The following is a 42,511-nucleotide window of genomic DNA, read 5'->3' as shown; positions in this document are numbered from 1 at the left end:
CTTGAATTCGAAGCCAACTTCGCGCTAGCCCTAACACCACAATGAAAACACCCTGTCACAGAAATTACCGTGTCTCACTTACGGGGTGCAGTCCAGTGCACAAAATTATTGTGAGTAACGACCCCGACGACGAGCTGTCGTCCGCGCGGAACATAATCGCATCAATGCATTGAGCCTGTTACGATGCCGCTTCCAATCATAGGTGAAGAAGTTTCGCCTGACGTTATGCCGGATAGCACCCGTTGCCCGCGCGCACCTACTTCTCAAATCCGACAAACACCGTCGCTTCCTCGACAGACTTCCGCTCCGACACGACAGCATTGGCCGGAAAGGTTTCATCCGGCCAGCCCAGCGCGATACTTTTCATGATGACCTGATCGTCGGATATTCCCGCGTGCTCGCGCACCACGGGGGATTGCATGATGCCCTGGCTGTTGATCACGGCGCCCAGCCCGCGAGACCAGGCGGCATTGACCAGGGCGGTCGCCACGGCGCCGCAATCGAAGGGCGTATCGTCGCTGCCGTCCAGCGCGCGGTCATAAGTCACGATCACGCAGACAGGCGCGTCGAATTGACGGAAGCCGCGCAGTACCCAGTCCTGGCGCTTGTCCTTGTTGTCGCGCTCGATCCCCATCGCGGAGAATAATTGCTTGGCGACGCCGACCTGCCGGTCGCGGTGCTGGCCTGCGAAGGCCTGCCCGGTGCGGAACTCGCGGGACTGCGGTATGCCCGCCACCATCCGCTCGGTGTTGCCGGCGCGGATCCGATCCAGCGGTTCGCCGGTGATAATGTAGAAATTCCAGGGCTGGGTGTTCATCGACGATGGCGCGCGCATCGCCAAACCAATGATTTCCGTAATCAGCGCCTTGGGCACTGGATCGGGCTTGTAACCGCGGATACTCCGGCGACCGAGGATAACGTCATCGAACTGCATCTGTGTGGGATTCCCTGGCAACTTCTGAATCAGCCTGGATTTTCGCGATTTCTGCACCCGTGCGCAAGCGACGAGCCGTCGCCTGCGTGCGCCCTTCAGTGCCCGTGGTCGTTTAGCGGATTTAGGGATGATGAAATTGTGCCGCTGATTTGCCCGACGTGTCAAGTTTTCGGTCCAAACGGTCGGTCGCGGCGGCCGCCGGCTACTGTGCATGGGGTTGTTTTCGATATTTTTGGTGGGAGCCGCGGCGACCCGGCGCGACGCGTAGGGCGGATTGGAGCCGAAGGCGTAATCCGCCATCCACCGACAACGAAAGCGGCGGAGGTTACGCCCTGATGTCCTTCGTGAGGTGTATCGAACAGGCGATGGATGTGGCGACGCCATCGGAACACGGCGATCAGTCGAATTCACCATGCGACGTCCTATCCTCGTTCGGTCAGAATTCCTTACGCAGTGGCGAGAAAAATATTTTGTGAATCCGCATTGCGGCGTGTGTTTCTCGCCTCGCCATAACGCGCCGCACAAATTCTGGAGCAACTCAGCTAATCCGCGAAACGCGCGCGAACAGGTTGCGCGGCGCCGGGATAGGATGATACGAGCGAACGGCGTTGGCGTCAGAAAAGAAAAAAGGAAAGCATATGATTCAAAATGCACGCGGCGCTCGCTGCCCTCTTTTTGGCCCAGTTGCGGCGCTGAACTTGTGTCATGGCTGAGCGCGGGCAGGGTGGTGCAACATCGGTTGAGGGTGTCGTCGCAGAACACGAGGCGTCGCCGTGCCCGTGCCAGACGCGGCGTGCGCTGATCCTGACGGCGCTCGCGACCGGTGCGTGCCTGGCGACGTCCTCGGTCGCTTCCGCGGATGACGATCAGCCCGGCAGTGACGAGCGGCCGCAAAAGGCCGACCTGCTGGTTTTCACCGAAGGCGATCATGCCGGGGAAGTCATCAAGCCGGGCGACCTGAAGCTCGGGGGGCCGCCGGTGCATGCCTGGCCGAAGGATCCGAAAACATCGGTGGTCCGCAAGGGTTCACGGTTGAACGAGGTTCTCATCATCAGGCTCGATCCTGCCGAACTCGATGACGAGACGCGCGCGCACGCGGCCGACGGTATTGTCGCCTATTCGGCCATTTGTGCGCATGCGGGATGTCCCGTCACGGCCTGGGTAAAGCAGGACGGCGGCGACAAGGATGTCTTTAAATGCGTTTGTCACAATTCCGAATATGATCCGCGGCACGGTGCGGAAGTCGTGTTCGGGCCGGCGCCGCGGCGTCTCGCGGCGCTTCCACTGGCGATCGCCGACGGCTCGCTGACCGTCGCCGCAACATTTATCGGAAAGGTTGGTGCTCAGCAGGCAGGTTGACGGTGGCGCCGTCGCATTGAGCTTCAACACAAATAAAAAAAATCAAGTGGGTGAAGAAACAAAACAGGAAGGTAGCGTCCATGACCAAGAAGCAGTGGCTATTGTCGAGCTTTGTCGCGTTCTCATGCCTTGTCGCACCAGCAGCCTTCGCCGGTCCGATCGAAAATTACAGTCCGGTGACCGATGCCCGTCTGCAAAATCCCGAACCCGGCAACTGGATGTTGTATCGCCGGACCTATGATGGGCAGGGCTACAGCCCGCTCGACCAGATCAATACCTCGAACGTCAAAAACCTGACACCGGTGTGGACCTTCTCCACCGGCGTCAATGAGGGCCACGAAGCGCCTCCGATCGTCAACAACGGCGTGATGTTCGTCGCGACCCCGATGGGACAGGTGATCGCCCTCAACGCCAAAACCGGCGATGAGTACTGGCGCTACAAACGCCAGCTTCCCGACGATCTCTTTCAACTGCATCCGACCAGCCGCGGCGTCGGCTTGTGGCAGGACAAGCTGTATCTGGCCACGACCGACGATCATGTCGTCGCGCTCGATGCCAAGACCGGCAAGGTGGTCTGGGACAAGAAAGTCCAGGACTACAAGAAGGGTCAGTACATGACCCTGATGCCGATGGTGGTTGACGGCAAGGTTGTCGTCGGCGGTTCCGGCGGCGAATTCGGTGTGCGGGGTTATATCGTCGCGTTCGATGCCAATGACGGCAAGGAATTGTGGCGCACCTTCACCATTCCCGGCGAGGGCGAGCCCGGCCACGACACCTGGAGCGGCGACGACTGGAAATCCGGCGGCGGCCCCGCCTGGATGACCGGCACCTACGACAAGGACACCAAGACGATTTATTGGGGCACCGGCAATGCCGCACCGTGGCCTGGCGCCAATCACCCTGGTGACAATCTCTACACCAGTTCGGTGCTTGGGCTCGATCCCGATACCGGCAAGATCAAGGCTTTCCATCAGTACCACCAGAACGATTCATGGGATTGGGACGAGGTGGACGCGCCGATGCTGGTGGACCTGCAACGGGACGGCCGCTCGTTCAAGAGCCTGATCCATCCAGGACGTGATGCGATCTTCTGGGTGCTGGAGCGCAAGCCGGATGCCATCAACTACGTCGCCGGCTGGCCGTTCGTGAAGACCAATGTCTGGAAAGGCATCGAGGCGGAAACCGGCAGGCCGATCGTCGATCCCGATCACAAGCCGACGCTGGGCAAGCGGGTCGAGTTCTGTCCGTCATTGTGGGGCGGCAAGGATTGGCCGTCGGCGGCCTACAGTCAGAACACCAAGCTGGTCTACGTTCCCGCCAACGACAATTTCTGCGGCGGCTTTACCGGCGAGAAGGTGCCGTTGGTTCCCGGTCAGCTCTGGCTCGGCACCAAGCCGGAAGATATCGGTCTGTCGGTGGTGCCCGGCGCCGATCATTATGGCGAACTGCAAGCGTGGGATCCGGCCACCGGCAAGAAGGCCTGGTCGCATAACTTCGCCAAGTCGCAGCTGTTTGGTTCGGTGACGGCAACCGCGGGCGACCTGGTTTTTGCCGGCGGCACCAATGACCGGATGTTCCGGGCGTTCGATGCCAAGACCGGCGAAGTGCTGTGGGAGCAGAAGACCAACTCCGGCATCATGGGCATGCCGATGGCCTATGAGGTGGACGGCACCGAATATATCGCGGTGCAGTCCGGCTGGGGCGTCGATGCGCAACGCATCCAGGATGCGCTGGCGGGAGATAATATCGGCATCGAAAGTAATGTGCCCCAGGGCGGTGTCGTCTGGGTGTTCGCCGTCAAGAAGTAAGCACAGCATCCGCATCCGCTCGTCGTACTCAAGGTTTGGCCGCTCCTAAGGAGCGGCCAAATCGTTTGGATCGGACCGAAGTTCGAGCGCGGCGCAAACGTCTCTCCCGCAAATTCAGCAAGCAGGATTCGCGCACCGGTTGTCTTCTTGATCGTCGGAGCAAATTCCGCTGCGCGAGAATCGCCGCTGCAACCGCGTTGCAGCCGCTGTAACTGCGTTGCAGCAATACCTCTTTTCGATTGACGGGTTCATTTTTCGGGAAGATTGTTAGCTGCTCTCGGGAAGTTTACTGACTTCGTTCGGGAAGACATACAGCGCAAAAATGCGCGAGAGTTCATTGGGAGGGATAAATGAAAGGTATAGCGCTGGCCGCTGGCCTGGCGATGGTGCTCGCGCCGATTGGCGTGCGTGCGCAGACGGCCGATCAACTCGTCAAGGGTGCGACCGACACGTCGAACGTCCTCAATTACGGCATGGGATATAATTTGCAGCGGTTCAGCCCGCTGACCCAGATCAACAAGGAAACCGTCAAGAACCTTGTTCCGGTCTGGAATTACAGTCTTGCCGACGACCGCAGCGAGGAATCGCAGCCGATCATCTACCAGGGCGTCATCTACGTCAGCAGCAACAGCGCCACGATGGCGGTCGATGTAAAGACCGGAAAACAGATCTGGAAGACCAAGGTCGAGTATCCGCCGGAGACCCCGCGTATCGTTTGCTGCGGCATCATCAATCGTGGCGTCGCGATTCTCGACGGCAAGCTGTTCCGCACCACGCTCGACGCCAATGTCATCGCGCTGGATGCCAAGACCGGCAAGGAATTGTGGCGTGAGAAGGCCGCCGATATTAAGGAAGGCTATTCGATGACGATGGCGCCTCTGGTCGCCGACGGCGTCGTGCTGACCGGGGTCTCCGGCGCAGAGTTCGGCACCCGTGATTTCATCGACGGATGGGATCCGGCAACCGGCAAGCATCTGTGGCGCACCTACACGGTTCCGAACCCGGATGAACCGGGCGGCGACACCTGGAAGGGCGACACCTGGAAATTCGGCGGTGGATCGACCTGGATCACCGGTTCTTACGACCCCGAATTGAATACGGTCTATTGGGGCGTCGGCAACCCGGGGCCCTTCAACGCCGCGGGACGTCCGGGCGACAATCTCTACACCTGTTCGGTACTCGCGCTCGATGCCAAGACCGGCAAGATCAAATGGCACTATCAGTTCTCGCCGAACAATCCGTTCGACTATGATGCCGTGGCCGAGATGGTGCTGGCCGACATCAATATCGACGGCAAGCCGACCAAGGTGCTGATGGACGCCAATCGTAACGGCTTCTTCTATGTGCTCGACCGGACCAACGGCAAGCTGCTCGCCGCCAATCCCTATGTGAAGGTGAATTGGGCTTCCAGCATCGACATGAAGACGGGGCGCCCGGTCGAGACGGATGTCACGAAAGACGCGCGCGAGGGCAAGAAGGTGGTGGTGTATCCTTCGATCCTCGGCGGCAAGAACTGGGAGCCGATGTCCTATAATCCGCAGACCGGCTTGGCTTACGCCAATACGCTTGCCTTCGGCGGTCACTACAAGACCGAGCCGGCAACCTACAAGGCCGGCGAATGGTATGTCGGCATGGATCTGACGGACGTTTGGGAGTGGGGTACCGGACCGCGCGGCCATCTCACGGCGATCGATCCCATGACCGGCAAAGCCAAGTGGGAAGCGCCAAGCGATATCCCGCGCTTCTCGGGCGTGCTGTCGACCGCGGGCGGCGTCGTGTTCTCCGGTCAGTTGACCGGCGAGTTCGAGGCATTCGACGCCAACGACGGCAAGAAGCTGTGGCAGTTCCAGACCGGCTCCGGCATCGAAGGTCAGCCGGTGACGTGGGAGCAGGACGGCGTCCAATATGTCGCGGTGACCAGCGGCTATGGCGGTGTCTACTCGCTGTTCTCCGGTGACGAGCGCCTCGCTCAGATACCGACCGGCGGATCGTTGTGGCTCTTCGCCGTGAAGAAATCGCAATAGGTAGCGCGCGAGTGATCAAGCGACCTTTCAACTGGGCGGCGGCGTATTTCGCCGCCGTCGCAACGATAGCGACGGCAAATGCGCAGACTGCGACGCAAGTTGCTGCGACTGGGGACGGCGGCGATCAGGCACTGATCGACCACGGCAAAATGACCTATGCCGAGAAGTGCTCGCATTGCCATGGCCCCGGCATGCTGAACGCCGGCACGATCACGCCCGACCTGCGTAGATTTCCCGACGACAAGACACGCTTCTTCACCACGGTGAAGAACGGCAAGAATGGCAAGATGCCACCCTGGGGCGACCTGTTGGATGACGACCAGATCGGTGCGCTATGGGCCTACGTTTCGAGCCAAAGGAAGCCATGAGAATCCGGTCGTATGCAGCAGCAGCTGTTGCCTTGATGACGATGGCCGCGATGCCGGCGATTGCCGCCGCGGACGCGCTGCGGGTTTGCCTCGACGAAGATCTGCCGCCGCTGTCGGTGCATCATCGCGGCAAGCCGGCCAGCGGCTTCGATGTCGCGCTGGCGCAGGCGGTCGCGCAGCGACTCGGCCGGTCGCTGGAAATCCAGTGGTTCGAAAGCAAGCTCGACGAAGATTCGTCGCCGGCGCTGGAAACCAACGCGCTGCTCTCGGACGGCCGCTGCTCCCTTGTCGGCGGTTATGCCCTGACCACGGATTCCCTGGTCGTGCCGGGCCTCAAGACCGCGAAGCTGCCGGATTTCGAAGGTGCCACCGGCCCGGACCACCGGCGCCGTGTGCCGCTCGGTGTGCTGACGCCGACCGATCCATATATCTATTCGGCGCTGACTGTCGTGCTGGGGCCCAAGGCGGCAGAGCGGCACATCAGCGGTATCGGCGATCTCGCGGGGCTACGCATTGGCGTGGAAAGCGGGACGTTGGCCGACGCGCTGTTGATGACCTTCGATAAAGGCAGGCTGATCGACAACATCACGCATCTGGTTCCAACCCGCGACGATCTGTTAGGCACGCTTGAGCGCGGTGACCTCGACGCGAGTTTGCTCGATCTACGCAGATTGGACGCCTATCGCGCCACCCACACGGACACCAAATTGACGGCCTCCGGTTATTTCTATCCAATCGGTGTCAATCGCGGCTATGTCGGTTTGGCGAGTAGCCCGGCTCTGTTGGCCGAGGTCAACACGGCGTTGTCCGCGTTGCAGTCCGACGGAACCGTGGCCAAGCTTGCGGAAGCGGCGGGCGTCAGCTTCCTGCCGCCGCGCGAACCGATCGTGCTGGGCGACGCGATGATGAAGGCGTTGCAACAGAAATAGGCTAAAGCGTTTTCGAGCCAACGGGTCGCGCGAACGCGCGCCCGATGATAGGCTCAGTGGGCTCCGGCTCGCGTGAAGAAAACGCGTCAAAACAAAAGACGAGAGCCCCGTTCTGATTCAATCAGAACGGAAAAGGCCCCAGAGGAGGCGCGGCATGAGCCTTTCGATACGCGATGTAAGTCTCTGCGCCGTGGTGGCGATGACGGCGTGCTGGGCGCAGCCTTCCCGCGCATTGGACCCGCGTTACCCGGACTGGCCATGCCAGCAGCTGAAGGTCCCGGGAATTGCCGTCGCAAGCGTGTGGAACGGCCCTTCGATCGAGGGCATCGACACCAAGCCGGCCGACCCCAAGGAAGCCGACCTGGTGACGAGGTTGGCTGCCCGCCGCACGCCGATCGACGACGCCAGGAAATTGATCGCGGATTACCTGGTCGGAACCGATACGGAAAAGCAGGACAAGGCAAAGAAGCTTTTCGCCGAACTATATTCGACGCTCAACGCGCAGCGCGACGAGGTGATGAACGGCATCGAGCGCTTTTCCCGCAAGCAGAAGGCTGCCGCCGACGACATCCGTGCGGAAGCCCAGAAGCTGCGGGACATGCAGGACAAAGCCAGCGCCGATCAGGCCCAGACCGAGGACCTCGTCAGCCGACTGGCGTGGCAGACGCGGATCTTCGAGGATCGGCGGAAGTCGACATCCTATGTGTGCGACGTGCCGGTCCAGATCGAAAAGCGTCTGTTCGACCTGGGCAGCGCGATCCAGAACGTTTCAAGCGCGGATCCGGCCAAGAAATAACAATCGAGAAATAAGACTCGATCTCGCCTACTCGTCGGGACGGGGTTCCGGGTTGGCTTCTTCCAGTGGAAGGCCGGCGGCAAGCCAGCCGTCTGTTCCTTCGCGATACCACGCGACGTCAGAATAGCCGATCTCTTGCGCGCGCCTGGCGGCATTCCACGACATCCAGCAATCGGCCAGGCAATAGAGCACAACCAACCTGGCACGATCGCCATGCGTCGCTTTCTCCAGGCCCCTGACGAAATAGCCGGCCATGCTGGGCGCCAGTTCGCCATAGCCAGTGTCGGGCAGCCAAATGCTTCCCGGAATATCGGGGCGCGGCTTGTCCCGCCACAGCGTGCCCGCCGGCAGATTCCGCGGCCGGGGCGGTCTCGGCAGCACATCGACAAAGGATGCGGTATGGCTGCGCCAGAGCTTTTCTGCTTCTTGCGTTCCGATCACCTTGGCGCCGCGCAACGTCGCCGGCGTCGGCGCGCGATAATCCTCAAGGCGATAGCTTTCCGGCTCGGGCACATCCGCCGCCCGGGTTGCCGCAGCAGCAAAGATCGTTGCTATCAGCGCAAGGTAGACGGCGGCCCTGGAGCCGTTCCGATGGAATCGGAACGGGGCGCCCGTCTTTTGTTCTGACGCATTTTCTTCCCGTGAAGCGGTGCCCACGGAGCCTGTCATCGGGCGCGCATTCGCGCGACCCGTTGGCTCGAAAGCGCCGCGGTCATGGCCGCTTGGACAGTGTCTCGGCGGTGATGGGCGCATTGGCGTCGTCGAGGATCGGGATGTTGTAGCTGATCAGGAGCTTGTTGATCTCGGCCTGGTTTTCCGTAATCAGCTTGTTGAGCGTGCGTTTCCAGTCCTGGTCCGCCGCGCGTACCGCCATGCCGATGCGGTAAGTCATTTGCGGTCCCATCGTCTCCTTGACGAGCGGCACGACGACCAGAGGCGGGGTAGCCTTTGCCGCGAAATAGCCCGCCATCGGGCCCCATAAGATGCCGCAGTCGATGTTGTCCTGGTTGAGGTCGTCGATCATGGCCTGAGCTGAGGAATCCGCGCGCGTATCGATAAAGAGCGGATAGGACTTGGCCTTGGCGAACAGGCCGTTGACAGCCATGTTGGTGCTGGGCGGCGTCTTCGCGACGATGCCGATCCGTTTGTCCTTCAGCCTGGGATCGTTGATCGCGGTGACATCTTCAAGACCGCTGCCGCGCTTGGTGATCAGCGCATAGGTGGTCCGGTAATAGGGGACGGTGGACTGCGCCTGGTCGTCGCCTTGCGGGAATCCCATGATGACATCGCAGCGGTAGGAACCCAGCGTCATCTTCACGAAACCGGTGGCCTGCGGGAAATAGGTGTAGCTGAGCTTCTTGCCGAGCTTGGTCGCGAACAATTCGGCGAGCTTGTTTTCAAAGCCCTCGCTCTTGTCGTTGGAGAACGGCAGGTTGCGCGGATCGCCGCAGGCGCGAAACACGTTGGGATCGACAAGCTCCAGCGAGCCGGATTCGCTACCTTGCGTGGGCGCTTGCGCTGTGGGTGTTTGCGCAAGGGCCTCGACCGGCCGTAAAGCCACCAGCCCGCAGGCCAGCACGCCGAGCAGCCATGCGATCACGATTGCCGGCGGCTTCGATGGTCGATGCAAAGGCCGCGTCGCGTTTTCGATATGCTGTGCGTTCATTATTCCAGCGATTGTTGGAGACGGACATTGCCAAGGAAGGCAAAAGTCCAAAAAAGACTAGGTAACTCTCCCGGCATAGGCAAGTTATGATTTGGTGCAAGGCGATTGTCTCTTGCGCCGCAATGTGAACGGGAACCCGAAGATTGGTGACATCGCATCGGAACGCCCACATGGACAATAAACCGGCGGCTCAGCGTAATCCTTTAACGTGTCGGGCTATCCGCGGTTTCTGTTTTCATCGGCGCAGCGCCAAAGTTCTTCGCTTGGTCGGTATTGTTCTCGCCGTGATCTGCGCTTTAGTTCTGGCCCCGGACGATTGCAGTGCACAACAGAAGAATCCGACGCCGCCGCTGCCGATCTCCGAGATCGCGCCGGGTGTCTACGTTCACGTCGGCAATATCGATATGATGACCGAGGCCAATGAGGGTGATGCGGCCAATGTCGGCTTCGTCGTCGGCGACGATGCGGTGGCCGTGATCGATACCGGTGGCAGCGCGCACGAAGGCGCGCGCCTGCTTGCGGCGATCCGCGCGGTGACGCCGAAGCCTGTTCGCTATGTCATCAACACCCATGTTCATCCCGATCACATTTTCGGCAACGCGGCGTTCGCACGCGAGGGGACGGTTTTTGTCGGACACAAGAACCTGCCGCGCGCGCTGACGGCGCGGGGCGAATATTATCTCAAGTCATTTCGCAGCGTGCTGGGTGATGCCCTGATGGACGAGGTGAAGATCGTGCCGCCCACGCTGCTGGTCGACGGTGAACTGCGGATCGACCTTGGCAAGCGTGTGCTGACGCTGAAGACGTGGTCACCCGGGCATACCGATAACGACCTTACGGTGTTCGACGACACAAGTTCCACGCTGTTTGCCGGCGATCTGCTGTTCGTCGAGCATCTGCCGGTCATCGACGGCAGTATCCGCGGCTTTCTGGCCGACCTTTCGGAACTGTTGCGCCTTCCCGCCGAGCGGGTTGTTCCCGGACATGGACCGGTCGTTTCCGATTGGCGTGGCGCCGTTGCCGACGAGCAAGGCTATTTAGAAAGCCTTGCCAAGGAAGTGCGCGGTCTGATTGCCCGGGGCGTACCGCTTGCCGAGGCGGCACAAACGGCCGGACGCAGCCAGCAATCGCACTGGAAACTGTTCGACGAATACGGTTCGCGCAACGTCATCGCGGCGTATGGCGAACTTGAGTGGGAATGACCGCGCCTTGCTGCACAGGGCGTTTTCGGATAGATTTTGTTCCTCTCTCATTGTGGAAATGGAATTCGACCATGTCGATTTTTCCAAAGGCGATTGTCCCGGCCCTGATGGCGGCGCTGTGTCTGGCGGGACCGCTGAACTTAGCTGGCTCGTCGCGGGCCAACGCTCAGGCCGCCGCCACCCAGGACCAGCCGTCGGAAGAAACCTGGAACAGCATCAAGGGCGACATCTTCAAGGACCGTCCTGTTCTGGATGGCACCGGCCTTGTGATTCTCGATGCGCCCCGCCGTGCGGAGGACGCCGCTGTCGTGCCGATCGGCATGCATGTCAACTTCTCGCCCGACGACAAGCGCACGCTGCAATCGCTGACGCTCGTCATCGACGAAAATCCCGCACCTGTCGCCGGTACGTTCGCAATCGGGCCGCGTTCCGGCCTGACCTCGATTTCAGTACGTGTACGGGTCAACACCTATTCCTATGTTCGGCTCGTCGCCGAACTCAGCGACGGTAAGCTCTATGGCGTCAAGACGTTCGTGAAAGCATCGGGTGGCTGCTCGGCACCGGCGTCCTCGAATGCCGACGCCACCAGATCGGTGCTCGGCCAGATGAAATTCCGCACGTTCCGCTCCGAGGCCAGTCCGACGCCGGAGGCCCAGATCATGCTGCGTCACCCGCAGAATTCCGGATTGCAGATGGACCAGCTGACCCGGGGATACATCCCGCCGTTCTTTATCGATAATTTGAAGATCTGGCAGGGCGACGAGCTCATGGTCACGATCGATGGCGGCATCGCGATCTCGGAAGATCCGAATATCCGCTTCAACTACAAGCCCAACGGCGCGGCGGATTTCCGCGTCGAAGCCGTCGATACGGACAAGCATGTGTTCAGGGGCGAATGGCCGATTGAAAAGTCGATGCTGTAACGAACCCGGATTTCTCGCTTCGGCATTTCTCTCTCAGGCAAGAGCCCCGTTCCGATCGAATCCGAATGGGGCTCTAATCTTTTGTTTTAATGGGTTTTCTCTGCGCGAGGCCGGCGTCCTCCGCGCAGGAAGAAGCTGCGGGCTGATTTCTCTCTCAGACAAGTCTTGCCCGGACAAGTCGTGCAGTCTTGTCCAATCGGAAGTCTTGTCCGATCAGAAGCAGCGAATTTCTGCTTCCGCCTGTGCCCGACGGAATTCCTGCAGCGACAGCCTGGCGGGTTCGGTCGATCGAAATTCGGAGCCGACCGGGCCGGAGACCTGGGACATCGAGAGAATTGTTTCAGCCGCCACGTAGCCATCATATGGAATGATCGAGGCAATCACGTCGATCGAGCAGGAGCATTTCTGCAACAATTCCGGCGTTTCACCGTTGGCCTTCATGCACCCGAAGACATAGTCCGCGCGCGCCGACGTCGGATAGTCGTTGAGATCGTCAGCCTTTGCGCGCGCAGCCGCGGCGACGACCAGGATCGCCACCAGGACACAGGATTGGAACAAGGGGTGCATGCGAACCATCGTCAGCGCCTTTCGTCGCCCAGCACGCCAACGCAGCGAAATTTTGCGCTTGCCGGTCCGATCACGACTTCTTGCCGTCGGCCCCGAATTGCTTGAGATAGGCGATGGCATTGTCGATGTCGTCGTCCTTGGTCAAGCCGGGGAAGATCATCTTGGTTCCGGGAACCTTGGCGCGAGGGTTTTTCAGATATTCCTTCAGGGTGGCCTCATCCCAGGTAATGCCGGAATTCTTGTTGGCATCGCTGTAGGAATAGTCCGGATAAACGCCAGCCTTGCGGCCCACCACGCCGTTCAGCACCGGGCCGACCGCATTCTTGGCGCCTTCGCCAATCTGGTGGCATGCCTTGCATTTGAGGAACACCTTCTCGCCAAGCGCTGCATCCTGGGCGTTTGCGGCGCCCATCGAACCCAACAACGCCAAGCCGGACACGGACCATGCCGCGAAAAAATAAACCCGAAGATTTGTCACCCGGTCTCATCCCTTGGTTTTGTGTCTGGACGAATGTTCACAACAGTCATCGAATAATTTGTCAGGATCAACAAGGGGGGTCAAGCTCGGCTGCGACAGGGCATCGGCAGATGACGCTAGCTTTTCGTCGTAGCTCACAGCACGACGCGCCTTTGCCGACAGACCTTGCCGCGGGGAACACAGTGGGTTAAATGGCCAGCACCGAACTTTCGAAGTTCGTGCGGCGAAGATGATCGGCATGATGCAATGCAGCGACGGTCGGCAACGCGACACATGAGGCTCTGATATGTCGGCCCGCCGGAGTCGCGGATGGCGACGCGGCTTTTGGCAATGGTCATGAAACCATTCGATCCCAATCAGACCCCGGCGCTTGAAGTCGATCGCGTCAGCCATCGTTATGGCGCACGGGTCGCACTGAACGATGTCAGCCTGACCGTTCGGCCGTCGTCGTTTACGGTGCTGCTGGGATTGAACGGCGCCGGAAAGTCGACCTTGTTTTCGTTGATCACGCGCCTCTATGCCATTCGCTCGGGTCAAATCCGGATTTTCGGTCATGATGTCGCGAGCGAGCCGGGCGCGGCCCTGAGCAAGCTCGGCGTGGTGTTTCAGTCGCGTGCGCTCGATATCGATATTTCGGTTCGCCAGAACCTGATGTATCACGCGGCGCTGCACGGCATCGCCAGCAAGCGCGCCAACGAGCTTATCGCCCAGGTGCTCGATCGCGTCACCATGGCCGACCGCAGCACCGACCGGGTCGGAAATCTTTCGATCGGGCAGATGCGCCGGATCGAGATTGCGCGCGCCTTGCTGCACCAGCCCCGGCTGCTTCTGCTCGACGAACCAACGGTCGGCCTCGACATCAAGGCGCGCGCCGATATCCTCGACCATGTTCGCCGGCTATCGATCGACGACGGCATCGGCGTGCTCTGGGCGACGCATCTCATCGACGAAGCAGGAGCGGGTGATGATGTCGTGGTGCTTCACAAAGGCAGCGTGCTCGCGCATGGCCCGGTCAGCGATGTCGTCGGCCGATCCGGCGGCGCCGATCTGCGCGAGGCGTTCAACCGGTTGACCGGCGGCGCCGATCTCGGCGAACTGGAGACGGCCAGATGACGGCTATCGTTCAGACGACGGACCAACAGGTCACCGGCAGGCACCGCTTCTCGCTGGCGCAGTATTTCATCTGCCTCAAGGGCATCGTCTGGCGCGAAGCCTTGCGTTTCATCCACCAGCGCGAACGTTTCATCTCAGCGCTGGTGCGCCCGCTGGTCTGGCTTTTCATTTTTGCCGCCGGGTTTCGCCAGGTGCTGGGCGTCTCGATCATTCCACCCTACGAGACTTACGTGCTGTACGAGGTCTATATCGCGCCTGGCTTGATCGCGATGATCCAGCTTTTCAACGGCATGCAATCGTCGCTGACGATGGTCTATGACCGCGAAACCGGCGGAATGCGGACGCTGCTGGTCAGCCCGTTCCCGCGCTGGTGGTTGCTGACCTCGAAACTTCTGGCAGGCACGCTGGTCTCGGTGCTGCAGGCCTATGCCTTCCTGCTGATTGCGTGGTTCTGGGAAATCGAACCGCCCCATCTGGGTTATCTGGCGCTGTTGCCGGCGCTGCTTCTCAGCGGCTTCATGCTGGGCGCGCTGGGAATGCTGATCTCGTCGCTGATCAAGCAGCTGGAGAATTTCGCGGGCGTCATGAACTTCGTGATTTTTCCGATGTTCTTTGCCTCGTCCGCGCTCTACCCGCTATGGCGCGTCAAGGAATCCAGCCCGCTGCTGTATTACATCTGCGAACTCAATCCGTTCACCCACGCCACCGAACTGATTCGCTTCGCGCTGTACGAGCAGGTCGCGTGGGTTTCGCTAGCGGTCGTGGTCGGTTGTACCGTGGTGTTTCTGTTCGGCGCGATCCTGGCGTACGACCCGGGCCGTGGCTTCCTGGCCCGCCGCGGCGGCCCGGCGGGTTGACCGCCGGGACGCTCTCTTAATGCCGCTTTAGAACGTGACCTTCATGCCGGTGTAGAAAGCGCGCGGCTGCGCCGGGCTGAGCGAACGCGGGTCGCTGAACGATGCGCCGCCATTGGCGAAGTTAGGCAGCGCGCCGGTATCGAAGAACGTTCCATAGCTCGCATACAGATTGTTGAGGACGTTGTTGGCGCGCGCATAGATCTGGACGTTCTTGGTGACCTGATAGGACGCATGCAGGTTGACGACAGTGTAGGACGGCAACTGCGGGAATTGGTTGGATTCATCGCCAACGAAATACTGGCTGCCGACGTAAAGCACATCACCGCCGGCCCTGAACTGGTCGGTGAAAGCATAGTCGATGCCCGCTTTCAGCCGGTTGCGTGGGACAGCCGGAATTTTGTCGCCGGGCATCACCTGGATGTTGCCGTTGGCATCGGCAAAGGGGCTGTTCGAGCCAAGTTGTACGGCATTGAGGAAGCGCGCGTCGACGAACGTGTAGCTGGCGTTGAACTGCAGCTTGTTCGACTTCAAGCTGAACTCGGCCTCGATACCCTGCCGGCGGGTCGAGCCGACATTCTGGAAATAGCCGAACCCTTGCAGGACTGTGCTGGGGATGTCGAGGATGTCATCGGAATTGTCGGCGCGGTACGCGCCCAGTTTCCAGTTGATGGTGCCGAGGCTGATCTCGTCGGTGCCGCGGAAGCCGGCCTCCACGGTGTGCGATACGACCTGCTTCAATGGCGGGTCGGAAACCAGGAACGAGGCGATGATGCAGGGATTCGCCGGATCCGCGCATCCCAATTCGAGCGGGGTCGGTGCGCGATTTGCCTCGGAGTAGCCGGCATAGGCCGTCAGTCCGGAGGTGATCTTGAGGGTGCCTCCGATGATCGGATTGAAACGGGTGTAGGTGTCGCTGCCGTTCAGCGCGGTGCCGAGCTGGTCCTGCAGATTGATATTGGCCACGTTGAAACGACCGCCGCCCGTGATCGCGAACCTGTTGGTGACGTCAAAGGTGTCGAGCGCGTAGACCCCGGTATATTGGTTGGTGCTGCGAAGATCGACCGGACCGTCCGAAACCGGAGAGCCGGAATCGCCGAGGAAGATGTTGGAACCCGCGAGCACGTAGTTGGATTGGATCGTCCCCAGCTCTGCGCTGGCGAGGAAATGCGAGGAGCTATAGTCGTAGCTGGTACCGATCACAAAGTGGTTGTCGTGTCCAAATAATTGGTCGGTATTGGTCGCCTGTACCGAGAATCCAAACGTCTTGGTATAGGTCGACGTTCGATCGTTTTCTCCCAGCACGGCGCTCGGGTCGAACGGGTTCGCGAGTTGCGCTCCATTCAAGCCATTGGCCGGCGTGCTGCTATCACCAAAGCAAAGCAGCGTCGGATCGTCGCAAGGCTGCGCTCCGGTCGGATTGCCGTCCTGGGTGTGTTGGTCGAAGATCCGGACATGCGCGACGCCGTCGACCGTCCAGGTCGGCGAGACCTCGACCTTTCCGGTCAAATTGAGATACTCAACCTTGTTGCTTGAGGTCTGTGGCGTGGTGTAGGTCGCGCCCCAGAATTGCTGCAGCAGTTCGGCCGGCACGGTCGCGGCGGCGCCGAAATCATTGGCGGCTGCGCCGATATTCATATGAAATTCAGCCTGATCGTTTCTGTAGCCGATGTCGCCGTAGAAGCGCCGGATGTTAGAGGCCGAAAAATTGCGAAAGCCGTCATCGTGCACGCCTTCGAGTGCACCATAGACGGAATAATCACCGTACTGCTGGCCCCATTGCGCCGAACTCTGCACGCGTCCGTTCGAGCCGCCCATGAGATCGATTTCGGCGCCGTGATAGGTGAAACCATCCTTCATCTTGACGTCGATCGCGCCACCGAGGGCGTTCAACCCGAACGCCGGATTGTTGGTGACCAACGTGACCGATTGAATAGCGGCGGTCGGAATCAAATCCCAGTTGACGGTGTCGCCGAACGCTTCGTTGATGCGTACGCCATTCTGATACACCGCCAATCCCTGCGGTGTGCCGGACACCGGAGAAGCGACAAAGCCGCGAAATTGTATGTCGGGCTGGAAGGGATTGCCGGCCACTTCGTTGACGATGATTCCGGGCACGAATTTTACCAGCGAGTCCGTGATGCTGAGCGATCCGGTCTGTGCGATCTGGCTGGCGTCAACGGTGTTGGAGGTGGCGGGAGCCTTGTCGGTTGCGATGTCGCCGCCCGCCAGCGGCGTGGTCGGATACACCGGGACGGTGGGTGTGGCGTGAACCCTGCGCGTCGCAGTCTGGTCCCGTCCGCGCTTAACGCCGGGCCTTGTGTCGGTCACCGTGACGGACGGCAGGGCCTGCGCGGCGCCGGGCGCGTCTTGGGCATACGCGCCTTCATTATTCACCCCAAGCAGGCCGATCGATATCGAAGCGACCAATACGTACCGAGCACTCATCTCTTACTCCCCAGCCCACCGGCTGTTTTCGCCGGTTGGGTACAGGAGATTATCGGTGCGCGGGCTGGAAACAGCCAGCTACAAAAGGTCCAGACTTCACTTGCCAATTATCCCGAAAAGATCGGGAAAATTTCCCGATCCGCGAGACTGGAGCAGAACAGAGCGCAATTGGTCGCCGCAACGCCTTCTAACTTCCTACTATCGCAGAAGCCGCAACAGCGCCTTGCCGGCCGGACTATTCAATTCCTTGGCATCCAGCGTCCCATCATGATCCGGATCGGCGGCGCTGAAACGCTGTTCGACGAGGGCCAGATATTCATCCTTTGTGAGCGTGCCATCGTGGTCGGGATCGGCCGCGGCCAACTCCTTCGCCGACAATCTCCGCACCAATTCGTGTTTGTCCAGCGTGCCGTCCTTGTCGCGCTCGAGCTTGTCGAACAGGGCGGAGGCCGCGGCCTTCGCTTCGCCAAGATCGACGGTGCCGTCGTTGTCGGTGTCCAGCAGACGTATCAGGCTCGATTTAGCCATTACCGGCAATACGGTGGCGAGCAACGTCCCGACCGCCAACGAGCCAACGAATGTGCGTCGCGTGATCATGGTGCGTGACCTTTCCCGATTGCGATGGGCACAGCGGACATCCCGCTGAGAATAATGAGATATTCATCCCGTGCGTTCACGGTAATATTCCCATATCTCCAGGTCAATGCAGAGCGGGCGCACGGCTACAGGGACTGCGCGGCGTGGAACGGCGGGATGCCGCTCGGCACCAGGGCTTCCACGGTAACCCCCTGATTCGTCGACAGGACGGTCATGGTCCCGCCCAGCGCCAGGACCCGTTCTCGCATCCCGATCAGGCCGAACCCCTGTTTGTGATCGGCGGGCAGCCCGGCGCCATTGTCGCGCACGCTCACGACACTCGCCTGGCTGTCGGCCGGAGCCGCGCCCGGTCGGCCAGATCGCGCCGGCTCGACAACGATCTCGACCCGTGTCGCGCCGGCATGCCGGAAGACATTGGTCAGGGCCTCCTGGATGATGCGATAGATGGTCAATTCCGCCGTCTCGCCGGTCTCGCCAAGCGATTCGGAAATCGCGGTTTCGATGACCACTTCGGGATGAGACGTGCTCCACAGGCGCAGCAGGGCGCCGATCGCTTCGGAGAGACCGAGTTCCGCCAATCCAACCGGCCGCAGCCTTTCAAGTACCCGCCTGTTGAACTGCTGCAACGCGTTGATCTGCTCGAGCAGGACACTGCCGTGCTTTCGCAAAGCTTCCCTGTTCAGTTCGCGCGCATCCGCGATTCGCATCAGCGAGCTGCCATGTGCCCGCAATGCAAACAGATAGGGTCCAAATTCGTCATGCAGCTCGCGGGCAATTTCCTTGCGTTCGGCGTCCTGCAACGAGACGGCGCGTTCGGCCAACTGCCGTTTCTCCTCGACGGCTTCTCCCAACGTGGCCGCAAGATGGTTCAGCTTGGAGCAGATCGCCGCGAGTTCCGGTGAACCTCCAGGCCTGACGCGGGTGCCATAGAAGCCGGCTTCGATCTTCGTCATCGCCCCGGAAAGCGACTGGATTGGCGCAAGCGCGCGGCTGACCACCACCATCGTCACCAGGAACAGCGTGATCGCGATCGCGGAACCAACCAGGAGCTGGGTCACGATCCCGTCCCAGATTTCGTTCATCTCATCGTCCGGATGCGATGTGATGACGAGCGATCCCGGCCTGCCATGGATCGTGATTGGAACATTGACGGCGGTCTTTTCCGGATGAACCAGTGCGACGAACCACGCCGGAACCGAAGACGGGTCATCACCATCGTCGTCGAGCGCGGCCGCCGCCGGGGGCGTGACCTCCGCCGTATCCTGCTGTCGCGTAATGCTGACGTGGCGCAGCCGGTTCAGGTCCTGGATCACCTTGGTCAAGCGGGCATCGGGGTCCGGGGTGTCATTCAGACTAACGACCAGCGTCTCGATGAATTCCCGAGCCAGTCGTATGACGCTTTGATCCTCGGCCTGAACGCGTGGTCCGGCCTCGAGTACCAGTCGCGTGACATTGATCGCCAGGCCCAGCAAAAGAATCAGCGCCAGCAACGCGTTGAGCCGGGCGCGCAAAGATAATTTTTGCCACATTGCATTTGTCCAGAAACATGCCGCGCCAAATGCCCGACATAGGAGCGTTGACAGCGAAAAGGCGCGGCTATCTAATCCGAACCGTACAGCAGAAGTGCCCGAGATGGGCAATGCGGTGCGGGTGGGAAGTTTTCCCGTTCCGTTTGATGCAACGCAACAAGAAAAACCTGGGCTGGACCAGCGCCGATGCGTGTTCTGATCGTCGACGATCATCCTATTGTGGCTTCGGGTTGCCGGACATTGTTTGCCGGCGACGATGATATCGTGATCCTGGAGGCCTCTGACGCGGAAAGCGGCGAGCGGGTCTTTGCGGCCGAAGAGCCCGATGTCTGCGTGCTCGATATCAACCTGCCGACGGTTTCAGGGTTTGAGCTGGCGCGGCGAATTCTCGCGCTCGACAAGTCGGCGCGAATCATCATGTTCAGCATGAATGACGATCCGGTATTCGCCGCGCGCGCGATCGAAGTCGGCGCCAAAGGCTATGTGTCGAAGTCCGGAGACCCTTGCGATCTCGTCGAGGCGATCAAGGAAGTGGGTGAGGGCAAGGTCTATCTGCCGGCGGCGATCGCGCGGCGCCTTGCGTTCGCGGGACCCGCAGTCGCTCAGAACCCGTTGTCGAAATTGACGCCCCGCGAGATCGAGATCTTGCGGCTGCTGAGCGTCGGCAAAAGCCTTTCCGAGATCGCCTGGCTGGTGCATTCGTCGTACAAGACGATTGCCAATACGTCTTCGATCATTCGCCAGAAGCTCGGCTTGCGCTCAGCTTCCGAACTGGTGCGTTTTGCGATCGAGAGCCGGCTGGCTTGAGTTCCAGAGCGTTTTCGAGCGAAGTGGATACCGGTTCGCGTCAAGAAAACGCGTCAAAATAAGAATCTTGAGCCCGGTTCTGATTCCATCAGAACCGGGCTCAAGCGTCAGCTTTGCCCGCTGCGGGCCACGGCCTGCGCCACCTGCGCCCGCATTTCCTCGCTGATCTCTGTGACGAGGTCTTTGCTGCGCGTGCCCCGCGGCGGCGGCAATGTTTTCTCGAAAAGAATCTGTGCCGGCCGGTCCGACAGAAAAAACAGGCGATCCGCCAATTGCACGGCTTCCGCCAGATCATGGGTCACCAACAATGTCGTTACCCGCGTTGCCGTCGTCAGCGCCACGAGTTCGTTGCGTAGTCGGATAGCGACCGCTTCATCGAGCGATACAAAGGGTTCGTCAAGCAGCAGGAAATCCGGCCGGATCGCAAACGCGCGGGCGATCGCTGCGCGCCGCGCCAGTCCCAGCGATAATTCACCCGGATATCGCGCCAGATGCGAACCGAGGCCGAGAGTCCCAAACAGGTCCGCCAGATCGACGTTGGCCTGATCGGCGGGAAGCGCCAGGCGGATGTTGTCTTCGACCGTGCGCCACGGCAACAGACGAGGCTCCTGAAAGACGATCCCGAGACGCCCGGCTCCGGGGGTGCGGAGCCGACCCTGGAAATCGGCATCGAGGCCGGCCGCGATTTTGAGGATCGTCGTCTTGCCGCAACCGGAAGGACCGATCAGCGCACCGAACGATCCGGCCTCGAGCCGAAGTTCCAGGTTGCGAACGACCTCGACCGCCGTGCCGTCGCTCGACAGAAAGCGCTTCGCATCGATGCGAAGCTCAAGCGGGGCGGCGTCTCCAGCGGTTTGCGCGTCGTTCAAGCGGCTGTACCAAAAAGCTTTCGATCACAAGCATGAGCAGGATGAAGCAGATCGCATAGCTCAGTATCCTGGCCATGTCGAACAGCGAGAATGCCGAACCCAGCACGAACCCTACGCCGTTTGGGCGCCCGATCAACTCGACCACGAGCACGATCTTCCAAACGATGGACAGGCCGGAGCGCGAACTGGCCGCCAGATAGGGCGCGAGTTGCGGTATCACGACGTGACGGAGCCTTTTGAATGCGGTGAATTGAAAGGCTTTCGCCATCTCGTCGATCTCCGGATCGAGCGCGCGGGCGCCCTCGCGCACGACGACGACCACATTCGGCAGTTTGTTGATGGCCACGGCCAGGATCGCCGCGGTTTCGTTGAGGCCGATCCAGATGTAGGCAAAAATGATGACGACCAGCGCCGGCATGTTGATTAGCACGATCAGCCATGAATCGGCGAACCTGTCGGTGGCTTTCGACCGCCCCATCGCATAGCCCGCGATGGTGCCGAGCAGCATCGCGATCGCGAACGAGCCGATCACGCGTCCGAGCGTGCAGGCCATCTGGAACGGCAATTCGCCGGAACGGATCTCGGCCAGCGTCGCCCGGCCGACCGTCAGCGGATCGGGGAGCAGCCGCGATTGAGCCAGCGCGGCGGCAACGGCCCACACCACGATCAGCGTAGCCAGCGAAAAAATTCTCGGCAACAACGCTCAATCTCCGTGCGGGTCCGGTTGATAGTAAAGGCCCGGATCGAGTTCTTGCGAGGGGCCTACCAGTTCGGCGCCGCCGGTGCTCGCGAGTGCCTTGAACAGCGCGCTGGCATCGGCCGCTTCCGCGGCAATCGTCCGCTGTGGCATGCCCTCCCGGGTGCGGTCGCGATAGGCTTTGAAGGTATTGTCATCCCCGGCATTCATCAGCGGGCGCAGCGCGTCCCACTCCTGGTCGGAGTGCCGCATGATGTCGTCGGCCTGATGTGCGATCGCGATGAAGCGGTCGATCGTGCTGCGGTGCTGGGCTGCGAATTGCTCGGAAAACACGTAGCCGATCAAGGCGACCGGTTCGGTCAACCCAAGTGCGGCCTCGGCGTCGCGCACCTCGAAGAGGCGGCGGTAACCCTGCGCTTCCAGGCTGGCGCAGAAATTCCAGAAATTGAGGCTCGCGTCGGCTTCGCCCTGCTGCAGCTTTTGCGACATCAGTGGCGGCGCGCCATAGGCAAGGGTCGTGTCGTGCTTGAGATTGATACCCTGGCGGGTCGCGGCGGCCTGCACGATCAGCCAGCTTTTGTCGAGCGGGCCGCCCGCTATGCCGAGAACGTGCCCCCTCAGATCCGCAATGCCGCGCAACGGCGAATCGCGCTTCACCATGATGGCGCCGACGGCACTGGAATAGGGATAGAACAACAGTTTCGCGCCGAGAGCCCGCGCCCGGGCGACCCAAAGCCAATCGACGACGGCGAGATCGACCGAGCCGCCGTTGATCGCGAGCTTGCCGGCATCCGGCGAAGCGAATTCGCTGATTTTCAAATCCAGCCCGGCATTGTCGGCAAGACCGTGGCGGCGGATCACGTCCAGTTGCCAGGCGAATGTGCCGGTGCTTTGCAGGCCGATGCGCAAAGTTTCCGCGGCCGGCGCTGGAGTGGCTCCAACCGCGAGGCACAGCGCCACGAGAATTCCGGATATTGTTCTCACTTCCGCATTCATGCGGGAAATTATCCACACTGTCTATCCGCCAAAGCAACAGCCAAGTTGCCATTAACTCCCATTGCTGTTCGGGATGAAATGGCAATTCCGATGCAGAATGGTAAGCTCGGTTGGGATCGATTTGAGTGCAGTGCGGCAAAGCCCACGCGCGGGCGGGATGCTTCGATGGCGGTGTCGCAGACATCGGGACGGCTTGTTTCGGCAGCGCAGCGGCGACGTACCGCGGGATGCTGGCTGTTGCTTGTGTTTGCGCTGGTTCCGGGCGGCGCCCGCGCCGAACCGATCGAGACCGAGCATCTGTTCGGCTTCACCATCGGAAGCGATGTGGGCAACGTCGGCGAAAAAGAATTGGAGGGATCGGTAACCGGACGATTTTCGAAGCAGACCGGGACCTATGATGCCGGTTCCAGCACGATGTCGATGGAATTCGTGCCGATGCCGAAGCTGCGAACCGAAATTACCGGCACGGTCAATTCTTATGACATTACAGGCGTAAGCGGGTTTGCCGATCAGCACTACACCGCGTTCGGCGGGTTTTCTGCCGACATCCGCTACCAATTCCTTGATCGTGCATCTGCGCCGTTCGGCTTTGCGATCGGCGGCGAGCCGCATTGGGGGCGGGCCGACGACATCACAGGTCAACCCGTCAACCAATATGGCGTCGACTTCGTCGCGGCGGCTGACTGGGAAATCATTCCGGACCGCGTCGTTGCGGCCTTCAACCTGCTTTATCAACCCGACACCATGCGTACCAACCTGACCGGAACCTGGTCGCAGGAATCCACGGCAGGGATTGCATTTGGTGTTATGGCGCAGGTCTCTTCGGGAATTTTCGTTGGCGGCGAAACCCGCTATTTGCGCCAGTATGACGGGTTCACGCTCGATACGCTGGCCGGACAAGGCTTTTTCATGGGGCCGACGCTTTACGTCAAATTCTCCGAGCGTGCGTGGATGACGCTGGCATGGAGCGCGCAGATCGCCGGTCATGCCACCGCGACCGCCGGCTCGCTCGACCTCGTTGATTTCGAGCGGCAGCAGGCGCGCCTTTTGTTTGGCGTCAATTTTTGAAGGGTGCGATAGCGGCTATTTGGCGCAGTCCTTCAACTCCTTTTCATCGATCGAGAAGATCGCACCGGCCTTGATCGGAACGTTCGGGACAACGCAGGTCCGTCCGCGCTTGTCGACAAATTTGACGTCGTAAATTCCGGCTTCCGTGCCGGTAATTTTCAGGCGCTCGTCATGGTCAACCGTATGATCGTTATCATTGTCGGTCTGGTTGCGGCCCCATTCATTCTTGCCGGGCGGCGAAAGCTGCAGCGACGTAATCGTGTTGGCGGTCAGGTTCCAGAACTGGGTGTCCTTTGCCGAGGCGTCCATCGGCACCAAAGCCAAAATGAAAGCTGCTGCTGAAATAGCTGCTTTAAGAATAGCCGCTTTGGCCATGTTGCGTTGCTCCCTGAATATGCCGCGCGGTCAATCGGAAATGCCGCCGATGCCACGGCTTGACGTCGGTGTTAATATCAATCCGCGATCCCAGCCGCAATCGCGCGGGCCGAAGAGAGACCATGATGCGTTTTGGAACGCTGGCGCGGATTTCTGCCGTTGTTTTCTGTATCCCGACTTTGACAGGCGTCGCCGCTGCCGCGCCGGCTACGGCGATCTTTCCCTTCGAGATCTATGACACCAGCGGGCGAACCGCCGCAACCCGATCCGACCGAACGATTGGCGATGGCGCGATCATCGGTTCAATCGCGCGGCGTGCCAGCGGAGATGGTCTTCCATGAATGTCGATACGAAGTAATAGCTGTGGTCATAGCCGGCCTGGCGGCGAAGGATCAGCGGAATGCCGGCCTGCTCGCACGCGGCTTGCAAAAGCTCGGGGCGAAGCTGTTCGGTCAGGAATTGATCGGCGTCGCCGTAATCGACCAATAAATCGGAAAAGCGCGCGCCGTCCTCGATCAATGCGACCGTGTCGTGCTTGCGCCAGGCCGCGCGCGCATCGCCGAGATATCCGCCCAGCGCCTTGATCCCCCATGGCACTTGGGATGGCGCAACGATCGGCGAAAAAGCGCTGGCGGCGCGATAACGCCCGGGATGGCGCAAGGCAATCGTGAGCGCGCCATGACCGCCCATCGAGTGACCGAGGATCGATTGCCGCCCGGTATCGACCGGAAAATGCCCGGCGATCAATTCGGGAAGCTCTTCCGTCACATAGCTCCACATCCGATAATTGTCGGCAAATGGCCGTTGCGTGGCGTCGACATAGAAGCCGGCGCCAAGTCCGAAATCATAGGCGCTGGCGGGATCGCCAGGGACGCCTTCGCCGCGAGGGCTGGTGTCCGGCGCAACAAACACCAGGCCCAGCTGGGCGCAGGCCCGGCGAAATTCACCCTTGTCCGTGACATTGGCGTGCGTGCAGGTGAGGCCCGACAGATACCAAACCACCGGCAGCTTGGCGCCGGCTTGATGCGGCGGCACATACACCGAAAAGGTCATGGACGTCTTGGTTTCGCGGCTGGCGTGCTTGTAAACGCCCTGCACACCTTCATGCGACCTGTTCAGCGAAACGGTTTCGAGGGTCATGATTTTCAAGCTCCAGCGCTGCAAGGACGCGATGATTATCAGAGGTCAGGGTGGCCTACGATAGACAATCGCGGGCGTGATGACGAAGGTATGGAACCGCGGAACGAGAAATTCATTGCCGAAATTCGAGACGCGAGCGCGAATCCGGCGTAACATTTTCGAGTTTCAGCTCGAGGGCACTGGGAATGATCGAAATCATCCTGACGGTCTGCGCCATCGCCAACCCGGCCAATTGCGAAGAAAAATATCTCCAGTTCACCTTCGACGGTTCGATCCAGCAGTGCATGATGGCTGCGCAGCCCTATATCGCCGAGTGGATCGGCAACCATCCGGAATGGATGGCCAAAAAATGGAGCTGTGACTACCCCGGCCACGAGAAGCGGCGGATCTAGTTCGGGGAAGCATCTGCGATTCCTCAATTCGGTCCGAAGGCTACGCCCCAGGGTAATTCGCCGACCTGAATCGATTTGATGACCTTCTGAGCCGCGACGTCGATCACCGAGACGTCGTTCGAAACGCCGTTGGCGACCAGCAGGTATTTCTCGTCGGGCGTAAAGGCGCCGTGCCAGACGCGCTGTCCGACCAGCAGGTATTTCAAGACGGCGTGGGTCACGCCATCGACCACGGCGACCCGATTGGCAGGCCCCAGATCGATGAAGCCGAGTTTGCCGTCCTTGGTGATATTGATGCCGACCGGCTGGATCGCCTCGGACCGCAGGCCGGGGATTTCAAACGTGACGGTCTGCTTGAGCTGCCGCGTCGCCGGATCGATGATGGCAAGGCCGCCGCCGATTTCCGAAGTGACCCACAATTCCGATCCGTCGGCCTTGTAGGCGGAGAAGCGTGGCCGCGAACCGACAAGCAGGTTGCCGACCACTTCGTGGCTCGCGGTATCGATGAAATGAACCATGCTGGTCGTCTCGGATGTGCATACCAGCATCTTGGAATCCGGGCTGACCGCCATGCCCTCGGGTTCGGTGCCGACCGATACCTGGCCGACGGCGGTGCGCTTTTCCATGTCGATGATGGTCACCATCGCGTCGTTTTCGTTGGCGACGTAGAGGAACTTTCCGGCGGGATCGAGCGCAAACTGCTCGGGATCCGGGCCGGACGGCAATTCGCCGGCATCGTCGCGGTTCTTGGTGCCGAACATCTCGATCTTGTCGTCGTCGCCGAGCGCGACAAAGACGAATTTGCCGTCGCGGGTGACTTCGATGCCGCGAGGCCGTTGCCCGGTCTTGATGGTTGCGACCGTCTCCATCTTGTCGGTATCGACCACCGAGATCGAATTACCCTTCTCATTGGAGACATAGGCGAGGAAGGCAAAGGCCGGATCGAACGAGAATAGGAACACGAACAGGGAAAGAATGGTTGCCGCGATCCGGTGCAAATCCAACATATGGCGTTCTCCAACCTGTCAGGTCCAGTTTGTGTCGATCGAATCTGAACGACGTTACTCTGGCGGTGTTATTTCGTGATCTATTTGACGCCTTTGCGCGCAATAGACAATCGTAGCGCTTAGAACCCAGCGACGGATTTTTGCCGACCGATTTTTTGCCTTCCTTGCGTCGGACGATAAATAGGGTAGCCTGAAAGCTCAAACAGGACGACATGACCACAGGACGACATGACCGGCGATGCTGCAGCGCAATCGAGTCATTGGTGCTATTCATCGTCAAACGTCCGAACGTGGCATTACCGAACGTCGCATTGGAGGCTTGATTTGCTTCGGCTTCTGATCGGTGTCTTTGCACTCATCGCCTTGAGCGGAACCGCGTTGTCGGATCAACCGCTGGAAATCAAGATCGGCTACCTTCGCCAGGCGCCTTCGCGGATCCGGATATCGTTGATCGATGTGCCGGCCGCCAATGACGGGCTTGCCGGCGCGCAATTGGCGGTCGACGACGACAATACGACCGGCCGCTTCCTCAATCAGCGATATACGCTGATCGAGAAACTGGTCGACGAGAAAGAGGATCCGGTCGCGGCCATGAACGCGCTCGCCGACCAGGGAGCATCCTTTATCGTCGCGAGTCTCGATGCGGACCGCCTGCTGAAGACGGCGGATGCCGGCAAGGCGCGCGGCGTGACCTTGATCAATGCGCTCGCGCTCGACGAGCGCCTGCGCGAACAGGATTGTCGCGCCAATGTGATCCATGTCGCGCCCACACGCTCCATGCTGGCCGACGCGCTGGCGCAATATCTGGTCTGGAAAAAGTGGCGCAAATGGATGCTGATGACGGGTTCGCACGAAAACGACGCGCTGTTCGCCGACGCGTTGCGCCATGCCGCGACACGGTTCGGCGCCAAAATCGTCGAGGAGCGGGTATTCAAGGATAGCGGCGGCGCGCGTCGCACCGACAGCGGTGTCGCCGAGATCCAGCAGCAGATGCCGGTGGTGACACAAGGCGCGCCGGACCACGATGTGTTGGTCGCAGCCGACGAAAGCGAGGTCTTTGCCGGCTATTTGCCGTACCGGACCTGGGACCCGCGTCCGGTCGCGGGCTCTGCCGGACTGGTTCCGACCACCTGGGATGCGGGCTTCGATCAATGGGGCGCCGTGCAGTTGCAGAACCGTTTCACCAAGACGTTCCAGCGTTCGATGACGGCGCACGACATGCAGGTCTGGACAGCGGTTCGCATGGTCGGCGAAGCCGCGAGCCGGGCCGGATCCGGCGATCCGGCCAAGATGCTCGCCTACATCAAGAGCCCCGAATTCTCGGTCGCGGCTTTCAAGGGACAAAAGCTGACGCTGCGCGACTGGAACCTGCAGTTGCGGCAGCCGATCCTGCTGTTCGACGGCAGAAACACCGTATCGGTGTCGCCGCAGGAAGGCTTCCTTCATCAGGTATCGACGCTCGATACGCTCGGTCTTGATCGTCCCGAAACCAAATGCTCGCTCAAATAAATAAAGCATTCGCTCAAACGTCTTCATGAGGCCGACGTCGAGGCGGTTTTATGTTCGATCGCATCAAGGTTTGGGCGCGTGCGTTGAAACGGGACGTTTACGCGGTCTATCTGGCCGCCCGCGATCCCAATACGCCCTGGTATGTGAAGGTTCTTGCGGCCGTTGTCGCCGCCTATGCATTCTCTCCCATCGATCTCATTCCGGATTTCATTCCGATCCTCGGATATCTGGATGATCTGATTCTGGTGCCGCTCGGTATCTGGCTGGTCGTGTCGTTGATCCCGGAACCGGCCATGGCCGAATATCGGGCCAGGGCCAGCGAGTTCATGCAGCGCCCGCACGGCGGCAAGATCGCAGCGGCCGCCATCATCGTGATTTGGGTATCAGGCGCGGCGCTATTGTGTTGGTTCGCGCTTTCGCGCTGGAATAGATAGAGCGGCTATTCGGGTTTTTGTTTAGATCAGCCCAATCACCCGGTGAGTGCCTTGTCTGAGAGAGAACTTGCCTTGTTCGAGAGAGAAATGTCGAAGGCGTGCGTAGCCCTTGGGCATTCAATCTTCAATCGCGAGCACTTGCGCGATGTCGGGCGTGCTCCTAGGTTCGGCTCCGGCGTGACGTTCGCGCCAAATTACTTCGGAGGATACTGATGACCTGGAAGACTCCTAAGATTGTCGAAGTGCCGGTGGGCATGGAAATCAACATGTACGCCTGCGCGGCGCGCAAATAGACGACGTCGAAACGATCTGCCCGGTTCGGTCGGCCTTGCCGCATCGCGCCGGGCAGACGTCCTTTGAAGGCCTCACACCGAAAACCAAGATCCCAAAACCAAGATCCCAAAACCAAAACCTCAAAACCAAAATCTTAAAAACCAGGACCTCAAAAATATTGCGGCGTCCGCAACAGGTTTGATGGGCCGCCACGGACTCCAGCCTATGCTGCTACGCAGCATGAACGTGCCCCGGGAAAAGCGGCAGCGCCGCTGAAAAAATTCATTTTATTTCGCTCCGGGGCAAACGACTTCCCTCTCGGGCAAGTTTTCCAGTTCGAGACCGGGTAAAAATCCCGATGAGCAATACCGAAAAGTGGACCGTTCTAGCGGAACCATCGCTCGCAACCGGGAGGAATAATGATGCGCAAGGTGCTAATCGCGACAGGTCTTGGCGTTGCGGCGCTCGCCGCGGGAGCCGTCAGGGCCGACGAGGCCTTGGACCAGTTGGCCAAGGATCCGAAGCAGTGGGTCATGCAACAAGGCGATGACGCGAACACGCGTTATTCGAAGCTCAACCAGATCAATTCATCCAACGTCAAAAAGCTTCAGGTGGCCTGGACCTTCTCGACCGGCGTGCTGCGCGGGCATGAGGGCGGCCCTTTGGTGATTGGCGACACGATGTATGTGCACACGCCGTTCCCGAATACGGTCTATGCGCTCGACCTGAACCATGAAGGCAAGATCATCTGGAAGTACGAGCCGCGGCAGGATCCCAACGTGATCCCGATCATGTGCTGCGACACGGTCAACCGCGGCGTCGCTTACGCCGACGGCAAGATCTTCCTGCATCAGGCCGATACCACGCTGATCGCGCTCGACGCCAAGACCGGCGCCAAAGTCTGGTCGGTGATGGACGGCGAAGCCGGCAAGGGCCAGTCCGGAACGGATGCGCCATTCGTCTACAAGGACAAGGTTCTGATCGGTGTATCCGGCGGTGAATTCGGCGTTCGTGGCTGGGTCAGCGCCTACAACATCAAGGACGGCAAGCTCGCCTGGCGCGGCTTCTCGGAAGGACCGGATGCCGACACGCTGATCGATCCGGAAAAAACCACGTCGCTCGGCAAGCCGGTCGGACCGGACTCGTCGACCTCGACCTGGCAGGGCGATCAATGGAAGATCGGCGGCGGCGCGACATGGGGTTGGTATTCCTACGATCCCAAGCTGAACCTGGTCTATTACGGCTCGGGTAATCCCTCGACCTGGAACCCGGTGCAGCGCCCCGGTGATAACAGGTGGTCGATGTCGATCTGGGCACGCGATCTCGACACCGGCAAGGTCAAGTGGATCTATCAGATGACGCCGCACGACGAATGGGATTTCGACGGCGTCAACGAGATGATCCTGAGCGATCAAGAGATCGGCGGCAAAATGCGCAATATATTGACGCATTTCGACCGCAACGGCTTCGGCTACACGCTGGATCGGGCCACCGGCGAATTGATGGTCGCAGAAAAGTTCGATCCGGTGGTGAACTGGGCGACCAAGGTCGACATGGACAAATCGTCCAAGACCTATGGCCGTCCGCTGGTGGTCGATGCCTATTCGACTCAGCACCAGGGCGAAGACACCAACTCGAAGGGCATCTGCCCGGCAGCGCTCGGCACCAAGGACGAGCAACCGGCTGCCTATAGCCCGGAGACGCAGTTGTTCTACGTCCCGACCAACCACGTCTGCATGGACTATGAGCCCTACAAGGTGGCCTACACCGCTGGTCAGGCTTACGTCGGTGCCGCGGTCGCGATGTATCCGCCCAAGGGCGATACCAACATGGGCAACTTCATCGCCTGGGACGGCAAGACCGGCAAGATCGCCTGGTCCAACAAGGAGCAGTTCTCGGCTTGGGGCGGCGCCCTTGCAACGGCCGGCAACGTCGTGTTCTACGGCACGCTGGAAGGCTATCTGAAGGCGGTCGATGCCAAGACGGGCAAGGAACTCTACAAGTTCAAGACCCCGTCGGGCATCATCGGCAACGTCATGACCTATGAGCACGGCGGCAAGCAATATGTCGGCGTCCTCTCCGGCGTCGGCGGTTGGGCGGGTATCGGTCTTGCGGCCGGCCTGTTGCAGCCGGAAAACGCCGCGGCGTGGCATGGCGCGGTCGATCAGGGTAAACTGCCCAGCAAGGAAAAGACCGTCGATACCGCGGGCCTCGGCGCCGTCGGTGGCTACGCGGGTCTGGCCTCCTATACCTCGCTTGGCGGAACGTTGACGGTGTTCGCGCTGCCGTCTGAATAACGGCAAGGTGAACTGACAATCGATCGGCGCGCCGCAGTTCTGTTGCGCGCCGATTTCGTCTCAAGGCTCCACGAGGAATGTTCGCGTGAATATCAAGTACTGGAAATTTGTGCTCGCAGTCGCGGCGAGTGTGTTGGCGAGTGGCGTCGCCCGCGCGGACGGATCGGGTGATCCGGCGATCGTGTCATCCGATAACGGCAAGTACATGGATAAGGACGGCAATCCCACTTACAAGATCAGCCCGGACGGGATGGTCGACTGGTACACGTTCTCCGGCTTCCGCCGCTATCACTCGGATTGCCACGTGTGCCATGGGCCCAATGGCGAAGGATCGACTTACGCGCCGGCGCTGGCCAATTCGCTGAAGACGCTGAGCTACAGTGACTTTATCAATGTCGTCACCAACGGCCGCAAGAACGTCGACGCCGCCAACGACAAGGTGATGCCGTCGTTTGCGACCAATGTGAACGTGATGTGCTACGTCGACGATATCTACGTGTATCTGCGCGCACGCGCCAACGATGCCATTCCGGGTGGCCGGCCGCCTACCCACGAAGACAAGTCCGAGGCGGCCAAGCAGGCCGAATCCAGTTGCACAGGTATCAAATGAACGCATTCGCGATGCTGAAGAACGCTACGGGAGTATGAGATGAAGACACGTGCCGCAGTGGCGTTTGAAGCCAAGAAGCCGCTAGAAATCGTCGAGCTCGACCTGGAAGGCCCCAAGGCCGGCGAAGTGCTGGTCGAGATCAAGGCCACGGGCATTTGCCACACCGATGCCTACACCCTGGATGGCCTGGACAGCGAGGGCATTTTCCCCTCGATCCTCGGCCATGAAGGCGCCGGCATCGTGCGCGAGATCGGACCGGGCGTCAGCTCGGTGAAGCCGGGCGATCACGTGATCCCGCTTTACACGCCGGAATGCCGGCAGTGCAAAAGCTGCCTCAGCCAGAAGACCAATTTGTGCACGCAGATCCGCGCCACCCAGGGCAAGGGCGTGATGCCCGATGGCACCTCGCGCTTCAGCCACAACGGCAAGCCGATCTTCCATTATATGGGCTGCTCGACGTTTTCGAATTTTACGGTGTTGCCGGAAATTGCCGTCGCGAAGATTCGCGAGGACGCGCCGTTCGACAAGAGCTGCTACATCGGCTGCGGCGTGACCACGGGCGTCGGCGCGGTGGTCAATACCGCCAAGGTGACGCCGGGCTCCAACGTCGTCGTATTCGGCCTCGGCGGCATCGGGCTCAACGTGATCCAGGGCGCCAAGATGGTCGGCGCCGACAAGATCATCGGCGTCGATATCAACGATTCCAAGGAAGAGTGGGGCCGCCGCTTCGGCATGACCCATTTCGTCAACCCGAAAAAGGTAGATGGCGATATCGTGCAGCATCTGGTCGGGCTGACCGACGGCGGCGCCGATTACACCTTCGATTGCACCGGCAACACCACGGTGATGCGTCAGGCGCTGGAAGCCTGCCATCGCGGCTGGGGCGTCTCGGTCGTGATCGGGGTCGCGGAATCCGGCAAGGAAATCGCGACCCGTCCGTTCCAACTGGTCACCGGCCGGGTCTGGAAGGGCTCGGCGTTCGGCGGCGCGCGCGGCCGCACCGATGTGCCGAAGATCGTCGACTGGTACATGAACGGAAAAATCCAGATCGATCCGATGATCACCCATGTGCTCAAGCTCGAAGACATCAACAAGGGATTCGAGTTGATGCACGAGGGCAAATCGATCCGTTCGGTCGTCGTGTTCTAAGCATGATCGGTAAAATTGGGGCACCGGTTTTCCCACGGGACTGACGCGAAGCGTTTGCCCCGGAGATCATGCTCAGATGAAGAGATGGAGCGGGATGGCCATTCGAACAAGGCTCATCGCGCTCTAAACGTAGCGTTCCAAGTCAAGAGCTTCAAACACAAGGGAGGATCGGCCTATGACTGTGCATCTCCATCCAACGATTGATAGTGGCGTCAAGAAAGGCTCGGGCAGTTTTGCCGGCGGTACGCTGGTCTGCAAATGCAAGGATCATCCGGTCAAGGTCGGCGTCAAGGGCGATGTCGCCCACAATCACGCTTGCGGCTGCACCCAATGCTGGAAGCCCGAGGGCGCCACATTTTCCGTGGTAGCCGTGGTGCCGCGCGATAACGTGACCGTCCTTGAAAACGGCGACAAGCTTCACATTGTCGATGCCTCGAAGACGATCCAGCGGCATGCCTGCAAGGCGTGCGGGACGCATATGTACGGCCGCATCGAGAACAAGGGCCATCCGTTCTACGGCCTGGATTTCATCCATCCGGAACTGTTCACCGAAGGCGGCTCGGAGGCTCCGGGATTTGCGGCGTTCGTATCGTCGGTGATCGAATCCGGCGTCAAGCCGGAAGAGATGGGGGCCATCAGATCGCGCTTCAAGGAAATCGGGCTTGAACCCTATGATTGCCTGTCGCCGGCGCTGATGGATGCGATCGCCAGCCATGTGGCGAAATCCAAAGCTGCCTGATCGCGTTATTTGGTGACAAACTGCCGGCGGTCATGACCGTCGGCAGCTTCATAACCATGTCCCGACCCGATGCCTAGAGCGGGATGATATCGAGGCTATCCGCGCGCTTCCCTTCACCTCTCCCCGGTAGGGAGAGGTCGATTTGCGAAGCAAATCGGGTGAGGGCTCTTATACCGAACGAGGGGCCTTAACCCCTCACCCGGCGCTACGCGCCGACCTCTCCCAATGGGAGAGGTGAAGGGAAATCGGGGCCGATTCAATCAATAGTCATCCCGCGCTAGGCCGCCGCGACCTTCCCGATCTGCTCCGACAGCAGCGTGCGGATCTGCGCGACCGGCAGCGGGCGGCTGAACAGGAAGCCCTGCATTTCGGTGCAGCCGAGATCACGCAGCACCTCGCGTTGCGGATCGGTCTCGATGCCTTCGGCCGTCGTCGTCATGTTCTGCGAATTGGCGATATTGATGACGGCTTGCACGATGGCCGAGGCGCCATCGGCGTCTTCGATGCCGTCGACGAAGCAGCGGTCGATCTTGATCTTGTCGAACGGGAAGCGCCGTAGATAGCTCAGCGAGGAATACCCGGTGCCGAAGTCGTCGAGCGCAATCCGCACGCCGATGTTGCGAAGGTGCTGCAACAGGGTCAGCGCAGCGTCGTCGTCGCGGATCAGTACGGCCTCGGTAATCTCCAGCTCGAGCCGCCTTGCCGCGAGACCCGTCGTCGCCAGCGTGTTGGCGACCTTGAGCGAAAACGCGTGGCTCCTGAACTGGACCGGCGACACGTTGACCGCGAGCCGGATATCCGGCGGCCAGTTCATCGCCTCCGCGCAGGCGGTGGCCAGCACCCAGTCGCCGATCTCGCAGATCAGCCCGGTCTCTTCAGCGACCGGGATGAACTCGGCCGGCGATATCATGCCGCGAACCGGATGGCGCCAGCGCAGCAACGCCTCGCAGCCAACGATCTCGTTGGACCTGAGATTGACGACCGGCTGGTAGTGGACTTCGAATGTGCCGTCGATGATGGCCTGGCGCATGTCCAGTTCGAGCGTGCGGCGCGCCTTGACGCGCGCATCCATCTCGGCCTCGAAGAAGCGGTAAGTCCGGCGTCCATCGGCCTTGGCGCCATACATCGCGAGATCGGCGCTTTTCAGCAGCTGATCGATGTCGGTGCCGTCGTGCGGCGCCAGCGCAATACCGATGCTGGCGTCGGTCGCGACCTGGTGCCCAAGACATTCATAAGGCGCGCGGATGACGTCGTAGATTCGCTTGACGAGCTCCATGACGTCGCTGGGTTGCCCGATCCCGGTCTGCACGATGGCAAACTCGTCGCCGCCGAGCCGGGCGACAAAATCGGTCTCCCTGACACAGTGCCGCAAGCGAGAAGCCACCGCCTTGAGCAGTTCATCGCCGACGTGATGGCCGAGCGAATCGTTGACGGCCTTGAACTCGTCGATGTCGATATAGAGCATGGCGAGTTGCTCGCCGCGTTTGGTCAACTCGAGCTCGCGCTCGACCCGCTCGCGAAATAGCACGCGGTTCGGCAGGTCGGTCAGCGCGTCGTAATGGGCCAGGCGGGCAATTTTCCGCTCGGCGCTCCGCCGCTCGGTGACATCTTCCTGGGTCCCTACCCATCCGCCGTTCTTCATCGGCTGGACCATGGTTTCGATCGAACGGCCATCGTCGGTTTCAACGACATTGTGGCTGACCTGATTGAGGTCGACGTGACGCAGGACGTTATAGCAAAACGCGTCGACGTCGCCCTTGAACGATCCGATGGATTTTCGATAGGCCATCAGATCGCGGAAATGCATGCCGGGCTTGACGATCTCCGGGGACAGATCGAACATGTCGAGATAGCGCTGGTTGCATAGCACAATCCGGCTGTCCCTGTCGTACATCAACAGGCCCTGCGCCATGTTGTTGATGGCGGTGTCGAGCCGCTCCTTTTCGATCGCGAGCCTTCGTTTGGCGCTGCGGTGTTGCGCCGAAAGTTTCCGCACGATGAGAAACAGGGTCAGCGCGATCACTATGGCCGAAAGCGCGGCCGCGCCGATCAGGAAGCGCGTTTGCTCACGCCAGTCGGCCAATGCGCTGGAAACCTTCATCGCCGCGATGATCGAGAGGGGGAATCCGTTCAGGGTCCGCGCCGCGGCCAGCCTGTATTCGCCATCGACAGGACTTAGCAAGCGCGTCGTTCCGGAATCCGTTCCCCGCAGCAGTTGCTGGACCGGGGCGGTGCTGAGATTTTGCCCGATCATGGCCTCGACATGCGGATAGCGCGCCAGCAGCGTTCCATCGCGATGAGTCATCGAAATAGCAGCCCCGGCGCCAAGCGCAAGCGATTCGAAAAATGTCTCGAAATTGGCCGGCGACATGCCTCGCGAAACCACTCCGAGAAACGTGCCGTCCGCGCCGGTAATCTTGCGCGCGATAAGTGTGGTCCAGCCCTCGGCAAACCGGCTGTGGACCGGCGTGATGATGAGATCGGGCGACGCTGGGTCGTACTTGAATAGCTTGAAGTAGTCGCGCTCGGCGATGCTGATCGCGGGTACCGGCCAAGCCGCCGATGAATTGATCAACTCGCCGTTGGCATCGAATACGTTGAGACGGGCAATCTCCGGCGCCTCGTTGACGAAGGCTTTAAGGGCTTCGTGGGCGTCTTCGCCGGACATTTTCCGGTCGAATGCGTCGGGCGTCCGGATCCCGGCCTGTTGTACGCGCGTTACGAAGTTTCGCTGGATCGCGTCATAATTGCCGAGTTCGCGATCGAAATGGCGGGCCAGCAGCAGAACGGTGTTTTGCAACTCGCGCTCGCTATTCTCCAGAGCGCGTTGCCGGAAGCTGACGATGGTGAAGGAGGTACCGATCACAATGGCGGCGATCAACAAGACCCCGCCGAAGATCAGGAGGTTTAGCGGGTTACGTTCGCGGACCGGCGCAGGATCATCGTAGTGGCTGCTCACCGTGTCGGAGATTTTCTGTAGCATCGCCCTCTCCTTGGACGACTTGGATACAATGCGAGGGTGGATGAACCCTTGGGAATCAGGGTTAACGAAATCTGAATCGTGGTAAAATACTGGAATCATGGACTCCAGCGACGCGCGCAGGTTGTCCTTTGGTCTAAGGCCGCCTGCGGCCAACCGCTGATTCGATCAACTCGCCGTGCCGTTGACCAGTTCGATCAGCTCACGCCCGTAGCGTTCGAGCTTCTTGTCGCCGATGCCGGGAATGTCGCGGAGCGCTTCCGGCGTTCTCGGGCGGGAGGCCGCGATGCCCTCGATCGTGGCATCGTGCAGCACCACATAGGCTGGCACACCGCGCGTGCGCGCGACTTCGGAACGCCACGCCCGCAGCACGCCCAGCAGGTTGGCATCGGTGGCTTGCCCGGAGTTGCCGGGCGCCGGAGCCAGATCGCCGCGCCTTGATTTGGTCCGGCTGGGCCGATCGCGGCCCGAGGTCTGCTCGCGCAGCAGGATCTCGGTCTCGCCTTTCAGCACGCCGCGCGCGGTATCGGTCAGCTTCAGCGCGCCGAACGCCTCGCTGTCGGCCCGCAGATGGCCCATCGCCACCAACTGGCGCATCGCGGCGCGCCATTGTTTTTCATTGAGTTCGCTGCCGATGCCGAACACCGACAGCCGCTCATGCCCGAATTGCTTGACCCGCTCGGTCAGTCGGCCGATCAGAACGTCGATCAGATGCATCGCGCCGAAGCGCTGCCCGGTGCGGTAGGCGCAGGACAGCAGTTTTTGCGCGATGACCTTGCCGTCACGAACCAGCGGCGGCGACAGGCAATTGTCGCAATTGCCGCAGGTCGCGGCCTGCGGGCTTTCGCCGAAATATCCGAGCAGGCGGCTGCGCCTGCAGTTGGCGGTTTCGGCAAGGCCGACCAGCGCATCGAGCTTGCCGATCGACACCCGCTTGAACGCCTCGGCGCCGGTGGACTCATCGATCATGCGGCGCTGCTGCACGATATCCGACAGGCCATAGGCCATCCAGGCGGTGGAGGGTTTGCCGTCGCGCCCCGCGCGGCCGGTCTCCTGATAATAGGCCTCGATGCTCTTTGGCAGATCGAGATGCGCGACGAAACGCACATCCGGCTTGTCGATCCCCATGCCGAACGCGATCGTCGCGACGATCACGATACCGTCCTCGTTGAGGAAGCGATCCTGATGGCGGGCGCGCCGGCCGGCGTCGAGCCCGGCATGATAGGGCAGCGCCACGATGCCGGCTTTGGCCAGCGCGATAGCGGTTTCCTCGACCTTGGCGCGCGACAGGCAATAGACGACGCCGGCGTCGCCGGAATGGCGTTGCTGGATGAAGGCCTTGAGCTGGGTTTGGGCGTTTTGCTTGTCGACGATTTCATAGCGGATGTTGGGCCGGTCGAAACTCGCGACAAAGCGCGGCGCGCCGGCAAGGGCGAGGCGGTCGGTGATCTCCTGCCGGGTCAGGTCGTCGGCGGTGGCGGTGAGCGCGATGCGCGGTACGTTGGGGAAACGTTCGGCGATGACGGACAGGCCGATATATTCGGGGCGGAAGTCGTGACCCCATTGCGACACACAATGCGCTTCGTCGATCGCAAACAAGGCGATTTTCGCGCGGCCGAGCAAGGACAGGCAGCGCGGCGTCAAGAGCCGTTCCGGCGCGACATAAAGCAGGTCGAGATCGCCCGCCAGCAGCCGCTGCTCGACCGCGGTCGCTTCCTCAAACGACAGCGTGGAATTCAGGACCGCCGCCTTGACGCCGGATTCCAGCAGGCCCGCGACCTGGTCGCGCATCAGCGCGATCAGCGGCGAGACCACGATGCCGCAGCCCTCGCGCAACAGCGACGGTAATTGATAGCAGAGCGACTTCCCGCCGCCGGTCGGCATCAGCACCAGGCAATTGCCGCCATCGGTGACATGCCTGACGATCTCCTCCTGCGCGCCGCGAAAGCCGGGCAGGCCGAACACGGAATTCAGCACGGAGAGCGCGTCGGCAGTGGCGCCGGCCCCACGCTGGCGCGCCGGGGCAATGTTGGTAGCGGGCATGCGGCGTCAATCCGGGCTAAAGCATGATCCGGAAAAGTGGAAACCGGTTTTCCGAAAAGATCATGCTCAAACAATAAACTAGAGCGGGGTGACGATTCGAAGATAAGTCATCCCGCTCTAAGTCAACGGTCGCGACAGGTCTAGCCCAGATTCGCGGCAACGCATATCGCTTCTGGCGGGTATCGACCGGGCGCTAAGCGCCTATGCACCGGCCAGTTGCAGTGCATTTGCAACGCTCATGGCGGGGATTTTGCGGCGGGCGGCCGCTTCCAGCGCATGGCGCAGCAGCGCCGGCGTGCAGCCGTAGGGGCTAGGCTCAGCCTCCACGTCGTGGCCGTAGAAAATCAGCCAGCCGTTGGAGGCTACGGCTTCATCGAAGGCGCGATCGATCCCGTCACGGTCGATCAGGCAATCGACCAGCGGCGTGGCGCGCAGATATTGCAGGTCCACGGTGCCGCTGTTGACGCCGGGCAGGATGCCGCGCGAGGACCGGAAGGCTTTGCCGAGCTGCCCCTTGCGCAGCAAGGAACCCGTACCATAGGGATAGGCAAAATTCTCGATCCGGATCGAGGGGTCGAGCGCCAGCAGATAGCGGCGATTTTTCTCCAGCTCCGCCGCCATCGCCGCCGAGGTCAGATCGGTCGCGCGGGTGTGCGAGAACGTGTGACAGCCGATTTCATGTCCTCGGTGGTGAAGATCGGCGACATCGTCGGCACTGACGGTGTTCCAGTTGCCGGACCAGCTATCGGCGAGCCCGCCGGCGACATAGAAGGTTCCCCGCGCATCATACTCCTCGAGCATCCCGGCGCCGCGCGTCGCGGCACTGATCGGCGCATCATCGAAGGTGAAGCTGACCATCGGGCCATTGTTGCGCAGCCTGAACGGCTGGGGCCGCAGATGCCGCGCCAGCCTGTTGCCGATGCGCGCTTTCAGGGATGACCACGCCGGGTGCATGCTATCGGTGCTTTCGCTGGATCGGATATTGGTCGCCGGAAATGGGACGGCTTTCCGGCCGGATCATCGTCTATTTGAATCACTCAACCCGCGGTTTCATGCAAGCGCCGTTCGCCATTAGTCATAACGGGGAACCTGTTTGAAAAATCATATCACGCCGGTTCGCGATTTAACGCCGTCGGAAAGATATTCGAGCCAGTTGCGAAACAGCGCCGCCGCCGCCACGCCGACGGCAAGATCGGGACGAAGCGTCAAATGAGGCAACTCGACACTCAGCGGTATCTGCCGTTCGGCGCATGCCCGCTTCCGGTAGTGTGCCAGCTTGTTTTCGGTTTCGGTCTCAAAATAGCCTGCCGGAAACGCCGGAAAGGCATCGCGCTGGCGTGACAGGAACCGGGTGATATCGCGCAGATATTCCCGCTGCAGCGACAGCGCCTCGTATTCCGGATGCCCTTGGAAGAAGATGAATTGGCTGCCCAGCCGTTTGGCGAAGATATCGACGCCAGCTTCCGGCGATTCGGTCAGCACTTGATATCCGCCGGCTGCAAGGTCGCTGTTACGCAACGCATTGACGCGCGAATGCGCGACCTTGAGCGGCGAGTTGATGTCCCGCGTCAGCCAATTGTCGGTCACCTTGGCGCAGTCGTAAACCCCTGAGCATTTGACGTCGAGCGGTTGCCGCTCGATGCCGTCGAGATGCAGCACCGCGGCGTGGGCGGCAAGGCACGACCAGATCGCCGAACGGGTATTGTCCCGCGCCCAGTCGATGATCGCCGTGAGGTCCTGCCAGAACGGCTCCTCGGGAAGGGTGGCGGCGTTCGGTTCGGCACCGGTAACGATCAATCCGTCGATCCGCAGCCGGCCGAGATTCGTGATATCGCCGTATCGGCCCTCCATCGATTGCCTTGCCTGCGGCGAGCGCTTCACCGACGGCAGCGAAAAGCAATGCAGATGGACACGGGTGTTTCCGGCAGCAGCCTGCAGCAGTTGGGTAAACTGGCGCTCGGTGGCCTGCAGTGCGGAATCCGGCATGTTGTTGATCAGGCCGATCGTGAGTACCGAATCGGCGTCTTGCCGCCGTTCGGTGTGATCGGCCTCGTGCAGCTGATCGGGTGCCAGCGCCGGGCTGACGATACGCCGATGTTTGTCGAACAGCACCGCCATGGGATGTCCGGTCTATTCCGCCGCCACCAGCGGCTGCTGCCGCGCGCTGGCCCGCGCGAGAGCCTGATCGATGTCCTCGATAATGTCGTCGCTGTGCTCGATCCCGATCGAGAGCCGGATCGTCTCCGGGAGAACGCCGGCCATCCGCTGCTGCTCCGGCGACATCTGGCGATGCGTGGTCGACGCCGGATGGCAGGCCAGCGATTTCGCATCGCCGATATTGACCAGCCGCGTGATCAGGTTAAGCGCGTCATAAAAGGCCTTGCCGGCTTCGAGGCCGCCGTTGATGCCGAATGTGAACAGCGACGAGGCCTGACCGCCGAGATATTTCTGGACCAGCCCGTAATAGGGGCTGTCGGAAAAGCCGGCATAATTGACCCAGGCGACGCGCGGATCCTTGCGCAGGAAGTCCGCGACCTTGCGCGCGTTCTCGACATGGCGCTCGATGCGCAGCGCCACGGTCTCGATTCCCTGCAACAGCAGGAATGCGTTGAACGGCGAGAGCACGGAACCCATGGTGCGCTGATAGACGCTGCGCGCGCGCTGGATATAGGCGCTGGAGCCGAACTGCTTGGCGTAGACCATGCCGTGATAGGATTCATCTGGCTCGTTGAAGGTCGGAAATCGCTTGGCGTGATCCGCCCAGGGAAAACGGCCGCTGTCGACGATTGCGCCGCCGAGCGTGGTGCCGTGGCCGCCGAGGAATTTCGTCAGCGAATGCACCGCGATATCGGCGCCGTAATCGAAAGGCTTGAGCAGGATCGGGGTGGCGACCGTATTGTCGACGATCAGCGGCACGCCGTGACGGTGCGCGACTTTCGCCAGCGCCTCGATGTCGCAGACGTTGCCGGCGGGATTGCCGATCGTCTCGGAGAACACCGCCTTGGTATTCTCGTCGATCAGCCGCTCGATCGCATCGGGTCTGTCACTCTCGGCGAAGCGGCCGGTGATGCCCTGGCGCGGCAGGACGTGCGAGAGCAGCGTGTGCGTCGTTCCGTACAGCTGCGGCACCGAGACGATATTGCCGCCGCTATCGGCGACGTTCACAAAGGCGAAATGCAGGGCGGCTTGTCCGGTCGCGACCGCGAGCGCGCCGACGCCGCCTTCGAGCTCGGCGACACGCTTTTCGAGCACCGCGGTGGTGGGGTTGGCGATCCTCGAATAGCGATAGCCCTCGGCCTCGAGGTTGAACAGAGCGGCGCCGTGATCGGCGCTGTCGAAGGCGTAGGCGACAGTTTGATAGATCGGGACCGCGACCGACTTGGTCGCGGGATCGGGGTCGTAGCCGGCGTGAATTGCAAGGGTCTCGTTGCGCATGGTCCACCTCTGCTTTTTGGCGGCACGCATTTCATCATGCGTTTTATTTTACCCCATTGCCGCATCCCGGTTGTAGGGGCGGGCCGTCAACGCAGC

The 42,511-nt window shown here is 60.8% G+C and carries 38 protein-coding genes and 1 pseudogene; 20 read left to right on the top strand and 19 right to left on the bottom strand.

What is annotated here, in order from left to right:
• Positions 1–256 precede the first annotated feature (256 nt).
• The gene (locus GSQ88_RS05770; protein WP_159006433.1) at positions 257–934 is read right to left on the bottom strand and encodes a nitroreductase; all 678 of its coding nucleotides are present in this window, start codon (positions 932–934) and stop codon (positions 257–259) included.
• A gap of 705 nt (positions 935–1,639) precedes the next feature.
• Between GSQ88_RS05770 and GSQ88_RS05765 the strand changes: the two genes are divergently transcribed.
• From GSQ88_RS05765 to GSQ88_RS05740, 6 genes are all read left to right on the top strand, one after another.
• A complete protein-coding gene (locus GSQ88_RS05765; RefSeq protein ID WP_159006425.1) occupies positions 1,640–2,293 on the top strand; it encodes a QcrA and Rieske domain-containing protein in 654 nt (217 codons plus the stop codon).
• An 80-nt stretch (positions 2,294–2,373) separates the two neighbouring features.
• Positions 2,374–4,101, top strand: a complete 1,728-nt coding sequence (locus tag GSQ88_RS05760) for a methanol/ethanol family PQQ-dependent dehydrogenase (protein WP_159006424.1) — start codon at positions 2,374–2,376, stop codon at positions 4,099–4,101.
• A 350-nt stretch (positions 4,102–4,451) separates the two neighbouring features.
• Entirely contained in the window at positions 4,452–6,125 is a 1,674-nt protein-coding gene (locus tag GSQ88_RS05755) for a methanol/ethanol family PQQ-dependent dehydrogenase (RefSeq protein WP_159006423.1), read from the top strand.
• An 11-nt stretch (positions 6,126–6,136) separates the two neighbouring features.
• Positions 6,137–6,493 carry a c-type cytochrome gene (locus GSQ88_RS05750; protein ID WP_159006422.1) on the top strand — a complete coding sequence of 119 codons (357 nt, stop codon included), beginning with the start codon at positions 6,137–6,139 and terminating at the stop codon, positions 6,491–6,493.
• Between the two features lie 35 nt (positions 6,494–6,528).
• Positions 6,529–7,422 carry a substrate-binding periplasmic protein gene (locus GSQ88_RS05745; RefSeq protein WP_502706698.1) on the top strand — a complete coding sequence of 298 codons (894 nt, stop codon included), beginning with the start codon at positions 6,529–6,531 and terminating at the stop codon, positions 7,420–7,422.
• A 154-nt stretch (positions 7,423–7,576) separates the two neighbouring features.
• On the top strand, positions 7,577–8,218 hold the full coding sequence (locus tag GSQ88_RS05740) for a hypothetical protein (protein ID WP_246735074.1): 642 nt from the start codon (positions 7,577–7,579) through the stop codon (positions 8,216–8,218).
• A 27-nt stretch (positions 8,219–8,245) separates the two neighbouring features.
• Here the strand turns inward: GSQ88_RS05740 and GSQ88_RS05735 are convergent, their stop codons facing one another.
• Together GSQ88_RS05735 and GSQ88_RS05730 are read right to left on the bottom strand one after the other, a co-directional pair.
• Positions 8,246–8,776 carry a PQQ-dependent catabolism-associated CXXCW motif protein gene (locus GSQ88_RS05735; RefSeq protein ID WP_283810668.1) on the bottom strand — a complete coding sequence of 177 codons (531 nt, stop codon included), beginning with the start codon at positions 8,774–8,776 and terminating at the stop codon, positions 8,246–8,248.
• Between the two features lie 154 nt (positions 8,777–8,930).
• Positions 8,931–9,884, bottom strand: a complete 954-nt coding sequence (locus GSQ88_RS05730) for a substrate-binding domain-containing protein (RefSeq protein WP_159006419.1) — start codon at positions 9,882–9,884, stop codon at positions 8,931–8,933.
• Positions 9,885–10,054: 170 nt separating this feature from the next.
• On the opposite strand from GSQ88_RS05730, the gene GSQ88_RS05725 reads away from it, so the two are divergent.
• Together GSQ88_RS05725 and GSQ88_RS05720 are read left to right on the top strand one after the other, a co-directional pair.
• The gene (locus GSQ88_RS05725) at positions 10,055–11,086 is read left to right on the top strand and encodes a quinoprotein relay system zinc metallohydrolase 2 (RefSeq protein ID WP_159006431.1); all 1,032 of its coding nucleotides are present in this window, start codon (positions 10,055–10,057) and stop codon (positions 11,084–11,086) included.
• A gap of 107 nt (positions 11,087–11,193) precedes the next feature.
• Positions 11,194–12,009 carry a quinoprotein dehydrogenase-associated SoxYZ-like carrier gene (locus GSQ88_RS05720; protein WP_159006430.1) on the top strand — a complete coding sequence of 272 codons (816 nt, stop codon included), beginning with the start codon at positions 11,194–11,196 and terminating at the stop codon, positions 12,007–12,009.
• Between the two features lie 213 nt (positions 12,010–12,222).
• Here the strand turns inward: GSQ88_RS05720 and GSQ88_RS05715 are convergent, their stop codons facing one another.
• Both GSQ88_RS05715 and GSQ88_RS05710 read right to left on the bottom strand, forming a co-directional pair.
• On the bottom strand, positions 12,223–12,576 hold the full coding sequence (locus GSQ88_RS05715) for a hypothetical protein (protein ID WP_159006418.1): 354 nt from the start codon (positions 12,574–12,576) through the stop codon (positions 12,223–12,225).
• Positions 12,577–12,646: 70 nt separating this feature from the next.
• A complete protein-coding gene (locus tag GSQ88_RS05710; protein WP_159006429.1) occupies positions 12,647–12,988 on the bottom strand; it encodes a c-type cytochrome in 342 nt (113 codons plus the stop codon).
• A 402-nt stretch (positions 12,989–13,390) separates the two neighbouring features.
• Here GSQ88_RS05710 and GSQ88_RS05705 point away from each other — a divergent pair, with 402 nt between their 5' ends.
• Positions 13,391–14,167 carry a lanthanide ABC transporter ATP-binding protein PedB/LutE gene (locus GSQ88_RS05705; protein ID WP_246735071.1) on the top strand — a complete coding sequence of 259 codons (777 nt, stop codon included), beginning with the start codon at positions 13,391–13,393 and terminating at the stop codon, positions 14,165–14,167.
• Complete coding sequence (locus GSQ88_RS05700) at positions 14,164–15,024, top strand: lanthanide ABC transporter permease protein PedC (RefSeq protein ID WP_159006416.1); 861 nt, start codon at positions 14,164–14,166, stop codon at positions 15,022–15,024. Before GSQ88_RS05705 ends, GSQ88_RS05700 begins: the two co-directional genes overlap by 4 nt.
• A 27-nt stretch (positions 15,025–15,051) precedes the next feature.
• Here the strand turns inward: GSQ88_RS05700 and GSQ88_RS05695 are convergent, their stop codons facing one another.
• The 3 genes from GSQ88_RS05695 to GSQ88_RS05685 form a co-directional block, all read right to left on the bottom strand.
• The gene (locus GSQ88_RS05695; protein WP_159006415.1) at positions 15,052–17,469 is read right to left on the bottom strand and encodes a TonB-dependent receptor; all 2,418 of its coding nucleotides are present in this window, start codon (positions 17,467–17,469) and stop codon (positions 15,052–15,054) included.
• 198 nt (positions 17,470–17,667) lie between these two features.
• Positions 17,668–18,066, bottom strand: a complete 399-nt coding sequence (gene lanM, locus GSQ88_RS05690; protein WP_159006414.1) for a lanmodulin LanM — start codon at positions 18,064–18,066, stop codon at positions 17,668–17,670.
• Between the two features lie 125 nt (positions 18,067–18,191).
• Entirely contained in the window at positions 18,192–19,595 is a 1,404-nt protein-coding gene (locus GSQ88_RS05685; RefSeq protein ID WP_159006428.1) for an ATP-binding protein, read from the bottom strand.
• Positions 19,596–19,781: 186 nt separating this feature from the next.
• Between GSQ88_RS05685 and GSQ88_RS05680 the strand changes: the two genes are divergently transcribed.
• Positions 19,782–20,402 (top strand): response regulator transcription factor, encoded by a 621-nt coding sequence (locus GSQ88_RS05680; RefSeq protein ID WP_159006413.1) that lies wholly within the window; start codon positions 19,782–19,784, stop codon positions 20,400–20,402.
• Between the two features lie 107 nt (positions 20,403–20,509).
• On the opposite strand, the gene GSQ88_RS05675 is transcribed toward GSQ88_RS05680, so the two are convergent.
• Genes GSQ88_RS05675 through GSQ88_RS05665 form a run of 3 tightly spaced genes read right to left on the bottom strand, consistent with a single transcriptional unit; the run spans position 20,510 to position 22,829 of the window.
• Positions 20,510–21,271, bottom strand: coding sequence for an ABC transporter ATP-binding protein (locus GSQ88_RS05675; protein WP_159006412.1), 762 nt, complete (start codon positions 21,269–21,271; stop codon positions 20,510–20,512).
• The gene (locus tag GSQ88_RS05670; RefSeq protein ID WP_159006411.1) at positions 21,231–21,968 is read right to left on the bottom strand and encodes an ABC transporter permease; all 738 of its coding nucleotides are present in this window, start codon (positions 21,966–21,968) and stop codon (positions 21,231–21,233) included. The genes GSQ88_RS05675 and GSQ88_RS05670 overlap by 41 nt, the downstream gene beginning before the upstream one ends.
• A 6-nt stretch (positions 21,969–21,974) precedes the next feature.
• The gene (locus GSQ88_RS05665) at positions 21,975–22,829 is read right to left on the bottom strand and encodes an ABC transporter substrate-binding protein (protein ID WP_246735070.1); all 855 of its coding nucleotides are present in this window, start codon (positions 22,827–22,829) and stop codon (positions 21,975–21,977) included.
• On the opposite strand from GSQ88_RS05665, the gene GSQ88_RS05660 reads away from it, so the two are divergent.
• Entirely contained in the window at positions 22,815–24,032 is a 1,218-nt protein-coding gene (locus tag GSQ88_RS05660) for a DUF6662 family protein (protein ID WP_246735069.1), read from the top strand. The genes GSQ88_RS05665 and GSQ88_RS05660 overlap by 15 nt on opposite strands.
• A gap of 15 nt (positions 24,033–24,047) precedes the next feature.
• Here the strand turns inward: GSQ88_RS05660 and GSQ88_RS05655 are convergent, their stop codons facing one another.
• Entirely contained in the window at positions 24,048–24,407 is a 360-nt protein-coding gene (locus GSQ88_RS05655; RefSeq protein ID WP_159006408.1) for a hypothetical protein, read from the bottom strand.
• Positions 24,408–24,701: 294 nt separating this feature from the next.
• The gene (fghA, locus tag GSQ88_RS05650; RefSeq protein ID WP_159006407.1) at positions 24,702–25,547 is read right to left on the bottom strand and encodes an S-formylglutathione hydrolase; all 846 of its coding nucleotides are present in this window, start codon (positions 25,545–25,547) and stop codon (positions 24,702–24,704) included.
• A gap of 185 nt (positions 25,548–25,732) precedes the next feature.
• Here fghA and GSQ88_RS05645 point away from each other — a divergent pair, with 185 nt between their 5' ends.
• Positions 25,733–25,939 carry a hypothetical protein gene (locus GSQ88_RS05645; protein ID WP_502706697.1) on the top strand — a complete coding sequence of 69 codons (207 nt, stop codon included), beginning with the start codon at positions 25,733–25,735 and terminating at the stop codon, positions 25,937–25,939.
• A 23-nt stretch (positions 25,940–25,962) separates the two neighbouring features.
• Here the strand turns inward: GSQ88_RS05645 and GSQ88_RS05640 are convergent, their stop codons facing one another.
• Positions 25,963–26,946, bottom strand: coding sequence for a PQQ-dependent catabolism-associated beta-propeller protein (locus GSQ88_RS05640; RefSeq protein WP_159006406.1), 984 nt, complete (start codon positions 26,944–26,946; stop codon positions 25,963–25,965).
• A 324-nt stretch (positions 26,947–27,270) separates the two neighbouring features.
• On the opposite strand from GSQ88_RS05640, the gene GSQ88_RS05635 reads away from it, so the two are divergent.
• The 7 genes and pseudogenes from GSQ88_RS05635 (at position 27,271) to gfa (ending at position 33,957) form a co-directional block, all read left to right on the top strand.
• The gene (locus GSQ88_RS05635) at positions 27,271–28,455 is read left to right on the top strand and encodes a lanthanide ABC transporter ABC transporter substrate-binding protein PedA1 (RefSeq protein ID WP_174247924.1); all 1,185 of its coding nucleotides are present in this window, start codon (positions 27,271–27,273) and stop codon (positions 28,453–28,455) included.
• A 59-nt stretch (positions 28,456–28,514) separates the two neighbouring features.
• Positions 28,515–28,889: pseudogene (locus GSQ88_RS05630) on the top strand (YkvA family protein); the annotation flags it as partial.
• A gap of 212 nt (positions 28,890–29,101) precedes the next feature.
• Positions 29,102–29,182 (top strand): pyrroloquinoline quinone precursor peptide PqqA, encoded by an 81-nt coding sequence (gene pqqA / locus GSQ88_RS05625; protein ID WP_035721241.1) that lies wholly within the window; start codon positions 29,102–29,104, stop codon positions 29,180–29,182.
• A 402-nt stretch (positions 29,183–29,584) separates the two neighbouring features.
• Positions 29,585–31,459 (top strand): methanol/ethanol family PQQ-dependent dehydrogenase, encoded by a 1,875-nt coding sequence (locus tag GSQ88_RS05620; protein WP_159006403.1) that lies wholly within the window; start codon positions 29,585–29,587, stop codon positions 31,457–31,459.
• Positions 31,460–31,550: 91 nt separating this feature from the next.
• The gene (locus GSQ88_RS05615) at positions 31,551–32,069 is read left to right on the top strand and encodes a c-type cytochrome, methanol metabolism-related (RefSeq protein ID WP_174247925.1); all 519 of its coding nucleotides are present in this window, start codon (positions 31,551–31,553) and stop codon (positions 32,067–32,069) included.
• Positions 32,070–32,108: 39 nt separating this feature from the next.
• Positions 32,109–33,218, top strand: a complete 1,110-nt coding sequence (locus tag GSQ88_RS05610; protein ID WP_159006402.1) for an S-(hydroxymethyl)glutathione dehydrogenase/class III alcohol dehydrogenase — start codon at positions 32,109–32,111, stop codon at positions 33,216–33,218.
• A 175-nt stretch (positions 33,219–33,393) separates the two neighbouring features.
• Positions 33,394–33,957, top strand: a complete 564-nt coding sequence (gene gfa, locus GSQ88_RS05605; protein WP_159006401.1) for an S-(hydroxymethyl)glutathione synthase — start codon at positions 33,394–33,396, stop codon at positions 33,955–33,957.
• 277 nt (positions 33,958–34,234) lie between these two features.
• On the opposite strand, the gene GSQ88_RS05600 is transcribed toward gfa, so the two are convergent.
• The 5 genes from GSQ88_RS05600 to GSQ88_RS05580 form a co-directional block, all read right to left on the bottom strand.
• Positions 34,235–36,940: a bifunctional diguanylate cyclase/phosphodiesterase gene (locus GSQ88_RS05600; protein WP_159006400.1), complete on the bottom strand. Its 2,706-nt coding sequence runs from the start codon at positions 36,938–36,940 to the stop codon at positions 34,235–34,237.
• A gap of 165 nt (positions 36,941–37,105) precedes the next feature.
• Positions 37,106–38,980, bottom strand: a complete 1,875-nt coding sequence (recQ, locus tag GSQ88_RS05595) for a DNA helicase RecQ (protein WP_159006399.1) — start codon at positions 38,978–38,980, stop codon at positions 37,106–37,108.
• A 201-nt stretch (positions 38,981–39,181) separates the two neighbouring features.
• A complete protein-coding gene (locus GSQ88_RS05590) occupies positions 39,182–39,934 on the bottom strand; it encodes a polysaccharide deacetylase family protein (protein ID WP_159006398.1) in 753 nt (250 codons plus the stop codon).
• 147 nt (positions 39,935–40,081) lie between these two features.
• Entirely contained in the window at positions 40,082–41,098 is a 1,017-nt protein-coding gene (gene metA / locus GSQ88_RS05585; RefSeq protein ID WP_159006397.1) for a homoserine O-succinyltransferase MetA, read from the bottom strand.
• A 12-nt stretch (positions 41,099–41,110) separates the two neighbouring features.
• Entirely contained in the window at positions 41,111–42,415 is a 1,305-nt protein-coding gene (locus GSQ88_RS05580) for an O-acetylhomoserine aminocarboxypropyltransferase/cysteine synthase family protein (RefSeq protein ID WP_159006396.1), read from the bottom strand.
• Positions 42,416–42,511 lie beyond the last annotated feature (96 nt).

Origin of the sequence: Bradyrhizobium sp. S69, from assembly GCF_009766005.1 — a bacterium.
Classification (GTDB): domain Bacteria; phylum Pseudomonadota; class Alphaproteobacteria; order Rhizobiales; family Xanthobacteraceae; genus Bradyrhizobium.
This window is presented reverse-complemented; position numbering and strand designations above follow the sequence as displayed.

What these genes read in the sequence shown, in the direction of transcription:
- GSQ88_RS05770 (WP_159006433.1), bottom strand. Translation starts at nt 934, where the DNA reads ATGCAGTTCGATGACGTTATCCTCGGTCGCCGGAGTATCCGCGGTTAC.
- GSQ88_RS05765 (WP_159006425.1), top strand. Translation starts at nt 1,640, where the DNA reads ATGGCTGAGCGCGGGCAGGGTGGTGCAACATCGGTTGAGGGTGTCGTC.
- GSQ88_RS05760 (WP_159006424.1), top strand. Translation starts at nt 2,374, where the DNA reads ATGACCAAGAAGCAGTGGCTATTGTCGAGCTTTGTCGCGTTCTCATGC.
- GSQ88_RS05755 (WP_159006423.1), top strand. Translation starts at nt 4,452, where the DNA reads ATGAAAGGTATAGCGCTGGCCGCTGGCCTGGCGATGGTGCTCGCGCCG.
- GSQ88_RS05745 (WP_502706698.1), top strand. Translation starts at nt 6,529, where the DNA reads ATGACGATGGCCGCGATGCCGGCGATTGCCGCCGCGGACGCGCTGCGG.
- GSQ88_RS05740 (WP_246735074.1), top strand. Translation starts at nt 7,577, where the DNA reads ATGAGCCTTTCGATACGCGATGTAAGTCTCTGCGCCGTGGTGGCGATG.
- GSQ88_RS05730 (WP_159006419.1), bottom strand. Translation starts at nt 9,884, where the DNA reads ATGAACGCACAGCATATCGAAAACGCGACGCGGCCTTTGCATCGACCA.
- GSQ88_RS05725 (WP_159006431.1), top strand. Translation starts at nt 10,055, where the DNA reads ATGGACAATAAACCGGCGGCTCAGCGTAATCCTTTAACGTGTCGGGCT.
- GSQ88_RS05720 (WP_159006430.1), top strand. Translation starts at nt 11,194, where the DNA reads ATGGCGGCGCTGTGTCTGGCGGGACCGCTGAACTTAGCTGGCTCGTCG.
- GSQ88_RS05715 (WP_159006418.1), bottom strand. Translation starts at nt 12,576, where the DNA reads ATGCACCCCTTGTTCCAATCCTGTGTCCTGGTGGCGATCCTGGTCGTC.
- GSQ88_RS05710 (WP_159006429.1), bottom strand. Translation starts at nt 12,988, where the DNA reads ATGGGCGCCGCAAACGCCCAGGATGCAGCGCTTGGCGAGAAGGTGTTC.
- GSQ88_RS05705 (WP_246735071.1), top strand. Translation starts at nt 13,391, where the DNA reads ATGAAACCATTCGATCCCAATCAGACCCCGGCGCTTGAAGTCGATCGC.
- GSQ88_RS05700 (WP_159006416.1), top strand. Translation starts at nt 14,164, where the DNA reads ATGACGGCTATCGTTCAGACGACGGACCAACAGGTCACCGGCAGGCAC.
- GSQ88_RS05695 (WP_159006415.1), bottom strand. Translation starts at nt 17,469, where the DNA reads ATGAGTGCTCGGTACGTATTGGTCGCTTCGATATCGATCGGCCTGCTT.
- lanM (WP_159006414.1), bottom strand. Translation starts at nt 18,066, where the DNA reads ATGATCACGCGACGCACATTCGTTGGCTCGTTGGCGGTCGGGACGTTG.
- GSQ88_RS05685 (WP_159006428.1), bottom strand. Translation starts at nt 19,595, where the DNA reads ATGTGGCAAAAATTATCTTTGCGCGCCCGGCTCAACGCGTTGCTGGCG.
- GSQ88_RS05680 (WP_159006413.1), top strand. Translation starts at nt 19,782, where the DNA reads ATGCGTGTTCTGATCGTCGACGATCATCCTATTGTGGCTTCGGGTTGC.
- GSQ88_RS05655 (WP_159006408.1), bottom strand. Translation starts at nt 24,407, where the DNA reads ATGGCCAAAGCGGCTATTCTTAAAGCAGCTATTTCAGCAGCAGCTTTC.
- fghA (WP_159006407.1), bottom strand. Translation starts at nt 25,547, where the DNA reads ATGACCCTCGAAACCGTTTCGCTGAACAGGTCGCATGAAGGTGTGCAG.
- GSQ88_RS05645 (WP_502706697.1), top strand. Translation starts at nt 25,733, where the DNA reads ATGATCGAAATCATCCTGACGGTCTGCGCCATCGCCAACCCGGCCAAT.
- GSQ88_RS05640 (WP_159006406.1), bottom strand. Translation starts at nt 26,946, where the DNA reads ATGTTGGATTTGCACCGGATCGCGGCAACCATTCTTTCCCTGTTCGTG.
- pqqA (WP_035721241.1), top strand. Translation starts at nt 29,102, where the DNA reads ATGACCTGGAAGACTCCTAAGATTGTCGAAGTGCCGGTGGGCATGGAA.
- GSQ88_RS05620 (WP_159006403.1), top strand. Translation starts at nt 29,585, where the DNA reads ATGCGCAAGGTGCTAATCGCGACAGGTCTTGGCGTTGCGGCGCTCGCC.
- GSQ88_RS05610 (WP_159006402.1), top strand. Translation starts at nt 32,109, where the DNA reads ATGAAGACACGTGCCGCAGTGGCGTTTGAAGCCAAGAAGCCGCTAGAA.
- gfa (WP_159006401.1), top strand. Translation starts at nt 33,394, where the DNA reads ATGACTGTGCATCTCCATCCAACGATTGATAGTGGCGTCAAGAAAGGC.
- GSQ88_RS05600 (WP_159006400.1), bottom strand. Translation starts at nt 36,940, where the DNA reads ATGCTACAGAAAATCTCCGACACGGTGAGCAGCCACTACGATGATCCT.
- recQ (WP_159006399.1), bottom strand. Translation starts at nt 38,980, where the DNA reads ATGCCCGCTACCAACATTGCCCCGGCGCGCCAGCGTGGGGCCGGCGCC.
- GSQ88_RS05590 (WP_159006398.1), bottom strand. Translation starts at nt 39,934, where the DNA reads ATGCACCCGGCGTGGTCATCCCTGAAAGCGCGCATCGGCAACAGGCTG.
- metA (WP_159006397.1), bottom strand. Translation starts at nt 41,098, where the DNA reads ATGGCGGTGCTGTTCGACAAACATCGGCGTATCGTCAGCCCGGCGCTG.
- GSQ88_RS05580 (WP_159006396.1), bottom strand. Translation starts at nt 42,415, where the DNA reads ATGCGCAACGAGACCCTTGCAATTCACGCCGGCTACGACCCCGATCCC.